Raw genomic sequence first — 55,467 nt, 5'->3', positions numbered from 1 at the left:
GCGGGCCAATCCGGATATCTTGTTCAACGGCGCCGGATTTGTGCATCACGGCACTGTTCTGGATGCGACCGATGACGAATTCGGCTTCGCTGTCGATCTGAACGTGCACTCGATGTTCCGCACGATTCGGGCGGCTTTGCCCGGCATGATTGAACGCGGCAACGGCTCGATTGTGAACATGGCGTCGGCTCTGGGGGCGAAGATGGGTGCGCCCAATCGGTTTGTCTACGGTGTGACGAAGGCTGCGGTCGAAGGGCTGACGAAATCTGTGGCGGTGGATGTCATCAAGACCGGCGTGCGGTGCAATTGCATTTGTCCGGGCACGGTGGAAAGCCCGTCCTGGCATGACCGCGTGCGCGCGCTTGGCGAGCAGATGGGCTCTTACGAGGCGGCCCTTGAGGCTTTCGTCGCGCGCCAGCCCATGGGGCGGGTGGCGCAGCCTGAGGAGATTGCGGCGCTCGCGGTCTATCTGGCCAGTGATGAGAGCGCGTTTACGACGGGACAGCCCCATTACATCGATGGCGGATGGTCTGGCTGACCGGCCCTTCGGGGAGAGTTTATTTGGCAAGATGAAGGGGCGGTTGCGCTCCCATTGCGAACGAGGTTGAGAGATGAGCAAGAAGACGGAGTTGCGGTCGCAGAAATGGTTCAACAATCCCGATAACCCGGAGATGACGGCTCTGTATCTGGAGCGCTATCTCAATTACGGGCTGACGCGGGAGGAGCTGCAATCGGGCAAGCCGATCATTGCGATTGCACAGACAGGGAGCGATCTCAGCCCGTGCAACCGGCATCACATCGAGCTGTCCAAGCGCGTACGCGACGGGATCATTGCAGCGGGCGGGACGTGTATTGAGGTACCTGTGCATCCTATTCAGGAGACGGGCAAGCGGCCCACGGCGTCGCTCGATCGCAATCTTGCGTATCTCTCCCTGGTCGAGTCGCTTTTCGGTTATCCGCTGGACGGGGTCGTGCTCAACATCGGCTGTGACAAGACCACGCCTGCGCTTCTGATGGCGGCGGCGACGGTCAATATTCCGGCGATTGCGCTCTCGGTGGGGCCGATGCTCAATGGCTGGTGGAATGGGGAGCGGGCGGGCTCCGGCACGGTCATCTGGAAGGCACGCGAGATGGTGGCCGCTGGTGAGATCACCGACGAGGAATTCATCGAAATGGCGGCGAATTCTGCCCCGTCCGTCGGCTATTGCAACACGATGGGCACGGCCACGACGATGAACAGCCTTGCCGAAGCGCTTGGCATGCAGCTCCCGGGCTCTGCCGCGATCCCGGCGCCCTACCGCGAGCGCGGGCAAATGGCCTATGAGACGGGCAAACGGATTGTCGAGATGGTGCATGAGGATTTGCGGCCCTCTGACATCATGACGCGCGAAGCCTTTGAGAATGCCATTGTTGTAAATTCCGCCATCGGCGGGTCAACCAATGCGCCCATTCATCTCAACGGGGTGGCGCGGCACTTGGGCGTGCCGCTGGACAATGACGATTGGATGGCTCTTGGCCACAAGGTGCCGCTTTTGGTGAACTTGCAGCCTGCGGGCAAATATCTTGGAGAGGATTACCAACAGGCGGGCGGTGTGCCTGCGGTGATTGGCGAATTGCTGGACGCAGGGCTTTTGCCGCATCCCGATGTTGTGACGGCCAATGGCAAGACGATGGCCGAGAATTGCGGCGCGTGTCGGACGGGCAATGCTGATGTCATCAAGACCGTTGCCGCGCCCATGGTGGAGGCTGCGGGCTTCATCAATCTCAAGGGCAACCTTTTCGATAGCGCGATCATGAAAACCAGCGTCATCTCGAAGGAGTTCCGTGATCGGTATCTGTCCAACCCCGAGGACCCGGAGGCCTTCGAGGGGCGTGCGATTGTCTTTGACGGACCGGAAGATTTCCACCACCGGATTGACGATCCTGCGGAACAGATTGATGAACACTGCATCCTGTTCATGCGCGGCGCGGGCCCCAAGGGCTATCCCGGCGGGGCCGAGGTCGTGAACATGCGCGCGCCGTCTTACCTTTTGAAGCAAGGGATCCATGCGCTGCCCTGTATTGGCGATGGCCGGCAATCGGGCACCTCCGGCTCGCCCTCGATCCTCAATGCTGCGCCGGAAGCGGCGGATGGTGGTGGTCTGGCTCTGTTGCAAACCGGCGACCGGGTGCGCATTGATCTGGGCAAATGCACGGCGGACATTCTGATCTCCGAGCAAGAGCTGGCCGCGCGCAAGGATGCGCTGGAAGCGGCAGGCGGCTACGCCAGCCCTGAGAGCCAATCGCCCTGGCAGGAGCTTTTCCGCGAGAAGGTTGACCGGTTTGATCGCGGCATGACTCTCAAGGGCGCGGACGCATATCAGGACATCGCGCGCAAGCATATGCCGCGCGATAACCACTGAGCCAAAGGCAGATCACATGAGACAAGGCGCTCCGGACTGTGCTCCAGGGCAGCCAGCTTGAAAGGTCCGAACGGGTGTTGCGGACAAGGGTTTGAGGAGAGATTGATATGAAACTTCTGAGATTTGGCGAGGCGGGACAGGAAAAGCCTGGGGTTCTGGACAGTGAGGGCCGCATTCGCGACCTTTCGTCTGTTGTTCCGGATATCTCGGGCGATGTTCTGACCGATGATGGATTGGCCGCTCTGGGCAATGTTGACATCAGCGCGCTGCCCATTGTGGACGGCGACCCCCGGCTTGGTCCTTGCGTGGGCCAGATCGGCAAAATGATGTGCATCGGTTTGAATTATGCGGACCATGCGGCGGAAACTGGCGCTGCGATCCCGGACCATCCCATTCTCTTCATGAAGGCCAATTCAGCGATCGTTGGCCCGAATGACGATGTCGTTCTGCCGCGCGGTTCCGTCAAAAGCGATTGGGAAGTCGAACTTGGCGTTGTGATCGGCAATCGCTGCAAATACGCAAGTGTCGAGAACGCGATGGATTACGTGGCGGGCTTTTGCATCGTCAATGACGTCTCTGAGCGCAGCTTTCAAACCGAGCTCACAGGCCAATGGACCAAGGGCAAATCCCCTGACACGTTTGGACCCACTGGCCCTTGGCTCGTCACAAAAGATGAGATCGCCGACGTTCAGGCGCTGGATATGTATCTCGACGTGAACGGCACGCGCATGCAAACCGGCAATACCGCAACCATGATCTTCACGGTTGCACAGATCATCGAGCATCTCAGCCAGATGTTCACCCTGCATCCCGGCGACGTGATCTCAACGGGGACGCCTCCGGGCGTTGGCATGGGCATGTCACCGCAGGTCTTCCTGAAGCCCGGCGATGAGATGGAGCTGGGGATCGAAGGGCTTGGCGTACAGCGTCAGAAAGTGGGGCAAGATGCCTGATCTGCTTCAAATCGGCGGGATCACAGACGCCATGCGCGCACGTCTTGCGCCTCGGTTCGACATCCATGTTCTGAGCGAATTGCCCGAAGGTTGGCTCACCGAACACGGGGACAAGATCACCCATGTGGCCACCAATGGCCATGACGGCGTGCCCGCGCATGTCATGGAAGCTTGCCCCAATCTGAAGATGATTGGCTGCTATGGTGTGGGCTATGATGCGATTGATACCGGTGCATGCGCCGCGCGCGGTATCCCGGTCAGCCACACGCCGGATGTGCTGAATTCCGAGGTTGCCACGACAGCTTTGATGCTGATTTTGGGTCTGTTCCGGGAATTGCGCCGGGATGACGCTTATGTCCGTTCGGGCCGCTGGGAGCATGATGGCAACAGCGCGCTGACCCGGTCCGCCGATGGGCGCAAGATCGGCATTCTGGGCATGGGCCGGATCGGCCAGGAGATCGCGCGCAAACTCTCGGTCTTTGACCCGGAGATTCACTACCACACGCGCAGCGCCAAGGATGTGCCCTACACATACCACGCAAACCTCGTGGACATGGCAGAGGCGGTCGAGGTGCTGATCGTCATCACACCCGGCGGCGCGGCGACGCATCATTTGGTCAACGAAGCGGTGCTCAATGCGCTTGGGCCGGACGGCATGCTGATCAACGTGGCGCGCGGGTCTGTCGTGGATGAAACAGCGCTGATCGCAGCGTTGCAGGACGGGCGGCTGGGCCAGGCGGGCCTCGATGTCTTCGAAGCAGAACCCCATGTGCCCGAAGCGCTCCGCCAATTGGACAACGTGCTTTTGCTGCCCCATGTCGGCTCAGGCACCCATGAAACCCGGGCTGCAATGGGTTCCCTCGTGGTCGATAATCTGCTGAGCCATCTCGATGACGGCAAGGTTTTGACATCTGTCCCGGAAACGGCGCACCTGTCCTGACCGACGATACGACAAGACAAAGAGCACGCGGCCACCTCCGCGGGCTTTTTACATAAACCGCATTACGCGAGGTATGTCCTGTCACCGGAGCGCGCTGCCCTGCTTCATTTTTGTGCCGCCAGAAAAATATTCGAAGGCAGAAGCGTGTTTGAACTCAGACGTACTGAACGAGCAGCCGAAAGCGAAGCAATCGACTGAGGCCAACTCTTAGGGTTTCGAGGACCACAACCTTTGAAACTCATACTGTTCTTGTAGGGTATCGCCATCGGGATCGTGGCCGCAGCGCTCTACATGATGCCGTCCAACTACAAATTGAGGATCGAAACCGCCGAACGGAAATGCGACGTTTCTGTCTTGTTGCATCCATCGTCCGATTTAGCACCAGAGCAGATCAACTGCACATTGGTGCATGACGATATCCTTCTCAGATTTCGAGTTGATGATGAAGGAACAACCTTCGTCGAATGCAACCAGGACAACGGCGGTCTGAGGCCACCTGAACCAACCAATTGCATCCTGTACCGGCAATAGGCGCGAGGCTTAGCCGCCCTGCGATATCTGAGACCAAGGGCCGCCAAGCCCCTACAGCGTATCGAGATGCGCCACCTCGGGCCGGGGCAACATCTGCAGGAGAGTGGTCTTGAGCGCCCGGCTTTCTGCGATACCGGTCCCATCGGGCAAGACATGATCGGGCACGGCCGGCACCCGCAGGATCAAGCGGCGCCATTGATGCACAACAAGTAAACGCAAGGCCGCGATGTCTTTGGGGTCGCTGACTTCCCGGCGCGACAGACCCTCCAGCAAACCGCGCAGGCGCGTTTCCACATCGCGGGCCAGAGCCAGAACGTCATCCGGCAGCAAGCGCGCCCGTACCCATAAAGGGACGTCCACCTCACCGGTGATCTCAAATGCAAACGCCCCTTGCGGCGGCTCCGTCGTCACGCGGATCTGCGGTGCGCTTGGATAGAGCGCGACGCCCTTCTGGGCAGGCCCAGCGGATATATCATAGAGCGCAAGCCAGCAGCGTTGCACCGGCTGTGTCTCGCCATAAATCCGCGGGCTGGCGGCGCGGGTTTGGGCGCGGCCTTCCTGCGCCAACCGGTAGCGCGAATTGCGCCCAACCTTGCGGCTCTCGATCCAGCCTTCCTTGCGCAACCGATGCAGCGCCACGCGCGTGGCCTCGGGCTTTACATGCATGCGCGCGGCCAGAGCACCGATGAGTTGCGCACTGATTTCCTGCCCGTCCGTCTGCGCCAAGTCCCCGAAAAGCGTCACCAGCAAGGACCAGACCTGCGGCGGACGCGCGCCCAACCCCAACTGGACAAGATCCTCGATGGATTGGCCTGTCTCGGTCATCGTCAAAGCCGCCGCGCCTCATAGGCAACCATGGTCAGAAGCTCGTATTCCGCGACTTTCTCAGCATCCTGATTGCGCAGCACCACATGCCAGCGCACTTCGCCATACTCATCATTGCGCGGCGTTTTCTTCTTCACCGTCAGGGCCACAGTGATGGCATCACCCGCCGCCACCGGCTTCATGAACCGCAGGTCATCCATGCCGACATTGGCCAGAACCGGACCTTCAGAAGGCTCCACGAACATGCCCGCGGCGAAGCTCGTCAGCAGGTAGCCATGGGCCACGCGACCCGGGAAGAAAGGGTTCCGCTGCGCCGCGGCCTCATCCATATGCGCGTAGAAGGTATCGCCGGTGAAATGGGCAAAGTGCTCGATATCCTCGAGCGAGATCACCCGCGGCGGACAGTTGAGCGTCTCGCCCAGTTGCAGGTCGTGAAAGGTTCGCGTGAAAGGATGATCCGGCGTGCTGTGCTCCGACGCGCCCGGAACCCAGACCTCGCCGACAGCGCTGAGCAGGTCCGGGCTGCCCTGAATGGCCGTGCGCTGCATGTAATGCATCACGCCGCGCACCCCGCCAAGCTCTTCGCCGCCGCCCGCGCGGCCCGGGCCGCCATGGACCATATGCGGCATCGGCGCGCCGTGGCCAGTGCTCTCCGCCATGCTATCGCGGTTGTTGAAGTAGAGCCTGCCGTGAAAGGCCCCTGCCCCCAGGACAACCTCGCGCGCGACGCTAGGATCATGGGTGATGACAGAGGCCACAAGACTGCCCTGTCCGCGATTGATCAGTGCTATAGCATGGGGCAAGTCACGATAGCCCATGAGCGTGGAGACCGGGCCGAAAGCCTCCGTCTCATGCACATGCACCGCGTCATCCGGCCGCGCGCAACGATAGAGCAGGGGCGGAACAAAAGCGCCCGCCTCCGCATCCGCGCCTTGCACATCGAAGGCCTCGGGATCGCCGAACACGCGCTCCGCCTCCGTGCCGATGAGCGCCGCTTTGTCCAACACATCGCGGCGCTGCGCCTGCGAGACAAGCGCGCCCATGCCCGTTTGCGCGCTGCGTGGGTCCCCAATGACAACCTGTCCCAGCCGATCCCGTAGCGCGTCAATCACGGCGGGGGCCTGCGCCTCAGGCACCATGATCCGCCGCACGGCGGTGCATTTCTGCCCGGCCTTGGTGGTCATCTCGCGGTGCACTTCCTTGACGAAGAGATCAAATTCCGGCGTTCCCGGCTGGGCATCCGGCCCTAGTATCGAGGCGTTCAGACTGTCCTGTTCCGCCACAAAACGGATTGCATTGCGCAGGATATGCGGCTTGGAGCGCAGGCTCAGCGCCGTCTCGGCGGAGCCTGTGAAACTGACGACATCCTGACAGGTCAACCGATCCAGCATGTCCCCCAGCCCACCGCTCACAAGTTGGAGTGCACCTTCGGGAAGGATGCCGCTCTCCAGCATGATGCGCACGGCGGCTTCCGTGACGTAACAGGTAGCCGTCGCCGGTTTGACGATCGCGGGCATGCCAGCAAGCAGGGTCGGCGCCAGTTTCTCCAGCATCCCCCAGACCGGAAAGTTGAACGCATTGATATGCACCGCGACGCCCTGCAAAGGCGTGCAGACGTGCTGGCCCAGAAACGTCCCCTCGCGCGAGAGCTGTTCGATCCCGCCGTCGAGATACACATGGGCATCCGGCATTTCGCGACGCCCTTTGGAGGCGATGACAAACATCGTCCCGATCCCACCATCGATATCAAAGAGATGATCTTTTTGCGTCGCACCCGTGGCGAAGGAGAGATCATAAAGCGCGGCCTTGTGTTCGCTCAGTTTGAGCGCCAGCGCCTTGAGCATGCGTGCGCGGTCGTGAAAAGTCATGGCGCGCAGCGCAGGGCCGCCGCGCCTGCGCGCATAGTCGAGCATCGCCTCGGGATCGAGCGCGCTATTGCCCGCCTGTGCGATGATCCGACCAGTGACCGCATCGGCGATCTCGCGCGCGCCTGCACCAGGGCCGATCCATTGCCCGGCAGCGAAACTCTCGACATTGCGAAGCCCCATGGCCTCCTCCCCTATTCTGTGAATTGCGCCGCGCGCACCCAAGACCCCGGGCTTTCGGCCTCCATCGCGCGCAAGGTCTCTTTGATCCGGGTTGCGCCTTGCGCTTCGGCCCAATGCATCGGCCCTCCGCGATGGCGCGGAAAGCCGTAGCCATGCAGCTTGACCATATCGACGGCGGCCGCATCCTCCGCGATGCCCTCGTCAACAATCCGCGCGCCTTCATTGGCGAGCGCCGTGAGCAGGCGCAGCTGAATGTCCTCCTGCGAGAACGCGCGCCGGGCAATGCCCTCGCTGGCAGAATAGGCCTCGATCAATGCCTGCACGTCAGGATCAGGGCGCGGCCTGCGGTCGCCCTCGGCATAGCGATACCATCCGCGCCCGGCCCGCTGGCCCAACCGGCCTGCAGCGCACAGCTGATCGGAGATGGTGACATAGCGCTCCGCCGTATTGCGCGTGGCGTCCTGACGGCGCCTGTTGGCTTCAGCGATCTGCAACCCGCCCATGTCCTGCGCTTCAAACGGACCCATAGCCATCCCAAAGGCACGCATCGCAGCATCGACGTGTTCGGGCAGCGCGCCATCTGCGAGCAGATATTCAGCAGCCCGGCGATAAGCCGCGAGCATACGGTTGCCGATAAACCCGTCACAAATACCCGCCAGAACCGCCACCTTGCGCAGCTCTTTGGCGAGCGTGAATCCCGTCGCCAATACCTCTGGCGCGGTTTCGGGCAATCGGACCACTTCCAGAAGCTTCATGATATGGGCCGGTGAGAAGAAATGCAGACCGAGGCAGCGCTCATGGCCTGTGACGTCAGCAAAGATCTCCCGCGGATCAAGGTAGGATGTGTTGGTGGCCAGGATTGCGTCCGGGCGCATCACACTGGAGAGTGCTGCAAAAACGGCGCGCTTGGCGCTCAGATCTTCGAAGACGGCCTCGATGGCCAGATCGGCGTCTGCGGCCCCGGCGTAACTGTCATGACAGCCCAGAGCCGTGAGGCATGTGTCGCGACGGTCCGACGTCAGCTTGCCGCGTTTGAGCGCCGCGCCCAGCAAATCTCCAATCCGTGTTTGCGCGGCTTGCGCGCTGGGGCGATCCCGCTCGATCACATCCACCGTCTTGCCCGCCATCAGGCAGGCTGCGGCGATGCCCGCACCCATCAGGCCCCCGCCCACAACCGCGATGCGCTCCAGCTTTCGCGCGTTATGGCCTGCAATCACCGTCGGGCGGCTTACCGCACGTTCGGCGAAAAACGCATGGCGCAAGGCCCGGCTTTCCGCTGCGGCGCGCAGCTCCAGATGCCGGGCGCGCTCTTTGGACTGACCCTCTGCAAAGCCCAGACGCGCCCAGCCCAAGGCTTCAAGCACATGTCCCGGCGCCTGTCTGCCCTTGGCTGTTTTGGCGAGCATGTCCTCTTTTTCAGCCATCCAGCCCGCTGGCATATCAGGTGCGTTTCGCGCCGAGGCAGGCACTGGACGCGCCGCATTCCAGCTCGCAACACTGGCGTCGACATCATCGCTGATAGCATCGATGCCGCCCGCGCCCAAGAGATCATCCGCGCTCTTCAACTGACCCAGACAGGCCATTTCAAAGGCCATGTCCCACCCCAGAAGACGCGGCGCGCGCTGCGTCCCGCCTGCGCCGGGGATGAGCCCGACATTCACCTCCGGCAGACCGAAACGCGTACCCTGTGCGGCAATCCGCCAGGCGCATCCCATGGCAATCTCCAGACCGCCGCCGAGGACATTGCCATGCATATATGCCAAAAAAGGTGTCTCGCTGGCCTCGATCGCGGCAATAACATCAGGCAAATGAGGCTCTTCGGCGGGTCGGTCGAACTCTGTCATATCGCCACCTGCGACGAACGTGCGCCCCGCGCCGCGCAACACCGCCAATCGCGCGCCTTGAACCCGCGCTACCGCCGCCATCAGCCCCGCCCGCACCGCAGTTGACGTCGCATTCACCGGCGGATGATCAATCGTGACCCAGGCCACATCGCCCTGCCAATGCACCGTAACGGGGCCTGCGGAATTAGCGGGAGCGGATGACATGGCGCAGCCCTTTGGTTGAAAGCTTAGGAATTTATTGACCAGACGATGACCCTATGCAACGGATTAGTTACGATATTTGTGTGGGAGAGCAAATTGCGTAACATGAAAAGGGACAACACCCAGAGGCCCGGCCCGTGGCGGCGCTGAGCCCGAAAGAGCGCGCCAAACGCGCGGCAGAGGCCATGTGGCGGGACGACCGCGCATCACAATGGCTGGGCATGCGACTTGCCGATGTGGATGAGGGGTTTGCCCAGCTCGAGCTTGAGGTCGCCGCGCATCATTGCAACGGCCACGGCATGTGCCACGGCGGGATTACCTTTTCACTGGCCGACAGCGCCTTCGCCTTTGCCTGCAACAGCCGCAATCAAGCCACCGTCGCCCAGAGCAATGCCATCACCTACCTCGCGCCCGCGCAGCGCGGCGACACGCTGACGGCGCTGGCCCGCGAGGTCTCACTCACAGGGCGTAGTGGGCTCTATGACGTGACGGTGCGCAACCAGAACGGCACGGTCGTTGCCGAGTTTCGCGGCCAATCCCGCATGATCAAAGGCCAATTGTTTACCGAAGAGGGGAGTGCTTCGCGATGAAAGACCTGACACCCGAGCGCAGCAGCCTCGATCCCATCGAGATCGCCAGCCGCGACGAGATTGAAGCCCTGCAACTGGAGCGGCTGAAATGGTCCCTCCGGCATGCCTACGAGAATGTCGAGATGTACCGGACGCGCTTTGATGCGGCAGGCGTGCACCCCGACGATCTCAAGAGCCTTCCTGATCTTGCGAAATTCCCGTTCACCTACAAGTCGGACCTGCGCGACAATTACCCCTTCGGCCTCTTTGCCGTCCCACGTGCGCAGATCGCGCGTCTGCATGCCTCCTCGGGAACAACGGGCAAGCCAACGGTCGTGGGCTACACGGCGCAGGACATCTCCCATTGGGCGGATCTCGTGGCCCGGTGCTTGCGGGCCTCGGGCGTCAAACCCGGCGATATGGTCCACAATGCCTATGGCTATGGCCTCTTCACAGGCGGGCTTGGCGCGCATTACGGGATAGAACGCCTCGGCGCGACGGTTGTGCCGATGTCGGGCGGTCAAACCGTGCGGCAGGTCGATCTGATCGAGGATTTCAAACCCGATGCAATCATGGTCACGCCGTCTTACATGCTCAACATTCTGGAAGAATACCACCGGCGCGGCCTCGATCCGCGCAGCTCATCGCTGCAAACGGCCATCTTCGGAGCGGAGCCCTGGACCAATGCGATGCGCCTCGAAATTGAGGCGGCCTTCGATATGCATGCGGTGGATATCTACGGGCTCTCGGAGGTTATGGGGCCCGGCGTGGCCAATGAATGTGTCGAGACGAAAGACGGGCTGCATATCTGGGAAGATCACTTCTATCCCGAGATCATCAACCCCGAGACGGGCGAGCTGGTCGAAGACGGCGCAGAAGGCGAACTTGTCTTCACGACGCTGACGAAAGAGGGCCTGCCCGTCATCCGCTACCGCACCCGTGATCTGACGCGTCTTCTGCCCGGCACGGCGCGCACGATGCGGCGGATGGAAAAGATCACCGGGCGCAGCGACGACATGATCATCCTGCGGGGCGTGAATGTCTTCCCGACACAGATCGAGGAACAGGTTCTGGCCACGGGCGGCATCGCACCGTACTTCCAGATCGAGCTCTTCAAGACCGGCACGATGGACGCCATGCGTGTCTTGGTCGAGGCACTGCCGCAGGCGGGTGACGAGGCCAGCCGCGCGGCGGCGCAACGCATGCTGACAAAGCGCATCAAGGATGTGGTCGGCGTCTCTGCAGAAGTCCTCGTCGGCGATCCAGAAACCGTGGAACGCAGCCAAGGCAAAGCCCGCCGCGTGGTGGATCACCGGTCGAAAGGGTGAGCGTTTTCTGTTGATCGTCGTGCGAAGGTCGGGTTGGAGGCCAAATTGCCGGACGCTGTGTTGCGCACTAACGTTCGCTCCTCAAGCGCGGCCAAAAAACGCGACAAAATCAATAGCGGTTCTGCCAAGGGTCTTTGACACTTGATTTTTCCACCGATTCAGTTGTGTCGCGGCGAGTTACAAAAACGACCGTTTTTGACAGTTCCCAGTTTGGGAAGCAACAACTCGCGCAGGTCCATCGAGTTGGGGCTAGGTCCGCAATATTGATGGTCGTTTTTACCTAACTCGCACCACCTAATGCTCAAACTCCACCACCACCCGATCGGTGAGCGGCAAGGACTGGCAGGCCAACGCGTACCCGCGGGTGATTTCGCCGTCTTCCAGCGCGTGGTTCTGCATCATCTCGACCTCGCCCTCCACCACGCGGCAGCGGCATGTCGAGCAGACGCCCGCCTTGCAGGCAAAGGGCGCATCGAGGGAGGCGGCGAGGGCGCCGTCGAGCACAGTTTGGTCCTTGGCGATCTTGAAGCTGTGGGTCGTGCCCTCCAGCGTCATTTGCACCTGCGTCATGCGGGCATCGGGGGCGGCGGCGCGGATCGCGGCTTGTTTCAGCCGCCCGGGCTGGTTGCTGCCAAAGAGCTCGAACTTGATCTGATCGTCGCTCAGCCCGTGATCCCGCAGCGCCTGCGCGATGGCGAGCATCATGGGCTCCGGCCCACAGATAAACGCCAGATCCACCGAGGCGATGTCAATCCAGCTCTCGAACAGCGCCGCGCATTTGGCCCCGTCCACCCGGCCCGAGAAAAGCTCCATCTCCTCCATCCCGCTCTCCAGAACATGCACCAGCGTGACCCGCCCCATATGCGCGTTCTTGAGCGCTTCCAGCTCCTCGCGGAACATGATCGTGCCCGGCGCGCGGTTGGCGTAGACAAGGGTAAAGCGGCTCTGCGGTTCGGCTTTCAGAAGGGTCTTCATCAGCGAGAGCACCGGCGTGATCCCCGAGCCCCCGGCAAAGGCGAGATAGCTGCGCGCGGCGTCAGGCTGGATCGGCGCGTGGAAATTGCCCATGGGCGGCATCGCCTCCAGCACCATCCCCGGCGCGAGGCTTTCATTGGCCCAGCTGGAAAAGGCCCCGCCCTCGACGCGCTTGATCCCCACCTGCAAATGCCCTTCCCCCACGCCCGCGCAGATCGAATAGGAGCGGCGCAGCTCGGTCCCGTCAAAGTCGCGGCGGAAGGTCAGGTATTGGCCCTGGATGAAGTCAAAGGCCGCTTTGTCCTCGGGCTGCAAAGTCACAACGACCGCATCCTTCGTCGTCTTGCGCACATCGGTCACTGTCAGGGGGTGAAAACGGGCCATGGGAGGCTCCTCAGAGGCATTTGAAATAGTCGAACGGCTCAAGGCAATCGTCGCAGCGCCAATGGGCCTTGCAGGGTGTCGAGCCGAACTGGCTCACCCGGCTGACCCGCGCCGATTTGCAGCGTGGGCAGCGCTCCGGCCCCCCGGCGGCGCGGGGTGGGGCGATGCCGTAATCCTCAAGCTTGGCGCGGCCCTTGTCGGAGAGCCAATCGGTCGTCCAGGGCGGCGAGATCTGGGTCTCGATCCGCAGGTCCGACACGCCTTTGTCCCGAAGCGCCGTCTCGATATCGAGCGAGATGATCCGCGTGGCCGGGCAGCCCGAATAGGTCGGCGTGACCGCCACCTCCAGCACCTCGCCCGCCCATCGCACATCGCGCACGATGCCCAGATCGACGACCGAGATCACCGGGATTTCCGGGTCGGGCACATCTTCGAGCCAGCGCCAGATCTCGGCAACTTCTGGTCTCACCACGTAGCACCGGGATAGGCGCGCTGGAGCCATTGCATCTGAGTGAGCATATGGCCCAGATGCTCGCTGTGCCGCGCGCCGGTCTTGCCGCCTTGGTGGGCAAAGCTGTCCTCGGGGAGGGTCAGCGTCCCCTGCCCCATGATCCCCGTGAGCTGCGTCATGACAGGGCCTTTGAGCGTTGAGGGCAAGGGCGCGGTGCCCGCCTCCGCCATGGCCTGATCCACAGCATCGTCGGTGAAAAGCTCGCCCAGATAGGGCCAGAGCCGGTCAAGCGCGGCCTGCATGCGCGCGTGGCTCTCCTCTGAACCATCGCCCAGCCGGATCACCAGGTCGGCGGTGCGCTCCGCGTGGTAGCGTACTTCCTTGACGGCTTTGGCGGCAATCTCGGCCACGCGGGCCTCGCCGCTGGCGCAGAGCGCATCGAGCTGCGCCAGATGCCAGTGATCGAACAGGCATTGCCGCATGAGCGTATGGCCAAAATCGCGGTTGGGCTGCTCGACGAGAAGCACATTGCGGAAGTCCCAGACGTCGCGGTGCATCGCCAGATCATCGGCGCTGCGCCCCTGCCCTTCGCTCTCCGCCGCGAGACCCAGCCACATCTGCGTCTGGCCGATCAGATCCAGCGCGACATTGGCCAGCGCGATGTCTTCCTCCAACACTGGCGCATGGCCGCACCATTCTGAGACGCGGTGGCCCAGAACGAGGGTGTTGTCTCCCATGCGAAGGAGGAACTCGACCTCTGGCGTCATTCTCGCCGCCATCACATGGGCCCCACGTCGTCGGGAATGTCGAAGAAGGTCGGGTGGCGATAGACCTTGTCCTCCGCCGAATCGTAGAGTTCCTCTTTCGCGCCGGGATCGGAGGCAGTGATCTGTGCCGCTTCCACGACCCAGATGCTCACGCCCTCGCTGCGCCGCGTATAGACGTCGCGCGCATGTTTGAGCGCCATCGCCGCGTCGGGCGCATGGAGCGAACCCACATGACGGTGGCTCATGCCGTGTTGGCCCCGGATGAACACTTCCCAGAGCGGCCATTCCTGTCGATCGGTCATTGCTCGGCTTCCATAACCTTGGCGCGGAACGGCTGGTGGCCCAAATGATCCCAGCCAAAGGCCTCCTCCGTGTCGCCATGTGTGTTGAGGTGATCGAGCCGCGCCAGCGCCTCGGAAAGGCCGGGCTGCGTGCCCGGTGCGACCCACCACATCGCCACGCCCATCCGGTCGAGCACATCGAACCAACCGTGGCGCTTGTCAAAGAAGCGGCGATGCAGCGTGCCGAACACGAACTGGTCGAGCTGCGCTGCCGTTTCCCAGACCGAGATCGTCGCGATCATCCTGGCATCGCCCTCGATCGGGCCGGACGTCTCGGCCTCATTGCGCCAGACAAAGCCATCGGAGCGTTCGGCCAGCGCGTTGATCCGCGCGATATTTTCGGTGAATTCGGCCACACGCGGATCGTCGATGTCATGGCGGAGGCGGGCGATATTGATCTCGGCGAGATGCATCATTCCGCCGCCATTGCTTTCGCGCGCGCCTTCTCGGCATGGGCCATCAACCCGTCACGGACCCAGGCGCCCTCGTCCCAGGCCTTGTTGCGGGCCTCAAGCCGTTCGGTGTTGCAGGGGCCATTGCCCTTGAGCACGTCATAGAACTCGCTCCAATCGGGCTCCGCGAAATCATAGCCGCCCTTCTCCGCGTTCCAGCGGATCGTCTCGTCCGGCACGGTGAGGCCGAGATACTCCGCCTGCGGCACGGTCTGGTCGACAAATTTCTGGCGCAGCTCGTCATTGGTGTTCATCTTGATCTTCCACGCCATGCTTTGCGCGGAATGCACAGAGTCCTTGTCTGACGGGCCGAACATCATGAGCGCGGGATACCAGAAGCGGTTGAGCGCATCCTGCGCCATGCGTTTCTGCGCGGGCGTGCCTTCGGCCATCTTGCGCATGATGTCGAAGCCTTGGCGCTGGTGGAAACTCTCTTCCTTGCAGATGCGCACCATGGCGCGGGCGTAGGGCCCATAAGAGGTCCGCTGGAGCGGCACTTGGTTCATGATCGCAGCACCATCCACAAGCCAGCCGACCGCGCCCATATCAGCCCAGGTCAGCGTGGGATAGTTGAAGATGGAAGAGTATTTCATCCGCCCGTCATTGAGCATCTCGGTGAGCTCATCGCGGCTGACCCCAAGCGTCTCACCGGCGCAGTAGAGATAGAGGCCGTGGCCCGCCTCGTCTTGCACCTTCGCTAAGAGGATCGCCTTGCGCTCCAGCGTCGGCGCGCGGGTGATCCAGTTGCCCTCGGGCAGTTGGCCCACGATCTCGGAATGGGCGTGCTGGCCGATCTGGCGGATGAGCGTCTTGCGGTAGCCCGCAGGCATCCAATCCTTGGGCTCGATCGTTTCGCCCGCATCGATGCGCGCCTGAAAGGCGGCGAGCTTTTCGGGATCGTCCTGGCTCGCTTCGGATTTGATCATCTGTGCGTACATCATTGGATCCTTTCTAAAATGAGCGCGGTGCCCTGCCCCACGCCGACACACATCGTGCAGAGCGCGTAGCGCCCACCGCTGCGGCGCAGTTGGTGCGCTGCGGTGAGGACGAGGCGCGCGCCGGACATGCCCAGCGGGTGGCCCAGTGCAATCGCGCCACCGTTGGGGTTCACGCGAGGGTCATCATCGGCCACGCCGAGCGCGCGCAATGTGGCCAAGCCTTGGGCGGCAAAGGCCTCGTTGAGTTCGATCACATCCATATCTTCGATGCGAAGCCCCGTGCGGCGCAAGAGTTTCTCTGTCGCAGGGACTGGACCGATCCCCATCACACGCGGCGCGACGCCTGCAGAGGCCATGCCGATGATGCGCGCGATGGGCGTGAGGCCATGAGTCTCGACACCGGCCGCGGACGCCAGAAGGAGGGCGGCGGCCCCATCGTTCACGCCAGAGGCATTGCCCGCCGTGACGGTGAGGTCCGGCCCGTTGATGCCTTTGAGTTTGGCCAGCTGCTCGGCGGTGGTGCCGGGGCGTGGATGCTCGTCTGTGTCGATCACCAGCGGGTCGCCCTTGCGTTGGGGGATCGTCACGGGGGTGATCTCATCGGCGAAGAGCCCCGTCTCCTGCGCGGTTGCGGCGCGCGCTTGCGAGCGGGCGGCGAAGGCGTCCTGGTCAGCGCGGGAGATATTGTAATCTGCTGCCACGTTGTCCGCCGTCTCGGGCATGGAATCGGTGCCATGGGCCGCGTGCATTTTCCGGTTCACGAAGCGCCAGCCGATGGTCGTGTCAAACATCTGCGCGGCGCGGGAGAAGGCGCTCTCGGCTTTGGGCATGACGAAGGGCGCGCGGCTCATGCTTTCCACGCCGCCCGCAATCACCAGATCGAGCTCACCCGCCTTGATGCCCCGTGCCGCAAGGCCCACCGCGTCCATGCCGGAGGCGCAGAGACGATTGACCGTGATCCCGGGCACCTGCTCGGGCAGGCCCGCCAGCAGCGCCGCCATGCGGGCCACGTTGCGATTGTCTTCTCCGGCCTGATTGGCATCGCCCAGGATAACCTCATCCACGGCGGCCCAATCGACATTCTTGTGACGGGCTTTGAGCGCAGCAATCGGGATGGCCGCCAGATCATCTGTCCGCACTCCCGCCAACGCGCCGCCGTAACGACCAATAGGCGTGCGCACGCCATCGCAAATCAGGGCCGTCATTGCTGCGCCGTCTCCATCTCCAACCTTGGGAGACATTATGTTACCACATGGCGGCTGGCAAGAATTTTTGGTAACACGTCAGAGCGGCAGATTTGGCGCACGCACGGGCGCGTTTTCGAATTGGCTGCGCCAATCCGACGGGGTTGGGGGGCTAGCCCCCCGTCCGCCGGTGGCGGACTCCCCCCAGAGTTTATTTTGCAAGATGAAGGGGACGGCAGCGCACCGCCCGTCCCCCAGTGCTTAGCCGATGATCGCGTTCAACGTGGGCGAGGCGCGCATGACCTCTGCTGTCTTGGCAGCATCGGTCCGGTAGTAGCCTCCCAGATCAGCGGCGGCGCCCTGCGCGGCTGCCAACTCGCTGACAATCGCGGCTTCGCCATCCGCCAGGGCTTGCGCAATTGGCGTAAACTCTGCGGCGAGATCCGCATCATCGCTCTGCGCAGCGAGCGCTTCGGCCCAATAGCGAGCAAACCAGTAGTGGCTGTCGCGATTGTCCGGCTGGCCGACCTTGCGGCCCGGGCTGCGGTCATTGTCGAGGATGCCCTGGGTGGCAGCATCGACCGCCTTGCCCAGAACAGAGGCCTTCGCATTGCCGCGCGTTTGACCGAGGAATTTGAGGCTCTCGCCAAGCGCGCAGAACTCGCCGAGACTATCCCAACGCAGATGGTTTTCTTCCATAAGCTGCTGGACATGTTTGGGGGCGGAGCCACCGGCGCCCGTTTCAAACAGGCCGCCGCCTTGCATGAGCTTCACGATGGAGAGCATCTTGGCGGATGTGCCCAGCTCGAGGATCGGGAAGAGATCGGTGAGGTAGTCGCGCAGGACGTTGCCGGTGATGGCGATACTGTTGCGCCCGGCGGTGATTTCCTTGAGCGTGACAACGGTTGCCTCGGCGGGGGACATGATCTGGAACTTGTCGGCCACGCCTTTGGCCGCGAGGATCGGCTCGACATATTTGATGAGCTCGGCATCATGGGCTCGGTTGGCATCCAGCCAGAAGATCGCCTGACAGCCCTCAATGGCCTGCCGGTCAATCGCCAGCTGCACCCAGTCTTCGATGGGGGCCTTGCGCGTGTTGGCGGAGCGCCAGATATCGCCAGCCTCGACTGTATGGGAATGCAAAACGCTGCCATCACTCAGACGCATTTCGACCCGGCCATCCGCCGCGATCTCGAATGTGGTGGGGTGCGAGCCATATTCCTCGGCCTTTTGCGCCATCAGCCCGAGGTTTTGCACCGCACCGGCGGTGGTCACATCAAGCGCGCCATTTTCTTTGAAGAACTTCACCGTCTCATCATATACGGGCGCGTAGCTGTTGTCGGGAATGACGCAGTTGCAATCACACTCATTGCCATCAGGGCCCCAGCCCTTGCCGCCGCCGCGGATGAGCGCAGGCATGGAGGCATCAATGATCACATCGGAGGGGACGTGCAGGTTGGTGATGCCCTTGTCGCTATCGACCATATACATCGGCGGGCGCTCGGCGGTGACCTTGTCAATCGCCGCCATGATCGCGGGCTGATCTTTGACCCGCTCCAGGAGGTCGCCCATGCCTGAATTGGGGTTCACCCCAAGCGCCGCCATCTCCTCGCCGTACTCCGCGAAGACCGGCTTGAGCCAGGCGCGCACCGCATGGCCGAAAATGATCGGGTCGGAGACCTTCATCATCGTGGCCTTCATGTGCAGCGAGAAGAGCGTGCCCGCGTCTTTGGTCCTGGCGATCTGGTCATCGAGGAAGGCCGAGAGCGCCTTGGCCGACATGAAGGTCGCATCAACAACCGTTCCTGCCGGGAAGGCCAGACCCTCTTTGAGCACCGTCTCGGTCCCGTCGGTGCCCACATGCACGATGGACATGGTTTCATCCTGGCCCAGCGTGGCCGAGACCTCGTTTGAGAAGAAGTCATTGCCCGCCATGGCATTGACCTCGGTCTTGCTAGACGCCTCCCATTTGCCCATGCGGTGGGGGTTTTTCTGCGCGAATTTCTTGACGGCGACAGCCGCACGGCGGTCGGAATTGCCCTCCCGCAGCACGGGGTTCACCGCCGAGCCCTTGATTGTGTCATACTTGGCGCGCACGGCTTTTTCGGCGTCAGTCGAGGGCGCCTCGGGATAGTCCGGCAGCGCGAACCCCTGGCTTTGCAATTCCTTGATCGCCGCGACCAGCTGCGGCACGGAGGCCGAGATATTGGGCAGCTTGATCACATTGGCTTCCGCCGTCTTCACCAGCTTGCCAAGCTCCGCCAGATCGTCGGGCTGGCGCTGATCCTCGGACAGGTGTTCGGGGAAGGTCGCGAGGATGCGACCGGCGAGCGAAATGTCTTTCGTGCTGACAGAGACGCCGGCCGCTGCGGCGAATTTCTGAATGATCGGAAGAAAAGAGGCAGACGCCAGCTCGGGCGCTTCGTCAACCTTGGTGTAGATGATATCGGCCATGGAAAGACTCCTGTGTATTCGGGTTGTGCCTCCCTTACGCCTGAGTCTCCCTCAGCGCAACGGCATACCGTTGTATACAGGGAAGGCAGATCGTCGCGGCGGGGTGCTCTTCGCCCACGTCAATGCCGTCACCTTGCCTGACGCATCGCGCGCGCCATTTTGCGCGCCCGCACCGCAGTTGTGGCCGCATCCGTACCATCATGAAAGCTGCCAAACCAGCGATCCATGAGCACTTCTTCGGAGCCATCGTTACACTCGAAATACTTGTGGTGCAGTTGATGGTGGAACGAGCCCGTCTTCATGGCCGCACGCTTGCGCAACAGCAGCTTCTCGAAGCCGGAGTGCGCGTAAATCGCGCGGAGATTGATGGCAAGATCTGTGCGGCCCATTCCCATGACAGGACCTGCATCTCCGGCATGGCGGGCCAGAGGAACGCATAGGCCGCGAGCGCGAAGGTCAGGTGGCTGACGGGCGGGGTCAACTTGGTTCACGTCCCCAAAAGCCAGGCCAATGCCGCTTTGGGCTTTGGGGGCAGATCAAAGACCGGTGACATGGAGATCGAAAGACACCAGCTGTGCTGCCCCACATGCCTGACTTGAAGGCCCCATCCGCGCGGGCGCCGCATGGCCCGTTCCGCTCTCTAACCTGCCAGAAAGGCCGCGTGCAATCTCTGCAAAAACCCGTGCTCCGTGCAATCTTCAGGCAAGCCCGTATGTGCGCCCAATTCAATGACCCTGCCCTGCCCCATCCGATCCAGAAAGAGATTGAGCGCATCGATGGCGCCCTGCGTCGGAGGCGCGAAGAGCATCAGCGCATGCGACAGGATCGCATAACGTGTCTTGTCGGCGCGACAGGGGCGAAACCGCATGGCAGTTCCGGCAAATTTCAGGCCCTGATACTGAACATTATAGGCCCCGTCGCAAAAAGCCCCGGGCTGCCAGCCGACGCTGGAACCCGGCCCCAGCGCCGTCTCGATCGGGGCGCAGAGCCGGCCATATTCTTCCGCGATATTGACCGGCCCGCCCGGCGCACGGCCATAGACATGGGTCACGTTTATGATACCGGGGCCTTGCGGGGTCACGTCTCCGCCCGTCGCGCGCACATGGACAGGCCAGCCCAATTCGGCCATTTCCGCTGAAACAGTCTCGAATTCGGGCAACACTGCGAGGTTGCGCGGGGCAACGAGGCATTGGGGAGATTGCCAGATCCAGAGATGTCGCTTCTCCGGGTTGCGCGAGACATCATCGAGATAGGCCGCCTCGCGGGCAAACGCCTCTCCGGCATCAACGGTCTCAATCATCGCGCGCTCCTACCTGTCTCCAAACAGCGCCTTAAACGTCTCGATGCAGGCGCGAAACCCCGCTTCGAAATCGCCGTTGCCCGGATGGTAGACGCTCTCAAAGGAAATCACCCCCGCATAACCATCCCCGCGCAGCGCATCCGCCATGGGGGCAAAGAGGGGGCCCAGCTGGCCTTTGCCCATCTCCCGGATCTCGAGCATAGCGCGGGGCGTATCAACCCACACATCCTTGATGTGCACATGGCCCAGATAGCCGCCCCGCAAGGTCTCATAGCCATCGGGATAGGCCAGCTCGTGGCACCAGCACGCATTGGCCGGATCCCACAGCACCTTGAGAGCATCGCCCGCATCCAGCTCATCAATCAAACGCCGCGCGGTATAGGCGGAATTGACCATGGTGCCATTGCCGGTCTCAACCACAAGCGACACCCCTTCGGCGCGCGCCAGATCAACTGCGGGCGCAATCATCGGGGCCATACTGTCCCACGCGCCGCGCGCGACATTCCATTGCTCTGCGCCATGGCGGCCCCAAAGGATCTGCTCCTTCCTCTGCGTCATGATCCGCACCAAAGGACTGCCGACGATCTGCGCCATCTCAATCACACGTTTGAGCGCGTCCATATGCTGGCTGTGCAGCGGATCGCCCGGGCGATTGTCAGATGTCATGCCCGCGAAGATGTGCCGCGACAGACAGGAGACCGGCTTGCCGCGATCCCGCAAGAGCCTGTCGATCTCCGCGATCTCAACGGCGCTGTGATCGCCAACCTCATGGGCGCCCACATATTGAAGCTCCGCATAGGTCAGATCATATTCATCCATTATATCAATGGCATAAGGTAAGTCGCGGCTGATCCCGTCACAAATGACACCCAGTTTCATCCGCCCTGCCCTACCGTGTTGCCTTGGCAAAATCTCGGTGCAGCTCAGCGCCAATGATCTCCTCGATGACGCGGGTACAGACCCAGTTGTCGCCATCCGGATAACGCGTGCGACCCGCATGAAAGACCTGCATCGCCGCAGCGGCGGTATGGAGCGGGACGCCCAATCCCTCGCCGAGCGACATGGAGATCGTCAGATCCTTGTGCATCGTGTTGATATGGCTGCCTGTGCCCTCGAACTGACGGTCAATGATCTTCTCAAGCGCGTTGTTGACCACACCACACCCCGCAGAAGACGTTGAAAACACATCAGAAATCACCTGACCCGGGATGCCCGCCTTGGCCGCCAGCGCCGCTGCTTCAAAGGTCGCGGAGAACTGGGCTCCGATGAGGGATTGCAAACAGGCCTTGACCGTCTGCCCCTGCCCCGGCGCCGTACCCACTTGGTGGATCACCGCCGAGACCGCCTCCATGGCAGGCCGCGCGCGGGCCAGCGCATCGTCTGACCCTGCGGCCATCATGGTGAGCGTTCCGCCCTGCGCGCCCGGGAAACCGCCTGACACGGGGCTGTCGATCAGGTCCAGATGCGCAGGCAGGTCTGCCGCGATCTGGCGGGCCTCGTCGGGTTTGATCGTCGCCGTCAGAACAATCAGACCACCCTCCGCCATGCTCGCCGCCAGACCATCCGCGCCAAATATCACGTCACGGACTTCTGCGCCCGTCATGACCATGATGAACACGATATCGCAGGCACGCCCAATCGTGGCGGCATCATCGGCACGGGACGCGCCCATCTGGGCAAGCGCCGCCATCCGATGGGCCAGGAGATCCCGCCCGATCACATCAAAACCCGCATTGAGTAGATTGCGCGCCAAACCGCTGCCCATGTCTCCCGCCCCAATCACGCCAATGGCCATGACCTTCTCCTTCGTCTCAGGTTGTCAGATGGGGCTTTCACGCCAAAACGCGGGCGCCGGGCAGGTCCAGAAGACACCCCCTGCCCTATCGCGATGGCAAAACGCTAGCACGCGACGGGGCACATAAGGCAAGCCTTTCTTTGTCTTCCCGCCCATTCGAGGAATGGCTGTCCCCGCGGGGACAGCTGGGCTGCGTTAATAAATTTGCGCCGCCATCCGGTTGACGCTAGGCTGCTGGGATAACGACATTAACCAGGGGGTCTGTTATGAGAAATACTATTATCGCAGGGATTGCATCGAGCGTTCTGCTTGCCGCGCCTGCATTTGCATCAACGTTTAATGTAGATGAATTTGATTTCGGTGATTTTGATGGCGCCGTCAACGCTGGCAATGACAACGTCGGCACGGCAACTGCAGGTTTCAGCTTTGTATCTGGCGGTCTGGCGGGCGAATGTGTTCCCGGCGATTGCAACAACGATATCGGAGGTGACACGCAGGACAGCTTCTTTTTCACCATTGCCGATGGCTTCCAGCTTGACGAGATTTCCGTCGCGACAGAGGGCGGCGGCCCAGAGGACTTGACGATCTCCTTCAGCCTAAGAGAAGCCATGCAACCCTATACCAGCCTTGGCTTCGGCACCTTTGAGATCAATGAAAGCGGTCTCGTAGATTTCGACGACCCGCTCGCTGCAGGAACTTACTCCTTCTCTGCCTTTGGGCAGAGCGCAAGCGAGGCTGGTGACTTTGACGCATTCTGGGCGGTCGCGTTTGTAGTTTCCGCAGCCACCACCGCACCCGTTCCCCTGCCCGCCTCCGCGCCGCTTTTGCTGGCCGGTCTGGGTGGCGTCTGGGCCCTGCGTCGTCGCAAGAAAGCCGTCTGAGCCAAAGCGCACTTCACAAAACTGGAAAAGGCCGCTCTTTCGGGCGGCCTTTTTGTTTGTCTCGCGCCTGTCCCCGCGGGGACAGCTAGTCTTTCAACGCCTGCACAAAGGCGCGCGCCGCCCGCTCAAGTCGTGCCCGGTCGATGGCGGAGAAGTCCTGATCCATCGCCAGCTCGACACGGTTCTGGCTCGCAATCATCTTGAGATCCCCTTCGGGCAAGGAACAGCGCAGCGTCGTTTTGGCGCGGGAGGCCGCCGGGGTTTTCGCGGACCTTGTCTTGGGTTGCGTCAGAAAGGCCCGCAGCACTTCGAGCTCACGCTCCGGCGTCGCCGCCATCTGCGCCACAAGATGGGACCTCAGCCGCGCCGCAAATCCCGCCTCCTCCGAGACCTTCTTCTCGAGATCAAGACCCAACGCGCGCGGCAGCGCTTCGGGAAAGCGCAGATGACCGTTGAGCGCCTCGATCAAGATCGCAAAGCGCCGGATGTAGCTGCGTTTCTGGCGGCTCGCGCTGGCATAAAGCGTATTGACCGCCTCACTGACATCGCCCCCCGGCGTCTGATTGTCCTGCGCATAGGCGATGGCCAGCTGGGCCATTTCGCCAAAGGAGATATCGCGGCGCACCAGGTTTTCATCGACCATCTTGCGATAGAGCACCTCCAGCTCATGGCCGTGCGCCACAATCGCGGCGGGAATTTCGGCAAAGCCGCCCGTCTCCTCCTGCAAAGCGCGATAGGCCGTCAGGCGGCGAAACCCCTGCACAAGCTCAAAGCCGCCCGCATCATCGGGCTCCACCCGGATCGGGTTTGACAGGCCAATCTCACGGATGGACGCTTTCAGCTCTTCGAGATCCGGATCAACCTGCGCCGAGCGGTCCCGCGTGAGCTTGGTCATGCGGATCTGGTCGAGGGGGATCAAATCCGTGATCAGTCCGGCTTTCTTGAGGCGGACATGTTCATGGGCGAGGGCATCGTTTTCATCGCGTATGGCTTGTTCAGCCTCCGCACGCGCTAGCAAGGCGGCAGCGTTTTCCGAGATTGCAGAGGCCATCGGAGAGCGCCGCGCCGCGCTTGTCCCCGCGGGGACAGACTTTGTCTCCGGTGCGGCGGGCGGGGTCGATTGTGTCTCTATTCCTGCGGAATCGTCGGGAAAGTCGATGTCGAACACACGGCGTTTGCTCATGTCTCATCCTCCAGTTTCGCCCATGCGGCAAGCGCATGGCCTTTGAACTCCTCATAGGCCCGATCAAATGACGTGCGCGCGCGGCGCCAGGTCTCTCGCGTCATGTCCCGGTAATCAATCTCGTAGATCGATGACAGGAACCGCCCCGATTGCTCGACCGCGCGGGTCATCTCGATCGGATGGGCGGTCACTCTGTCGCCAAAAACCTTACCAAAGGCTTCGCCCATCGCGCGGTGCAAATCATTGCCTGCCTCATAGCGCGTGAGCAGAAAGCGCACGTCCTGGAAGGCCTTGGGCAGGGTGAGCGTCCCCGCGGGGACAAGACCGGCAAAGCGCGATAGATCCTCCAGCGCTTCCGACAGTTGGCCGATGAACGATGTCGTGCTGTCATATTCCCAATAGCCCGGGCCGGACGGCACATAGAGCATGTCGGCGGCGAAGACAGCGTTCATGGATTGATACCCAATGGCCGGCGGGCAATCGAAGATCACCATGTCATAGGTATCGGCAGGCAGGGCATCAAGGTAACGCGAGACGGCGGCAAAGAAGCTCCACTCCGGGTTCAGGTGCCGATATTGCGCCGAGGCAAATTCGACGAAGGCCGCGTTGGCGCAAGAAGGCACGATATCAATTGTGGGCCAGGAGGTCGGCTTGATGAAATCGGTGACGCGCAGCTCGCCCAGACCCATGCCCGTCACGGAGGGGGGAAGCTTGCGCTGGGGCAGGGCGGCGCCGCTTTCGGCCCCCCGCGTTGCCGCGTTGATGCGCTCAGTCTCCCGGATCAAATCGCGCGCCATGATCCCCCAGACCGTGTATTCCTCCGCGACATCCGTCAGGCCCATGGAATGACTGAGCGTTGCCTGCGGATCGAAATCCACCGCCAACACACGGTAGCCATCCAGCGCGGCGGCATGGGCGAAATGCAGCGCCACGGTCGACTTGCCGGCCCCGCCTTTGAAATTGGCAATGGCCACGCGCACCGCGCGCTTGCCCGCCTCCCGGTGTGGGGTCAGGTCGTTCCCCTTGATCCGCAACCGCCGGCGCAGCTCATTGATCTCCTCCAGCGTGTACCACCGCTGCCGCCCATCCGCCTCCACCAAGCCCTGGGGCAGGGACGGATCCGCCGCCAGCTTGCCGCGCAAGGTCGATTGGTTCACCTTCAGGATCAGCTCGGACACTTCCCAGCTCGAGAAGCGCCGCAAGGTCTTCTCCATCTCTGGTGAAAACGTCTGCTGCCGTATCCAGCCCTGCATCTTGAGAGACTGCGCCTGCATCTGGGCGAGGTCTTCATGTGTGAACATGCCTGTGTGCGATCCTTCTTCGTTTGCCGCGCTCTCTGAACGCTGTCCCCGCGGGGACAGATTTACATTCAAAACGCACAACGCTAATTCTTGCTCTTTTTCCATTTACGCCTTTTTTGCGTTTTTTGCAAAAGCTAATAAGCTGCCAAGCGGATCGGGAGCTACGCCTCCCATATCCATGGATTGCGAGGGAAAGCGCTTGAGACTGATTCGGCCATCCTTTTGATCCAGCGCCCACAGATTGGGGGACAGACTTTGTCACACCCCAACCTATTGGGGGACATTTTCTCTCAATTGGGTGACACACATGATGTCCCCCAATACCTTAGAACCTTAATTTCTGATCTGAATTGGTAAGAGTCAAAACAGGCTGTGGACAGAATCGTTGATCAGGACGTAAAATCTGCGTAAGACAAAAAGAACGCTGAACAACAGCGGTGACCGGGGCACAGATCCTGGCGCAGAGGCAGATGGAAACCCTGAGGAGCCCCTTTATGCTCAAGGCCAAGATTGCGGGGCGCAACGCAGGCGCGCTCAAATACGATGTGCTGACAGCTATGGGCGCTTTTGCTCTGAGCCAGCCCAAAGGCAAACAGCGACTGATCTTGCGGCTGATGACCCTTATCACAGCGCGGTACAATTGGGCTCGGGATGAGTTGAGCGTTGGCCAGCGAGAGATTGCCCGTCTTTGGTCTGTCGATGAACGTACTGTCAAACGGGAAATGGCGAAGCTGCGCGCCATGGGCTGGCTCGAGCTGCGCCGGGCAGGGGTCCGGGGCAGGGTGGCGCAATACGGCCTTGGGCTCACGGCTATTCTCGATGATACCCGTCCCCGTTGGGCCGATGTTGGTCCTGATTTTCTGTATCGTTTGGATGACGCACCCTTACCGGACAATGTCGTGCCCTTGTCCCCGCGGGGACAGGTTGCACCGCCGCCCATTGATGGCAACACCGAATGGAGCCTCGCCAAAAGCCTGCTCCATGGCGAAGACACCAGTCTCTATGCCGCCTGGTTTGGCGCCTTGGAACGCGAGAGGCGGGATGGGTCCCGACTGACGCTTCGCGCACCGAGCCGGTTTTGTGCGACCTATGTAATGACACATCTCCAGAACCAATTGCTGCGCGCCGTGCAATCCGTGGACACCGAGATCACCGAAGTCAGTGTCATCGCCTGAGAACGCGCTACGGTTGCCAGCCATCATAGAGTGGATGATCAATGGGCAGCGGCAACGCAACAGAGCTCGCTGCGCGCGCGGAGGCATAGAGCGCTGTGGCCAGTTCGATGGAGCGCCGCCCCTCCAATAGCGTCACGGCGCTGTTGGTTTGCCCATTCAGCGCAGCTGCAACGTCGGTAAGAAACCCGGAAAACCCGTTGGGCTTTGGGGGGATTTGCGCAAGAATAGTGTCGATCTTTGGCTGTCGCGTGGGATCGCGGACCGTGAACTGCCAAGCCCCGGTCATGGGAGCGTAAGGCAATGTACTAGAGGTTGCCGTCAGGTGCTCCCAGACCAGCCTCACGCGGCTCTCGTCCTGCGCGGCGCCCAAGGTCACGGAAGAGGTGGCCAAAGCCCCCGAGGCCAGCTCGAGCACTATAGCGGCACTGTCTTCGGTCTCGATGGGATTGATCAACGTCGCGGTGCGCGCGGTGACCTTCGTTATCGGCCCCATCAGACAGTCGAGCAGGTCATGGGCGTGGATCGCATGGGTGATCAGGCAACCGCCCATCTCACCAGCCCATGTGCCGCGCCAGGGGGCCTCCGCATAATAGCGCGCGTGTCGGGCCCAATGCGTCTCTAACGTTGCGGCTTTTGGGCGCCCGAGCAATCCTGCGGCGTCCAGCGCGCGCAGGGCGTCCATGGCCGGGCCATAGCGATATTGGAAGACGGGGAACACCGTGCGATTGGCGCGGGTTGCGGCGTCGATGATCGCGTCAACGTCGCGCAAGGAGGGTGCGAGTGGCTTTTCGCAGATAACATGTTTGCCAGCCTCCAACGCCTGCACGGCAACGGGGCGGTGCAGGGCAGGGGGCAGGCAGATGTCGATCACATTGACATCGGATGCGAGGGCGTCGTCGATGCTGTCACTTGTCGGGACATTGAAAGTGCTGCGGCGGGTGGCGTCCTGATCGACCAAGAGAGCGACGTCCCACTCGGGCAGGGCGCGATAGGCGTCCAGATGCTGTGCACCGATGCCGCCGCCCAGGATCGCGACGCGGATCATCGCTCCGCCATCTCTTGTGCGATCAGAGCAAGACGCATCACTTCGAAACAATGGGCTTGTGTCATGGCGGTCTCTGTCCGGTGCGTGATGTCATCGGCCAGGCGCTCGAAATAGGGCAGGCCGGCGTCTCGCGCGTCAATAGCCTCCGCGCGGGTTCCGTTGGACAGGATTAATGTATCTGTGCCCGCGCCCGTGGCGAGATCGACATATTTGCGCAGTTCGATGAAGCCTTTTGTCCCCAAGAGCGTGAGCCGCCCGTCGCCCCAATTGGGCAGCGCGTCAGGTGTGTACCAATCGACACGGATGTAGCCTGACGCATGGTCCGACCGCAGGGCAATCTCACCCAGATCCTGCAAGCCGGGGTCGTCTGGGTTGGCATGGTTTGCCACATGGGACATCGCAATTTCCGCTGACGTAGAGCCTGTAAAGTGCAGAAACTGGTCGATCTGGTGGCTGGCGATATCGGTGAGGATGCCACCGTATCTCTCCCGCTCGAAAAACCAATCGGGGCGCGTGGCGCGGTTGAGGCGATGGGGGCCGAGCCCCGTTGTATGGACCACCGACCCGATCTCACCAGCGGCGACGAGCGCGTCAGCCAGCGTGACGCAGGGCACCTCAAATCGCTCGGAGAAATTGATCGACCAGATGCGCCCTGTCGTAGCAACGCACGCTTTGATCTCATCGAGTTGGTCCAGCGTTGTGCAGCCGGGCTTGTCTGTCATCACGTCATGGCCCGCCTGCATCGCGGTGATAGAGAGCGCGGCCCGGTCTGCCGGGATCGCAGAGACCAGCGCAAGATCCGCGCCGAGCGCCAGCGCATCCTCCAGATGGGCGATCCGAGGCATGTCGGGGAAGCGCTTGGCAAAGCCGGCGAGGGTTTCCGGATCGCCTTCGGTCCAGTAGCCCAAGGGGCGCGCGCCGATGCGGATCATGTTCTCTGCCATGCCGTAGATGTGACGATGGTCGAGACCGAGGCAGACAAAGCTGAGGCTCATGGGTGGACCTTTTCCGTAGCACGAGATGTGGCGGCGCGTTCCATCGCGTCGATCAGCGCATGGACGGCCAAGCCTTCGCGTCCACTGATCGGCGGAGAGGCGTTTTGGGCAAGGTTAGAGACGAAATCCTCGATCACATTCTGATGCCAGCCATGGGAAAACGCCATTGGGTCTGCGCCGCCTCCGGTGCCTGTTTGCAAGGGTGTGATCTCGTCCCGATGGCCGTTGAGGTAGTCGACCACGAGATGATCGCCGGTCAATGTCACATGGGCCGCCTCGCAGATCAGCGTGATCGTCTCTGCGCTGCCGGGAAAGGCAGCCGTGGTGGCCGAGAGCAGGCCTGTCGCGCCGCTGTCAAATTGCAGCAGCGCGGTGGCGAGATCCTCGGCCTCAAGCCTGTGCAGTGGTGTCCTGCGCGTCATCGCCTGCACTTGCGCGGTGGGGCCGCAGAGCCAAAGACAGAGGTCCAGCGTATGGATGGCCTGGGTGATGAGCACACCGCCGCCATCGCGCGCATAGGTGCCGCGCCCGGGCGCATCATAGTAGCTCTGATCGCGCCACCACGGCACGCGCATCTCTGCGTGGATCACCGCACCCAACTCGCCGCGCGCAAGCAGCGACTTGAGATGTTTGGAGGCTGCCCGGGTGCGATGCTGGAAGAAGAGCCCCAGCGGCACGTCTGCGGCCTCGAATGTCTCAACGATGGCGCGGGCGGCTTGCAGGGTCCGCTCGATGGGTTTTTCTATGAGCGTCGGGATGCGCGCGCTTGCAAGGGCCGTGGCGATCTCGGCGCGGGCGTCGGGGGGCGTCGTGACAATGGCGATGTCTGGTTGCGTCGCGAGTGCCGCGGTCAGTGTTGTCACGGACGTGCCGCCATGGGTCTCAGTGAAGGCCTCAGTGCGCGCAGGATCGCGGCCCATAACGCAGGCCAGCTCCAGCCCCGCGCCCTTGAGCGCGGCCACATGGGTCGGCGCAACCATACCTGTTCCGATAAGCAGCGCTTTCATGTTTGGACCCGAATGCGCGTGCGCAGCCGTTCGCGGCGCCAGATGATGAGCCCGGACGCCATGATGATTGCCGCGCCCAGCAGCGTGAAGAGATCGGGCAGATCACCAAAGACCAGATATGAGAGCACAGTGAGGTAGAGCAGGAAGGAATACGTGAATGGCATCAATGTGTTGGCGGTGGCGAAGCGATGCGCTGTTGTCAGCATCTGATGGCCAAACCACGCGATAGGGCCGATGGCGATGAGGGCCAACCAACCGATTGTGTCGGTGCTTTGCCAGCTCAGGATCGCGGGGGGCAGGAGAACGACGGTACCCAAAAGCCCCATGTGAAACTGCATTGTGTCAGCACTGACCTTGTCCGCCAGCCGCCGGGTCAGCAGGGAATAGATGGCAAGGAAGGTGGCGTTCATCACCACGAGCAGCATCGCCGGATGAAAGGCCGCGCCGATGGGGCGGATCACGACCAGCACCCCGATGAAGCCCAACAGGATCGCGGACCAGCGCCAGAGGCCCACCCGCTCCTTGAGGAAGATCACCGAGAGGAAGCATACGATCACCGGGGAGGTGAACATGATGGCCGACACAGTGGTGAGCGGCAGGAAGCGCAGCACATAAAAATTCGAGAATGTCGCCGCCACAAGCAGCGCGCCCCGGATCAGGATCAGACCCAGATAGGGCGATTGGAAGATGTCCCGGTCAGGTCGGCGCGCGAATTGCACCAGGTTCACCGCGAAATGCCCCGCATAGCGAAAAAACGCGATCTGCGCCGCAGACAGCCCGGCCACCGCCACCCATTTCGCACCGGTATCCACCAGCGCAAACATCAGCCATGCGGCCAACATGAGGACCATGCCGAACTCGGCGCGATCTTCGAGGATGGGGGCGGTGGCCATGGGTTAGGAGGCCCTTTGAGGCAGGGGGCGGTTCAACAGAACCAAGCGACCGCCCGGGCGGGCGCGCGCCTGCCTGCCGCGTTGCGACAGGCTGCTTCTCTTGAACAGGTTCAGGATCATTTCAGGGCTTTGGAATAGTAATCCACGATTTCGGGCACCATCGCGTCGCCCATCCCGGCCTCCAGCGCACCGGACAGGCCCGCATAGGCCCCCTCGGAGTTCACGCTTTTGACGCCTGCGGCTTCGGCCATCTGACGGTAATAACCGACATCCTTGTGCGCGTTGCGGATGGAGAAGGCGAGTTTGTTGGGATCGCCCTCAAGGCTATAGGCGCTGACGAAATCCATGATCAGCGAATGGTTGGGCCCGGCCGAGATCACGTCATAGAGTTTCTGGCGCTCAATCCCGGCGACATCGCCCATGACGTAGGCTTCAGCCAGCGCGTTGGACATGGCCTGCGAGAAGAAGTTGTTGATCAGTTTGATCGTATGGCCCGAGCCCAGATCGCCCAGATGGAAGACGTTTTCGCCAAGATCGTCGAGGACTGGTTTGACGGCATCAAAGGTGGCTTTGTCACCCGAACACATGAGGTTCAAGAGCCCGTCCTTGGCATGGCTGGGCGTGCGCCCGATGGGGGCGTCGAGCATCTGCGCGCCTGTGGCGGCAACCTCTTCGCCCAAAGCGCGCGTCGAGTGGGGCAGGGAGGTGCCGAAGTCGATCACGACCTTGCCCGCGCTGAGCCCCGCGATCACGCCATCGGCGCCGCGCATGCGGGACTCGACGCTGTCGGAGGTATCCATGCAGAGCATTGTGATGTCAGAGGCGGCGGCGACCTCGCGCGCGGTGCCCACCTCGGTGGCGCCTCGGGCGACAGCAGCATCAATATTGGGCCGCGAGCGGTTGGCCGTGACGACGACGGCATAGCCCTTGTCCTGCAAGCGCCCGACCATGGCTGCGCCCATGAGGCCCAGGCCGATAAATCCGATTGTGGGGTGCGTCATGGTCTAGTCCTTTTCAATAGTGTCAAAGGCCCGCTTGGCGAGGCCTTTCTGGATTTCATAGATAGAGATCGGCACATCCGGTTGAGGCTGCGGGATGCGGATCGGGATGTCCTTGAGGCGCGGGGTGAGCGTGGGCGCGCCGCAGAGCATGCGGGTGTTGTAATCCTCGATCCCGTCCCATTTCGTCATGGAGCCCATGATCGGGAAGGCATCGGCGGCCATCATCTCGTAGAACAGGATGCGGCGGGACCGGTCGGAAGTGTTGAGCGCGGAGCCGTGGACCGCGCGGCCATGGTGGATCGAAACGGTGCCCGCAGGCCCGGTCAGCGGCACGGCGTCGTCGGTATTGAGCCCCACGTCCGAGGGCACAAACCCGCCCGCAAAAACGCCGTTCGCGTGATGATCATAGACCGGGCCGCGATGGGAGCCGGGGAAGACCATGAGCGGGCCATTCTCCAGCGCCATATCATCAATGCAGATGCCGATGGCGAGGATGTCGTCATTGGTATGGGGGTAGAAGGCATAATCCTGATGCCATTCAACCGCCGCGCCGTAGCCTGCGCTCTTCATGTTGAGCTTGGTCGTGTGCAGCCGCAGGTTCGGCCCGATGAGATCGCGCGCAGGGGCCAGCACATGGTCGGAATACATGAGCTCGCGCATGACGTCCGAGATCGTATGCGGCAGCTTGATGCGGCGCAGACGAGGGTCCTCGGGCGTGTGGCTGTCTTCGAGATCGAGGCGATCATTGGAGGCCGTCATGGTTTTGGCCTCGTCCTCAAACCGCGCAATCTCGGCGCGGATCCTGGCGATCCATTCGGGCGGGATCTGGCCGGGCAGGGTCAGGTAGCCGTCGCGCTCGAATTGCGCTTTTTGCTCTGGGGTCAGGACTTCCATCACATCGTCGCTCCGATTTGCCACGGCACGAATTCGTAATCGCCCAATCCCTGCGCTTCGGATTTGCTCATCTCGCCAGAGGCCACGCGGAGGAACATCTCGTAGATCTCGCGGCCCTTGTCTTCGAGCGAGACGCCGCCCGTGAGCATGTCGCCTGCGTTGATGTCCATGTCTTCGGTCATGCGAGTGAACATCGCCGTGTTGGTGGCGAGCTTGATCGTCGGCGCGGGTTTAGAGCCAAACGCTGAGCCGCGCCCGGTGGTGAAGCAGACAAGATTGCAGCCGCCTGCGATCTGGCCGGTGACGGAGGCAGGGTCATAGCCGGGGCTGTCCATAAAGGTGAAGCCTGCGGCCGTGACCGGTTCGGCGTATTTGTAGACGCCGGTGAGCGGCGTGGTGCCGCCCTTGGCTGCCGCGCCGAGGCTCTTCTCAAGGATCGTCGTCAGACCGCCTGCCTTGTTGCCGGGTGAGGGATTGTTGTCCATCGAGCCTTTGTTGCGGTGGGTGTAATCCTCCCACCAGCGGATCAGGCCCACGAGCTTGTCGCCCGTGGCCTGATCGGCGGCGCGGCGGGTCAGGAGATGTTCGGCGCCGTAAATCTCGGGCGTCTCGGCCAGCACGCCGGTGCCGCCTTGGGCGACGAGCAGGTCGGTCGCGTAACCAAGCGCGGGGTTGGCGGTGATGCCGGACCACGCATCCGAGCCGCCACATTGCAGCGCCACTTTGAGGGCGCTGGCGGGGCAGGGGGTCCGGCTGAACTTGTTTGCCTCGGGCAGCATCGCCTCGACCTTGGCAATCCCCATCTCGATCGTCTTGCGCAGACCGGCCACGCCCTGGATGTTCATCGTCTGGAAGGTCGGCCCCTGTTTGAGGCCATAGGCCTCCAGGAGCCAGTCGATCTGGTTCATCTCACAGCCCAGCCCCACCATAAGCACCGCGCCGTGGTTGGGGTGGCGGGCATAGCCCCACATCACGCGTTGCAGCGCCTCGAACCCTTCGCCATCGCCCGCCATGCCGCACCCAGTGCCATGCACGTAGGCCACGACGCCATCGACATTGGGGAACTCCGCCAGCCGCTCCGGCGTGAAGTGATCGGCGATCATGCGGGCGGCGGTGGCGGAGCAGTTCACCGAGGTCAGCACGGCGATGTAATTGCGCGTGCCAACGGCGCCGCTCTCGCGCTGAAAGCCCATGAAGGTGTCGCCGCTGGCCGGGGTCACGGCGCGCAGATCGGTGCCGAATTCATAGGCGGCGTCGGTGTTGCGGAAATCGACGTTATGAGTGTGGACATGGTCGCCCGGCGCGATCGCCTCAGAGGCATAGCCAATGATCTGGGCGTATTTGCGCACGACATCGCCGGGGGTATGGGCCTGCGTGGCGATCTTGTGGCCCGAGGGGATCAAGGCGCGGGTCTGGGTGTCCTCAACGGTAACGCCCACCTCCAGCGCGCGCGTGGCGGTCACGACCGTGTCGGAGGGATCAAGGCGGATGGTGTCACTCATGGTGGGTCTTCCTCTCAGGCGCAAACAGGTGCGTCGGCGCTCCAACGGTGTATCGGGATATGGGCCTCTTTGGCCAGCTTCGCGCGCGCCTCTTCCCACATCGCGGCCCAGGCGCGCCAGTCTCTCAGCTCCGTCTCGGGCGCTGTGCGGGAGCGGGCGATGAAATCGGGAAAGTGGCTGCGGGCGGTCGGATCGCCCGTCACGTTGTAGCGCAGATCAAAGGACCAGCGGAACTGATCCGAGCGATTGGGCAGCGCGCTGTGCGGGACAAGCGGGTGAAAGAGCACGACGCCGCCCGCAGGCACAGGCAGGGGCACCGCATCCGCAGGCTCGATCTGGCCCGGGGCGATGGAGGTCTGGACCTGCGGGCAATGGGGCAGGAGGCCCGGCTTGCCGGGGATCGCTTGCAGGCAGCCATTTTCTTCGGTCGCGTCAGAGATGGCGATCCAGGCGGTGATCATGCGTGTGCTGTCGGCCTCTTCATGAGCAACGCCGCGATCCTGATGCCAATCGGTCCCGCCGACATGGGCGCGGATCTCATCGGCATCGAGCTGGGTCTCGGGGGGTTTGATGCGCACATGCTGGATCGGGTTCGAGGTGATCTCGGGGCCGATGAGCTGTTCGACGATGTCGAGGAGCGGTCTGGCTGTGACGAGATCAAAGACGGCGGGGCCGAAATGCATGGGCGTGTCGGGGTGGATCTGGTCGCCGGGCAGGGAGATATCCATGGGCTGGAACCAGTCGCAGCCTGCCGCATAGGCCGCCGAGAGCTTGCCCCAGAAGTCCAGCGTCGTTCCGGCGGGCACGCGATTTTGTGCTTCCCAGCCTGCGTAGAGCTGATCGAGTAGCGTGGCGTATTCGAGGCGGAGCGCGCTCAGGATGTCGTGCGGGATGACATCGGGGACGACAAGAACGCCGTCTCTCTGAAAGGTCTCGATCTGTATGTCGCTCAGCATGGCAGCCTCCGGAGCGTTGTCAGGTCCGGAACAAGGGGCCTCGGCCCTGCCGGACCAGCGCCTGCCCATCCCGGCGGGCTGGCGCTTTGGTTGGCGATGTCCGCAGATTTTGCGGAGCAGTTTTTGGCGGCCATAAAGCGCACCAATCAATTGGAGTGGCGCCACCCCACGGGAAGGCGCCGCTCCGGCGCCCGTCAGAGCAGGATCGAAATGATCGGCGGCCAGATCAGCAGCACCGACAGCGCCACAAGCTGAATGCCAATGAAGGGCAGGAAGCCTTTGAAGATATCTGTCAGCTGGATATGCGGCGGGGCCACGGATTTGAGGTAGAACGCCGCGGGCCCAAAGGGTGGCGACAGGAAGCTCACCTGCATGTTCATACAAAACACCACGCCAAACCAGATCGCCACATGGCGCGGCTCCAGCTGGCCGATAAAGCCGATCTCCTCAATGGGCAGCGCCCGTACAATCGGCAGGAAGACCGGGATGATCAGCAGAACAATCCCGACCCAATCCATGAAGGCGCCCATGAACAGAAGGATCAGCATCATCAGCAGGATCACCATCATCGGCGCAAGCTCTGATCCGAGGATGAAGCCCGCCACGAAGGTCGGCCCGCCCGCGATGGTATAAGCGCCTGCAAGCGCCGTCGCACCGATGGTCACCCAGATGATTGTGCCGGTTGAGCGCAGGGTGCGCATTAGGCTGTCCCAGACGAGATCGAAGGATGCCTCGCCGCGCAGGATCGCGATGACGAGAACCGCCAGTGCGCCCATGCCTGCCGCCTCAGTAATCCCGGTGATGCCGCCATAGATCGAGCCCATGACCACGCCGATGATCACGATGGGCGGGACAAGCCCCTTGCCCAAGGCCCAGCCTCGCGCCGTGCGCGCTGTGCCAAAGACAAAGAACACAAGCGCCAGCGTGATCGCCAGAGCTATGCCCAGCGTTTGCACATGGTGCGGCTGCCCCAGCGCGATGGGCTCGACGCCTTCGGCGAGGATGTTCTGCCCCGTGAGCGTAAAGAAGAGCGCCCGCAGGAAGAGCGCGGCGGAGAAGCCTGCGGCGACCACGTTGAGAAAGGCCAGAAACAGCATGCCCTTTTCCGCTCCCACGGGCTCGCCGGGTTCAGGATCGGGCAGGGGGGCATCTTCGGGGCGCAGCTGCGTGCGGATGATGATGTAGGTGATGATGAGCGAGGCCAGCAGGAAGCCGGGGATGAAGGCCGCTGTGAAGAGCGCTTTGATCGAGGTCTCTGTAATGAGGCCATAGATAATCAAAACGATCGAGGGCGGGATCATTGTCCCCAGTGAGCCCGACGCGCAGATTGTGCCGATGGCGAGGTTCTGGTTATAGCCCAGCCTGAGCATCTGCGGCAGCGCGATCAAGCCCAGCAAGACCACTTCACCGCCGATGATGCCTGACATCGCCGCCATGATGACGGCCATGATCGAGGTCACAATCGCAATCCCGCCGCGCGTCCGGTTGAGCCAGATGGAGAGCGAGGAATACATTTCCTTGGCGATGCCCGAGCGCTCCAGCAGGGCGGCCATGAAGATGAAGAGCGGGATGGATATGAGGACGTAACTCGTCATCACGTCGCCGTATATGCGTTGCGAGAGGATGTTGAGGGGCCCGGACCCCGGCCGGCCAGTGAGGAAGCCCTCACCCCAAAGTGTCGGGTCCATCAAAACCGCAGGTTCGAACTTCATGAAGAGGACCGCGACGGCCATGAAGGCGGAGGCAAAGCCAAGCGGCATGCCGATGGCCAGAAGCACAATCAGCCCCATCATCAGGACAAGTGAAATCGTTCCGATATCCATGGCGCTTAGTCCTTCTTTTTCTCGTTGAGAGCTGCGGCTCGTGTCACATCCAGATCGCCCGTGCCATCGGCACCAACAGCGGCGCGCAGCGCGGCCAGTTCTTCGGCGTCGGGCTCATCTGGGCCATGCACGATCTGTTCCTTGTTCCAGTCGGCAATCAGATTGACGACGGCCTGTAGCGCCACGAGGCCCACGATGAACAGCACGCTGATCTTGATCGTTGCAGGAATGGGCGGGTCAAAGGCCGTCCCGAAGGTTTCCCAGCGGTAGAACTTTGTGAAGGCCTCGCCATAGCCGCCGTAGATCAGGAAGAAGGCAAACAGGCAGATGCATGTCGTTGAGATGACATCGAAGATGCGCTGGATCCAACGGGGGCAGACGTCATAGAGCAGCACGATGCGGATATGGCTGCGCTGTTGCATCGCGTAGAGGCCCGCCGTCAGGAAGACAAAGCCCGCGAGCCAGAGCGAGAGCTCATTGGCCCAAAGCGTGGGCGCTTCAAAGACATAGCGCAGGATCACCTCGTAGAGCATCACCGAGGTCAGCAGCACGATGAGCATCATCGTCAGCCGCCCGATAAACACCGCGAGCCTGTCGAAGACGCTGAAGCTTTCGTGCTCCATCGCCGCGCGGCGCACGGTCATGACGCCGAGCGCGCCGAACAAGACAATCCCCAAAACGGAGAGCCAGTCGATTATGTCGGAGAAGCCGCCAAAGAGACCGCCCATCCCGGGCGAGACATCGTTGCGCAGGAAGACGCCTTCGAGATTGGCCCGCTGGCTTTCATCGGTTTGCCAGCCGAAATCAAGAATGAAGGCCGGCATGTGCCAGATCGCCCATCCCGCGCATACGAGAAAGGCCAGTGGGACCAGCCATTCGATCAAACTGCCTGTTTTCTCTTCCATCTCTCTCCCCCTCTTACGCGACTGTGTAGTGCGCGATGAAATCCCGGTCCGGCGTGACGCCGAGGCCCGGGCCTTGCGGGATGCTGACCCGGCCGCCATTGGCCTTGACCTGTCCCTGGATATCCAGCGGCTCCTCAAGGAGGAGATCGCGGAACTTGTTGTCCGTCGTGTCGAACTCGAGCATCGGCTCCCAAGGATGCAGGCCCCCGGGCAGGGGCGGCATCGCGGCCAGAAGCTGGAGATTGGTGGCCACGGCAATGGCCGAGCCCCAGACATGATTGATGACGGGCGTGAAATGCGCATGACAGAGCGCCAGAACGCGGAGATATTCGCTGATCCCGCCCAGGGCGCAGACCTCGGGTTGCGCGATATCGAGCCCGCGGTTTTCCAGGATCGCGCGCCAGCCCCAGCGGCCGAACTCCGCCTCGCCGCCCGAGATATTCGTGCGTAGCCCGGCGCGCAGCTCGCGGTAGCCGTCATGGTCCTCGGGCGCGACAGGCTCCTCGAACCAATAGGCGCCCAGCTCATCGAGCGCGCGGCCCACGTAGAAGGCGTCAGACGTGGTGTAGCAATGGTTGGCGTCGACCATGAAGCGGAAGTCATCCCCCACGCCGCGGCGCACCGCCTCGCAGAGCCGGACGTCAGCTTTGGGTCCAAGCCCCGTTTTCATCTTCGTGGCGGTAAAGCCCGCGTCGCGGATTGCCGCTGCCTCATCGGTAAAGAGCGCGGCCATGGAGGCCACATCCATATCCGGGCGCAGCATCATGCCGTAGCCGTAAACAGGCACATCCCCGCGATGGGCGCCGCCGATGAGTTTGTGAATGGGCAGGCCCGCCACCTTGCCCGCAATATCCCACAGCGCGATATCGACACCTGAGAGGGACTGCATCGGCATGCCCTTCTGCCCGTGGTCGCGCATGAGGTTGTAGACCTTGTGCCAGATCACGTCGCGGTCCAGCGGATCCATCCCGAGGATCATCGGCGCGATGACGCCTTCGACGATGCCTCTATTGGCCCGCGCAATGGCGCCCGGCCCGAAGCACTCGCCCCAACCGGTGAGGCCGGTATCTGTCTCCACCTCCACGAGATGGGCTGTCCGCTTGTCGTAATATTGCTGCGAGTAGCCCAAGCGCTCGGGCATGTCGTATTGCAAGACATGGGACGTGATGCGCGTGATCTTCATCGGATGCAAAATCCCTGTGCGGCCGCTGACATGGCTCAGCCCGCAAAGAAAAAAGGGCCGGTCTCGTCTATCACGATGACCGGCCCCGGGTGCGAAGAGAGATTACTCTTTCACGATGCCCAGCTGGGTCAGGTAAGCCACGTGGCTTTCGACCAGCGCTTTGGCTTCCGGCGTTGTTGCAAACTCGGGCCATGTGGCCTGTGCTGCGGCGCGGAATGTTGCCAGATCTTCAGGCGACCACTGCGAGATGGTCACGCCTTGCTCTGTGAGCATGGCAACGGCTTCGGCATTGCGCTTTTCGAAGATCAGAGCGGATTTCAGAGCGATGTCGGAGACCGCCACTTCCATGATCTTGCGGTGATGCGCGGGCATTGCGTCCCAGACGGCCTTGTTGCAGGCAAGGTGGTCTGACGGCATGGAGTGGAAGCCCGGGTAGTTTGCGAACTTCGCGATGTCGTAGAGGCCAAGGCCCACATTGTTGGCGATGTTGGAGGCGTCAGCCCCGTCGATGATGCCTGTTTCCAGCGCGGTGAAGATCTCTGTGAAGTCCATCACGATGGGCGAGGCGCCCAGCTTTTCAAAGATCTTGGTTTCCATGCCGGGAGGCGAACGGAATTTCCAGTCTTTCAGGTCTTCGATGCCGGCGATCGGCTTGGTGGAGGCAAAGCTTTCCTGCCCGTAGACGATCCAGCCAACCAGCTGCATATCGTACTTGTTGTAAAGCGATTGCGCCGCATCGCGACCACCGCCGTAGTAGAGCCAGCTGAGCTGTTGCGCAGGTGTCTCGTAGCCGCCCATGATGTCGCCCACGAATTGGAACGCCGGGTTTTTACCCGTTTGGTAGCCGCCGCCTGTCGCGTCGCAATCGAGGATGCCGGTCGCGGCCGCGTCAAAGGTTTCAACGGATTTCACAACCGAAGACGAGTAGAACGGTTCGATGTCGATCTCGCCGTTGGACATGATCTCGATGTTTTCAAAGAGCTCAGTCAGCAGCTGACCGGAGGTTGTCTCAGGCGCGTAGTGCGTTTGAATACGCAGTGTTGTCGTTTGGGCTTGCGCGGTCAGCGCGGTTGTCGCGGCGAGCGCAGCAACGGCAGCGACAGAGGCCGCTTTCTTCATGATTGTCATAATGTCCTCCCAGACGTTGTGTCCCACGCGGGCCGGATTCTTAACGGGTCCGTTGCGCGTACTGAGGGGAGGCTAGGCGCAGAAATTTCATCCGGCAACCAAAAAATGAAATTTCCAAAAATTTCGAGATTTTGATGGAATTTCGAAATTTACATGCGTAGCGTCTGGGAATGTGACAGTCGTGGAAGATGCCATGCGGGCTGATGCCGATCTTTTTGAAACCCTGCGCTATCGCCTGATGACCAATGCGTATGAGCATGGTCAGAAGGTGCGGGCAGAGGTGTTGAAAGACGAATTTGGCTGTTCTGCCAGCACGGTGCGCGAAGTGCTGTTTCGGCTCTCGACGCTTGGTCTGGTGACGTTTCAGGAGCAGCGCGGGTTTCGCGTGCCTGCCCGGTCGCGCCAGCTTTTGCATGAGCTCACGCATATGCGCGTGTTGTTGGAGGCGGAGGGTGCCGCGCTTTCGATGCGCCATGGCGGGGTCGCCTGGGAGGCGACGCTGAGCGCGGCGCATCATCAGCTCAGCCATTTGGAGCGGCGCCTGCACACGGCAGAGAATTCCGCGCCTTTCGTGGACCTTTGGTTCTCCGCCGAAAAGCATTTTCACACGACCCTCATTGCCGCGTGCGGCTCAGATGTGCTCAAGGACGGGCATGACCGGGTGTATTCCCGGTTCCGGCAACAGCTCATGGTCGAAGATCTGCGCTTCGATTTCATCTCGAAGAATATCGAGCATCATCAGGCGATCCTTGATGCAGCTCTGACGGGGGATGAAGCCCTGACACGCCAGCGCATTCACGAGCACCTGTCGCGCCACTTGCTGGACGATGCGCCTGTCTCGAAAGTGAGCTAGGCTGTCAGGTCGCCGGTGCGCGCGGATCGCAGGCCGCCAGCTCATCGACCCAGGCAAGCTGTCGCGGCAGGCAGACCGTTTTGAGATCATAGGTCCGCACCACGTCTTCGCGCGCTTGTGCCCTCAGTTTGCCCGCGAGCTCGGGACTGTCCAGCATTTCGCCCACGCGCCGGACAATCGCGTCCTGATCGAAGAAATCCACCAGAAGGCCGTTCTTGCCGTCCTGCAGAACTTCCTTGACCGGCGCGGTATCGCTGGCAATGATCGGCGCGCCTGCGGCCATGGCCTCCATCAGCGACCAGCTGAGCACAAAGGGATAGGTCAGATAGACATGCGCGCGGCTGACCTGCATCATCGACAGAAACACGTTGTAGGGCACGCGGCCGAGGAAATGCACGCGGCCCCAATCGGCGTCCGAAATCTGCGGGCGCACCTCGTCGATAAAGATCTGCTTCCAGCTTTTGTCGCCCGGGGGCCGCGCCCCGTAGCTCACGCCATCGCCGCCGATGATCACAATCTCCGCGTTGGGCCGCGCTTTGAGCAGTTTGGGCAGCGTCCGCATGAAGACATGGTAGCCGCGATAGGGCTCGAGGTTGCGGTTGATGAAGGTGATCACCTCATCGTCACGGCTCAAAACGCGGTCGGCGCGGACTTGCAGGCGCGCATCGGCATTGGGCTGCACGATCTGCGTGTCGATCCCGTCATGGCTGATCGTGATCCGCTCCAGCATCTCGGGCGGGAAGGTATCGGCCTGGAATTGCGTCGGGCTGATGCCAGCCTCGGCCACTTCGAAATGCAGTCGGTTGTTGAGGTTTTTGAGCCTGAGCCGCAACCCGTCGGAGGCGGGATTCTTGGAGGGAAATTCCGGGTCGAAGTTCACAAACGGATAGGCGTTGATGTGATAGAGCTCGCAATACAGGCCCAACCGCGCATCAGGCCAGACATCCTTGAGAAAAAGACTCTCGCCCCAACCGTGATGGGCAAGGATGACATCGGGCATGAAGCCCGCCTCCTTGACCTTCATCGCCGCATTGTAACACGAATGCGCGCGCAGGAGCTTCGTCTCGAAATCCACCAGCCAGGGATGCAGGCCCGTCGCAGGCTTGCCGCCGATCTTGTAGGGCAGAACGCGCACGCCATTCCATGTGGTCGCCTTGTCGACCTTGGGCGTCAGTGCGACAACCCGGTCGCCGCGCGCGGCCAGCGCGGGGGCAAGATGTTTGTACTGACCGGGGAAGTTCTGGTGGATAATCAGGATATTCATATGGGGCACTGCTCGACGACTTTGGCGCGACTATAGCAGCGCGCGCGCGCCGTACCAGAGATTCACGCGCGTCAAACGGTCTGGACCCCGCGCGCCCATGGCCCTATCACCTGTGCGGACTCAATCCCCTGCGCATCTGCGCAAATATTCATCGCCCCGAAGGACAAGCCGATGTCTGTCTATGACGCCGCCGCAATCGAAGCCCGCTGGCAAGCCGCCTGGGAAAAGGCCGGAACCTTTACTGCTGCCATGACGCGGGACAAGCCCAAGTATTACGTGCTCGAGATGTTCCCCTATCCTTCGGGTCGGATCCACATGGGCCATGTGCGCAACTACACGATGGGCGATGTGATTGCGCGCTACAAACTCGCCACGGGCCACAACGTGCTGCACCCGATGGGGTTTGACGCCTTCGGCATGCCCGCCGAGAACGCCGCGATGAAATCGGGCGGCCATCCCAAGGATTGGACCTACGGCAACATTGACGAGATGGTGGCCCAGATGAAGCCGCTGGGTTTCGGGCTTGATTGGTCGCGCATGTTTGCGACCTGTGACGAGGATTACTACGGCCAGCAACAGGCGCTCTTCCTCGATATGCTGGAAGCAGGCCTCGTTTATCGCAAGAACGCCATCGTGAACTGGGACCCGGTCGATATGACCGTGCTCGCCAATGAGCAGGTGATTGACGGCAAGGGCTGGCGCTCGGGCGCGGAGGTCGAGCGGCGCGAGCTGACGCAGTGGTTCTTCAAGATCTCCGACATGGCCGATGAGCTGCTCACTGCGCTGGACGGTCTCGACGATTGGCCCGCCAAGGTCCGGCTCATGCAGGAGAACTGGATCGGCAAATCGCGCGGGCTGCAATTTGCCTTCTCGCTGATCGACGGGCCGGAAGGCCACGACCGTGTCGAGGTCTACACGACCCGGCCCGATACGCTCATGGGCGCGTCTTTCCTGGGCATCTCGCCCGATCATCCGCTGGCCCGCCAGCTGGAGAAGGATAATGCCGAGCTCGCCGCCTTCAACGCCGAATGCCGCAAAGGCGGGACCACGGAAGAAGCGCTGGAAAAGGCTGACAAACTGGGCTTCGACACCGGCCTGCGCGTGCGCCATCCGTTTGATACAAGCTGGGAGCTGCCCGTCTATGTCGCCAATTTCATCCTGATGGATTACGGCACAGGCGCCATCTTCGGCTGCCCCGCCCATGACCAGCGCGACTTTGACTTCGCCACGAAATACGGCCTGCCCATCATCGCGACCTATCTGCCCTCCGAGGAGGCCTCGACCGAGCTGACGGAAGCCTATGTGCCGCCCAAGACGGAGAAGGTCTTCTACAACGCGGGCTTTGCCGGTGAGAAATGGCAGACCGGCAATGAGGGGATCAACGCGGCGATTGATTTCTGCGAGGCCAATGGCGTGGGCCATGGCGTCACCAAATTCCGCCTGCGCGATTGGGGCCTCTCGCGCCAGCGCTACTGGGGCTGCCCGATCCCGGTGGTGCATTGCGAGGCCTGCGGTGTCGTGCCGGAGAAGAAAGAAAACCTGCCCGTCAAATTGCCTTACGATGAGGACGGCGCGGCAATTGATTTCTCCGTGCCCGGCAATCCGCTGGATCGCCATCCCTCCTGGCGCGATGTGGCCTGCCCCAAATGCGGCGAGCCCGCGCGGCGCGAGACGGATACGATGGACACTTTCGTCGATAGCTCGTGGTATTTCGCCCGCTTCACCGCGCCGGATGCGCAGACTCCGACCGATATGGATGCGGCCAGCTACTGGATGAATGTCGATCAATATATCGGCGGGATCGAGCATGCGATCCTGCACTTGCTCTATTCGCGCTTCTTCGCCCGCGCGATGCAGATCACGGGCCATCTGCCCGAGAGCGCGATAGAGCCCTTTGACGCGCTCTTCACGCAAGGCATGGTGACCCACGCGATTTACCAGACCGAGAGCGCGGAAGGCCGCCCGGTCTATCATTATCCCGAGGATGTCGAGCTGCGCGATGGCGGGGCCTATCTCAAGGACGGCACGGCCTGTCAGGTTGTCCCCTCCGCCAAGATGTCCAAATCCAAGAACAACGTGGTCGATCCGCTCAACATCATCCGCGACTTCGGCGCGGATACCGCGCGCTGGTTTGTTCTCTCCGACAGCCCGCCCGAGCGCGACGTCGAATGGACGGCCTCAGGCGCGGAAGCGGCGTTCAAACATCTCTCCCGCGTCTTCCGGCTGGCCAATGAAGCGGCGACGTCTGATGCGCCTGCCAGTGATGCTGATGAGGCCCTGCTGCGCGAGATGCACAAGACGATCCGCGATGTGACGCTGGGCGTAGAAAGCTTTGGCTTCAACGCAGCCATCGCCAAGCTTTATGCCTTCACGGCGACAATCCAGAAGTCCAAAGCGGGCGCCGAGGCCAAGCGCACCGCGCTGCGGACGCTCGCCCAGCTCATGGCGCCCATGACACCGCATCTGTCCGAGGAGCTGTGGACCCTTCTGGGCGGCGCGGGCCTCGTTGCCAATGCCGATTGGCCCAAGGCCGATGAGGCGATGCTGGTGGAAGACAGCGTCACAATGCCGATCCAGATCAACGGCAAACGCCGGGCGGAGATCAGCGTGGCAGCGGATGCTTCCAAGGAAGAGGTTGAAAAGCTGGCGCTGGCGCATGAAGCTGTGCTCAAGGCTTTGGACGGCGGCGCGCCCAAGAAGCTGATCGTTGTGCCGGGGCGGATTATCAATGTGGTTGTCTGACAGACGCGGATTTCTTGCAGGCGGGGCGGCCAGCCTCGCACTGGCGGGGTGCCAGTTTCGCCCGGCGATGAGCGATCGTGGCCCTGCGGGCGCGCTCTTTGGTCAAGTCGAGATCGAAGCGCCGGGCTCGCCCACCACCTTTTTGATGACCCGCAGGCTCGAAGAGCGCCTGGGCCGTTCGGCCAGCGGCGCGCCTTATCAATTGAGCTACACGCTCGAAACCGACACCGACCGTCTGGGCACGGATCGGGACGGCACGAACCAGCGTGTGCATGTCACAGGTCGCTTGCGCTACACGTTGCGACGGCGCAGTGACAATGCGGTGTTGAGCCGCGATGAGGTCCGCAACTTCACGGGCTATTCCACAACGGGCAACACGGTCAGCACGCGGGCGGCCTCTGCGGATGCTGTCGAGCGGCTGGTTGTGATCCTCGCGGACGATTTGGTTGAACGGCTGCTTCTGGCGAGCCCAGATATCCCCTCATGAAGCTGATCCCCCGCGATGCGCCGGGCTATTTCGCGCGGCCAGAGACAGGGCGGGCGGGGCTGCTGATCTTTGGCGCGGATGCCATGCGTGTCGCGCTCAAGCGGCAGGAGGTCATTGCTGCGCTGGTGGGGCCGTCGGGCGAAGAAGAAATGCGTCTGACACGTCTGCCTGCGGCAGATCTGCGCCGCGACGGGGCCGCGCTGGTCGATGCGATCAAGGCCATCGGTTTCTTTCCGGGGCCCCGTGTCGTCTTTGTCGATGAGGCCACCGATGCTGCTGCGCCTGCCATCATTGCCGGGCTTGCCGATTGGGCCGAAGGCGATGCGCAGATCATCGTAACCGCGGGCAGCCTCAAGGCATCATCCAAATTGCGCAAGGCGTTCGAGGGCCACAAGAATGCCTATGCGGCGGCGATCTATGACGATCCGCCTTCGCGGGCCGAGATCGAGGCGGAACTGGCCAAAGCGGGCCTGGCCATGCCTGACCGCGACGCCATGGATGACATCACGGCTCTGTCCCGCGCGCTCGATCCTGGCGATTTTCGCCAGACCATCGAAAAGATCGCGCTTTATAAACATGGCGACCAAACCCCGCTGACCTCCGAGGATATTGCGCTATGCGCGCCAGCCTCGTCGGAGGCGGCGGTGGATGATGTTCTCAACGTGGTGGCCGAGGCGCGCACGCAAGACATCGGGCCCTTGATGGCGCGTCTGCGCGCGCAAGGGGTGCTGCCTGTGACCTTGTGCATTCAGGCGATGCGGCATTTCCGGGCTCTGCATGGGGCGGCCTCCCATCCGGATGGGCCCGCGCAGGGTGTTGCGCGGATGAAACCGCCGATTTTTGGACCGCGCCGGGATCGGATGATCCGGCAGGCGCAAAACTGGGGCGCGCCGCGCCTCGACACGGCGCTCTCCCTGCTCACGGATACCGATCTGCAACTGCGCTCCGCGGGTCAGAATGCGCCGGCCATGGCGCTGGTCGAACGTATGTTGATCCGCTTGTCCATGCTGGGCAATGCCCGGTAATCAGCGCGGATCGGTGCCCTGAAAATCCTCATCGAGATAGACCTCGATGATCTCGCGAAAGCTGCTCTCAGCCTTGAAGCCAAGCGCTGTCGCCCGCTCCGGCGCAAAATTGCGCGGCCAGCCCGACACGATGGCCATAACGGCTTCGTCTGGCTCTGGCCGAATACGTTGCACCGCGTTTGACCCGGCCACATCGCGCAGCGCTTCGATTTGCTCGGCCACAGTGCAGGACAGCCCCGGCAGGTTCAGCGCGCGCCGCCCCTCAAGGTGGTCTGTGTCCAGTGTCGCGGCATGGGTCAGGAAGCCCGCGGCAGAGCGCGGCGAGGCGTGCCAGTGGCGCACGGTGTCGGGCACGGGCAAGCGCGCTTCCATCCCGTTGAGCGGTTCGCGGATGATGCCGGAGAAAAACGAGGACGCCGCCAGGTTCGCTTTGCCCGGGCGCACGCAGATCGTGGGCAGGCGCAGCGAGAGCCCGTCGATGAAGCCTTTGCGGGAGAAATCCTGGATCATCAGCTCGCAGGCGGCCTTCTGCGCGCCGTAGCTCGTTTGCGGGGATTGCAGGAAATCGTCATCGATCTTGTCGGGGTAGGGACCGCCAAAGACGGCGATGGAGGAGGTAAACACCACACGCGGGACATAAGCGCCAGCACTCGCACGATGCTGCGCGCGCAAGCCTTCGAGGAAGTGCCACATGGGCCAGAGATTGGTTTGCCAACCCTTGTCGAAATCCGTTTCTGCCTCGCCGGAAACGATGGAGGCGAGGAAGAACACAACGTCAAAGCGCTCAGCCGCAAGCGCCGCGCCCTCAGCGAGGTTGGAGAGATCGCCGGTGCGCTTGTCTGCGATGACCGCGCCGTCGGGCGGGAAGCCCAGATCATGCAAGGTGATGTCGAGCGTGCCATGGCCGGGCAGGCCTTCGGCCAGAAGCTTGCGGGCCAGTTTCTGGCCCACCATGCCGCCGCCGCCGAGGATGAGAACTTTTGTCATGTCAGCTGAGCCCGTTTCTTGCCTTGAGTTCTAGATAGAGGCCGGAGTGATCCCGGTCGGCCCCGTCCATGTCATGCACGAAGGTGTCGAACCTGTCACGCACGCCTTGCGTCATGGGCAGGGTCAGCCCTGCGGCTTCGGCCTCGGCCAGCACGTTGTCGAGATCCTTGAGCTGGAACTTGGAGAGGCCGCCGGGGTCGAAATTGCCTGTCGTCATGCGGTGTCCGTGTTGTTGCAGGATCGTACTGTCGGCAAAGCCACCCTTGAGCGCGTCGCGCAGCGCCGCCGGGTCCGCGCCGCCGCGTTCGGCCAGGAGCATCGCTTCGGCCACAGCGCCGATGGTCACGGCGACGATGGTCTGGTTGCAAAGCTTGGAGAGCTGGCCCGCGCCGTGGGGGCCCACATGGACGGGGCGACCCATGGCCTCGAAGACGGGTTTGGCACGGGCGAAGGTCTCCGCCTCGCCACCGGCCATGATCGCCAGCGTTCCGGCTTCTGCGCCTTTGGTCCCGCCCGAGACGGGCGCATCGAGGAAAGCGATCTGACGGGCCGCGAGGATCTCTGCGGCCTTGCGGGCTTCATCCGGTTTGGTTGAGGACATATCCAGCCACAGTTGTCCGTTTGACAGCGCCGTCGAGACGTTTTCGATCATGGCCAGCATCGTGGGGCCATCAGAGAGCATCGTTACGACAACTTCTGCGCCATCGATCGCTCCCGCCGGTGTGTCGTAGGCGCGGGCGCCTTCTTCAACGAGCCCATCTGTCTTGCTGACGGTTCTGTTCCAGACCGACAGGTTATGCCCGTGTTTCAATAAATTGGCGCCCATGCGACTGCCCATCAGTCCGGTGCCAAGCAATGCGATCTTCATGTCTTTCCTCCCTTGCCCCTCTGGCATCTGCTTCGGGCTTGTCCTACGCTAACAGAAACGTGCCGGCCCTAAAGGGCGGATTTTTGGGAGGATAGGAATGGGTCGTTTGGACGGCAAGCGCGCGCTGGTGACGGCGGCGGGGCAGGGGATCGGTCGGGCGACGGCTCTGGCCATGGCATCTGAGGGTGCCACAGTCTTTGCAACAGACATTAACGCCGAGGCCCTTGCAACGCTGGAAGGCGTGGACGCCTTTGTTTTGGATGTGCGCGATGATGATGCCGTGCGCGAAGGTGTGGCGCGGGCCAATCCGGATATCTTGTTCAACGGCGCCGGATTTGTGCATCACGGCACTGTTCTGGATGCGACCGATGACGAATTCGGCTTCGCTGTCGATCTGAACGTGCACTCGATGTTCCGCACGATTCGGGCGGCTTTGCCCGGCATGATTGAACGCGGCAACGGCTCGATTGTGAACATGGCGTCGGCTCTGGGGGCGAAGATGGGTGCGCCCAATCGGTTTGTCTACGGTGTGACGAAGGCTGCGGTCGAAGGGCTGACGAAATCTGTGGCGGTGGATGTCATCAAGACCGGCGTGCGGTGCAATTGCATTTGTCCGGGCACGGTGGAAAGCCCGTCCTGGCATGACCGCGTGCGCGCGCTTGGCGAGCAGATGGGCTCTTACGAGGCGGCCCTTGAGGCTTTCGTCGCGCGCCAGCCCATGGGGCGGGTGGCGCAGCCTGAGGAGATTGCGGCGCTCGCGGTCTATCTGGCCAGTGATGAGAGCGCGTTTACGACGGGACAGCCCCATTACATCGATGGCGGATGGTCTGGCTGACCGGCCCTTCGGGGAGAGTTTATTTGGCAAGATGAAGGGGCGGTTGCGCTCCCATTGCGAACGAGGTTGAGAGATGAGCAAGAAGACGGAGTTGCGGTCGCAGAAATGGTTCAACAATCCCGATAACCCGGAGATGACGGCTCTGTATCTGGAGCGCTATCTCAATTACGGGCTGACGCGGGAGGAGCTGCAATCGGGCAAGCCGATCATTGCGATTGCACAGACAGGGAGCGATCTCAGCCCGTGCAACCGGCATCACATCGAGCTGTCCAAGCGCGTACGCGACGGGATCATTGCAGCGGGCGGGACGTGTATTGAGGTACCTGTGCATCCTATTCAGGAGACGGGCAAGCGGCCCACGGCGTCGCTCGATCGCAATCTTGCGTATCTCTCCCTGGTCGAGTCGCTTTTCGGTTATCCGCTGGACGGGGTCGTGCTCAACATCGGCTGTGACAAGACCACGCCTGCGCTTCTGATGGCGGCGGCGACGGTCAATATTCCGGCGATTGCGCTCTCGGTGGGGCCGATGCTCAATGGCTGGTGGAATGGGGAGCGGGCGGGCTCCGGCACGGTCATCTGGAAGGCACGCGAGATGGTGGCCGCTGGTGAGATCACCGACGAGGAATTCATCGAAATGGCGGCGAATTCTGCCCCGTCCGTCGGCTATTGCAACACGATGGGCACGGCCACGACGATGAACAGCCTTGCCGAAGCGCTTGGCATGCAGCTCCCGGGCTCTGCCGCGATCCCGGCGCCCTACCGCGAGCGCGGGCAAATGGCCTATGAGACGGGCAAACGGATTGTCGAGATGGTGCATGAGGATTTGCGGCCCTCTGACATCATGACGCGCGAAGCCTTTGAGAATGCCATTGTTGTAAATTCCGCCATCGGCGGGTCAACCAATGCGCCCATTCATCTCAACGGGGTGGCGCGGCACTTGGGCGTGCCGCTGGACAATGACGATTGGATGGCTCTTGGCCACAAGGTGCCGCTTTTGGTGAACTTGCAGCCTGCGGGCAAATATCTTGGAGAGGATTACCAACAGGCGGGCGGTGTGCCTGCGGTGATTGGCGAATTGCTGGACGCAGGGCTTTTGCCGCATCCCGATGTTGTGACGGCCAATGGCAAGACGATGGCCGAGAATTGCGGCGCGTGTCGGACGGGCAATGCTGATGTCATCAAGACCGTTGCCGCGCCCATGGTGGAGGCTGCGGGCTTCATCAATCTCAAGGGCAACCTTTTCGATAGCGCGATCATGAAAACCAGCGTCATCTCGAAGGAGTTCCGTGATCGGTATCTGTCCAACCCCGAGGACCCGGAGGCCTTCGAGGGGCGTGCGATTGTCTTTGACGGACCGGAAGATTTCCACCACCGGATTGACGATCCTGCGGAACAGATTGATGAACACTGCATCCTGTTCATGCGCGGCGCGGGCCCCAAGGGCTATCCCGGCGGGGCCGAGGTCGTGAACATGCGCGCGCCGTCTTACCTTTTGAAGCAAGGGATCCATGCGCTGCCCTGTATTGGCGATGGCCGGCAATCGGGCACCTCCGGCTCGCCCTCGATCCTCAATGCTGCGCCGGAAGCGGCGGATGGTGGTGGTCTGGCTCTGTTGCAAACCGGCGACCGGGTGCGCATTGATCTGGGCAAATGCACGGCGGACATTCTGATCTCCGAGCAAGAGCTGGCCGCGCGCAAGGATGCGCTGGAAGCGGCAGGCGGCTACGCCAGCCCTGAGAGCCAATCGCCCTGGCAGGAGCTTTTCCGCGAGAAGGTTGACCGGTTTGATCGCGGCATGACTCTCAAGGGCGCGGACGCATATCAGGACATCGCGCGCAAGCATATGCCGCGCGATAACCACTGAGCCAAAGGCAGATCACATGAGACAAGGCGCTCCGGACTGTGCTCCAGGGCAGCCAGCTTGAAAGGTCCGAACGGGTGTTGCGGACAAGGGTTTGAGGAGAGATTGATATGAAACTTCTGAGATTTGGCGAGGCGGGACAGGAAAAGCCTGGGGTTCTGGACAGTGAGGGCCGCATTCGCGACCTTTCGTCTGTTGTTCCGGATATCTCGGGCGATGTTCTGACCGATGATGGATTGGCCGCTCTGGGCAATGTTGACATCAGCGCGCTGCCCATTGTGGACGGCGACCCCCGGCTTGGTCCTTGCGTGGGCCAGATCGGCAAAATGATGTGCATCGGTTTGAATTATGCGGACCATGCGGCGGAAACTGGCGCTGCGATCCCGGACCATCCCATTCTCTTCATGAAGGCCAATTCAGCGATCGTTGGCCCGAATGACGATGTCGTTCTGCCGCGCGGTTCCGTCAAAAGCGATTGGGAAGTCGAACTTGGCGTTGTGATCGGCAATCGCTGCAAATACGCAAGTGTCGAGAACGCGATGGATTACGTGGCGGGCTTTTGCATCGTCAATGACGTCTCTGAGCGCAGCTTTCAAACCGAGCTCACAGGCCAATGGACCAAGGGCAAATCCCCTGACACGTTTGGACCCACTGGCCCTTGGCTCGTCACAAAAGATGAGATCGCCGACGTTCAGGCGCTGGATATGTATCTCGACGTGAACGGCACGCGCATGCAAACCGGCAATACCGCAACCATGATCTTCACGGTTGCACAGATCATCGAGCATCTCAGCCAGATGTTCACCCTGCATCCCGGCGACGTGATCTCAACGGGGACGCCTCCGGGCGTTGGCATGGGCATGTCACCGCAGGTCTTCCTGAAGCCCGGCGATGAGATGGAGCTGGGGATCGAAGGGCTTGGCGTACAGCGTCAGAAAGTGGGGCAAGATGCCTGATCTGCTTCAAATCGGCGGGATCACAGACGCCATGCGCGCACGTCTTGCGCCTCGGTTCGACATCCATGTTCTGAGCGAATTGCCCGAAGGTTGGCTCACCGAACACGGGGACAAGATCACCCATGTGGCCACCAATGGCCATGACGGCGTGCCCGCGCATGTCATGGAAGCTTGCCCCAATCTGAAGATGATTGGCTGCTATGGTGTGGGCTATGATGCGATTGATACCGGTGCATGCGCCGCGCGCGGTATCCCGGTCAGCCACACGCCGGATGTGCTGAATTCCGAGGTTGCCACGACAGCTTTGATGCTGATTTTGGGTCTGTTCCGGGAATTGCGCCGGGATGACGCTTATGTCCGTTCGGGCCGCTGGGAGCATGATGGCAACAGCGCGCTGACCCGGTCCGCCGATGGGCGCAAGATCGGCATTCTGGGCATGGGCCGGATCGGCCAGGAGATCGCGCGCAAACTCTCGGTCTTTGACCCGGAGATTCACTACCACACGCGCAGCGCCAAGGATGTGCCCTACACATACCACGCAAACCTCGTGGACATGGCAGAGGCGGTCGAGGTGCTGATCGTCATCACACCCGGCGGCGCGGCGACGCATCATTTGGTCAACGAAGCGGTGCTCAATGCGCTTGGGCCGGACGGCATGCTGATCAACGTGGCGCGCGGGTCTGTCGTGGATGAAACAGCGCTGATCGCAGCGTTGCAGGACGGGCGGCTGGGCCAGGCGGGCCTCGATGTCTTCGAAGCAGAACCCCATGTGCCCGAAGCGCTCCGCCAATTGGACAACGTGCTTTTGCTGCCCCATGTCGGCTCAGGCACCCATGAAACCCGGGCTGCAATGGGTTCCCTCGTGGTCGATAATCTGCTGAGCCATCTCGATGACGGCAAGGTTTTGACATCTGTCCCGGAAACGGCGCACCTGTCCTGACCGACGATACGACAAGACAAAGAGCACGCGGCCACCTCCGCGGGCTTTTTACATAAACCGCATTACGCGAGGTATGTCCTGTCACCGGAGCGCGCTGCCCTGCTTCATTTTTGTGCCGCCAGAAAAATATTCGAAGGCAGAAGCGTGTTTGAACTCAGACGTACTGAACGAGCAGCCGAAAGCGAAGCAATCGACTGAGGCCAACTCTTAGGGTTTCGAGGACCACAACCTTTGAAACTCATACTGTTCTTGTAGGGTATCGCCATCGGGATCGTGGCCGCAGCGCTCTACATGATGCCGTCCAACTACAAATTGAGGATCGAAACCGCCGAACGGAAATGCGACGTTTCTGTCTTGTTGCATCCATCGTCCGATTTAGCACCAGAGCAGATCAACTGCACATTGGTGCATGACGATATCCTTCTCAGATTTCGAGTTGATGATGAAGGAACAACCTTCGTCGAATGCAACCAGGACAACGGCGGTCTGAGGCCACCTGAACCAACCAATTGCATCCTGTACCGGCAATAGGCGCGAGGCTTAGCCGCCCTGCGATATCTGAGACCAAGGGCCGCCAAGCCCCTACAGCGTATCGAGATGCGCCACCTCGGGCCGGGGCAACATCTGCAGGAGAGTGGTCTTGAGCGCCCGGCTTTCTGCGATACCGGTCCCATCGGGCAAGACATGATCGGGCACGGCCGGCACCCGCAGGATCAAGCGGCGCCATTGATGCACAACAAGTAAACGCAAGGCCGCGATGTCTTTGGGGTCGCTGACTTCCCGGCGCGACAGACCCTCCAGCAAACCGCGCAGGCGCGTTTCCACATCGCGGGCCAGAGCCAGAACGTCATCCGGCAGCAAGCGCGCCCGTACCCATAAAGGGACGTCCACCTCACCGGTGATCTCAAATGCAAACGCCCCTTGCGGCGGCTCCGTCGTCACGCGGATCTGCGGTGCGCTTGGATAGAGCGCGACGCCCTTCTGGGCAGGCCCAGCGGATATATCATAGAGCGCAAGCCAGCAGCGTTGCACCGGCTGTGTCTCGCCATAAATCCGCGGGCTGGCGGCGCGGGTTTGGGCGCGGCCTTCCTGCGCCAACCGGTAGCGCGAATTGCGCCCAACCTTGCGGCTCTCGATCCAGCCTTCCTTGCGCAACCGATGCAGCGCCACGCGCGTGGCCTCGGGCTTTACATGCATGCGCGCGGCCAGAGCACCGATGAGTTGCGCACTGATTTCCTGCCCGTCCGTCTGCGCCAAGTCCCCGAAAAGCGTCACCAGCAAGGACCAGACCTGCGGCGGACGCGCGCCCAACCCCAACTGGACAAGATCCTCGATGGATTGGCCTGTCTCGGTCATCGTCAAAGCCGCCGCGCCTCATAGGCAACCATGGTCAGAAGCTCGTATTCCGCGACTTTCTCAGCATCCTGATTGCGCAGCACCACATGCCAGCGCACTTCGCCATACTCATCATTGCGCGGCGTTTTCTTCTTCACCGTCAGGGCCACAGTGATGGCATCACCCGCCGCCACCGGCTTCATGAACCGCAGGTCATCCATGCCGACATTGGCCAGAACCGGACCTTCAGAAGGCTCCACGAACATGCCCGCGGCGAAGCTCGTCAGCAGGTAGCCATGGGCCACGCGACCCGGGAAGAAAGGGTTCCGCTGCGCCGCGGCCTCATCCATATGCGCGTAGAAGGTATCGCCGGTGAAATGGGCAAAGTGCTCGATATCCTCGAGCGAGATCACCCGCGGCGGACAGTTGAGCGTCTCGCCCAGTTGCAGGTCGTGAAAGGTTCGCGTGAAAGGATGATCCGGCGTGCTGTGCTCCGACGCGCCCGGAACCCAGACCTCGCCGACAGCGCTGAGCAGGTCCGGGCTGCCCTGAATGGCCGTGCGCTGCATGTAATGCATCACGCCGCGCACCCCGCCAAGCTCTTCGCCGCCGCCCGCGCGGCCCGGGCCGCCATGGACCATATGCGGCATCGGCGCGCCGTGGCCAGTGCTCTCCGCCATGCTATCGCGGTTGTTGAAGTAGAGCCTGCCGTGAAAGGCCCCTGCCCCCAGGACAACCTCGCGCGCGACGCTAGGATCAT

At 62.0% G+C, this 55,467-nt stretch carries 50 protein-coding genes; 16 read left to right on the top strand and 34 right to left on the bottom strand.

The features are described from left to right. The 4 genes from ACP15S_RS20885 to ACP15S_RS20870 form a co-directional block, all read left to right on the top strand. Positions 1–538: SDR family oxidoreductase (locus ACP15S_RS20885; RefSeq protein ID WP_425041588.1), on the top strand; the 538-nt coding region annotated here is incomplete at its 5' end. Between the two features lie 73 nt (positions 539–611). Continuing rightward, positions 612–2,402 (top strand): IlvD/Edd family dehydratase, encoded by a 1,791-nt coding sequence (locus tag ACP15S_RS20880; RefSeq protein ID WP_425041548.1) that lies wholly within the window; start codon positions 612–614, stop codon positions 2,400–2,402. Between the two features lie 107 nt (positions 2,403–2,509). Further along, positions 2,510–3,355, top strand: a complete 846-nt coding sequence (locus ACP15S_RS20875; RefSeq protein ID WP_425041547.1) for a fumarylacetoacetate hydrolase family protein — start codon at positions 2,510–2,512, stop codon at positions 3,353–3,355. Then, positions 3,348–4,295, top strand: coding sequence for a 2-hydroxyacid dehydrogenase (locus ACP15S_RS20870; protein ID WP_425041546.1), 948 nt, complete (start codon positions 3,348–3,350; stop codon positions 4,293–4,295). Before ACP15S_RS20875 ends, ACP15S_RS20870 begins: the two co-directional genes overlap by 8 nt. Before the next feature lie 582 nt (positions 4,296–4,877). Here ACP15S_RS20870 and ACP15S_RS20865 read toward each other — a convergent pair. The 3 genes from ACP15S_RS20865 to ACP15S_RS20855 are packed head-to-tail and all read right to left on the bottom strand — an operon-like array spanning position 4,878 to position 9,747. After that, on the bottom strand, positions 4,878–5,651 hold the full coding sequence (locus tag ACP15S_RS20865) for a PaaX family transcriptional regulator C-terminal domain-containing protein (protein WP_425041545.1): 774 nt from the start codon (positions 5,649–5,651) through the stop codon (positions 4,878–4,880). Positions 5,652–5,653: 2 nt separating this feature from the next. After that, on the bottom strand, positions 5,654–7,699 hold the full coding sequence (paaZ, locus tag ACP15S_RS20860; RefSeq protein WP_425041587.1) for a phenylacetic acid degradation bifunctional protein PaaZ: 2,046 nt from the start codon (positions 7,697–7,699) through the stop codon (positions 5,654–5,656). An 11-nt stretch (positions 7,700–7,710) separates the two neighbouring features. Further along, positions 7,711–9,747: a 3-hydroxyacyl-CoA dehydrogenase NAD-binding domain-containing protein gene (locus ACP15S_RS20855; RefSeq protein WP_425041586.1), complete on the bottom strand. Its 2,037-nt coding sequence runs from the start codon at positions 9,745–9,747 to the stop codon at positions 7,711–7,713. Positions 9,748–9,890: 143 nt separating this feature from the next. On the opposite strand from ACP15S_RS20855, the gene paaI reads away from it, so the two are divergent. Both paaI and paaK read left to right on the top strand, forming a co-directional pair. Further along, on the top strand, positions 9,891–10,334 hold the full coding sequence (gene paaI, locus ACP15S_RS20850) for a hydroxyphenylacetyl-CoA thioesterase PaaI (protein ID WP_425041589.1): 444 nt from the start codon (positions 9,891–9,893) through the stop codon (positions 10,332–10,334). Beyond that, a complete protein-coding gene (gene paaK, locus ACP15S_RS20845) occupies positions 10,331–11,641 on the top strand; it encodes a phenylacetate--CoA ligase PaaK (RefSeq protein WP_425041585.1) in 1,311 nt (436 codons plus the stop codon). Before paaI ends, paaK begins: the two co-directional genes overlap by 4 nt. 294 nt (positions 11,642–11,935) lie before the next feature. Here paaK and ACP15S_RS20840 read toward each other — a convergent pair whose 3' ends face one another. From ACP15S_RS20840 to ACP15S_RS20785, 12 genes are all read right to left on the bottom strand, one after another. Further along, entirely contained in the window at positions 11,936–13,000 is a 1,065-nt protein-coding gene (locus ACP15S_RS20840) for a 2Fe-2S iron-sulfur cluster-binding protein (RefSeq protein ID WP_425041584.1), read from the bottom strand. Between the two features lie 10 nt (positions 13,001–13,010). Beyond that, entirely contained in the window at positions 13,011–13,502 is a 492-nt protein-coding gene (paaD, locus tag ACP15S_RS20835; RefSeq protein WP_425041583.1) for a 1,2-phenylacetyl-CoA epoxidase subunit PaaD, read from the bottom strand. Further along, positions 13,466–14,230: a 1,2-phenylacetyl-CoA epoxidase subunit PaaC gene (paaC, locus tag ACP15S_RS20830; RefSeq protein ID WP_425041582.1), complete on the bottom strand. Its 765-nt coding sequence runs from the start codon at positions 14,228–14,230 to the stop codon at positions 13,466–13,468. The genes paaD and paaC overlap by 37 nt, the downstream gene beginning before the upstream one ends. Continuing rightward, positions 14,230–14,520, bottom strand: a complete 291-nt coding sequence (gene paaB, locus ACP15S_RS20825) for a 1,2-phenylacetyl-CoA epoxidase subunit PaaB (RefSeq protein ID WP_425041581.1) — start codon at positions 14,518–14,520, stop codon at positions 14,230–14,232. The genes paaC and paaB overlap by 1 nt, the downstream gene beginning before the upstream one ends. Then, positions 14,517–14,975, bottom strand: coding sequence for a DUF3291 domain-containing protein (locus ACP15S_RS20820; protein WP_425041580.1), 459 nt, complete (start codon positions 14,973–14,975; stop codon positions 14,517–14,519). The genes paaB and ACP15S_RS20820 overlap by 4 nt, the downstream gene beginning before the upstream one ends. After that, positions 14,972–15,949, bottom strand: coding sequence for a 1,2-phenylacetyl-CoA epoxidase subunit PaaA (paaA, locus tag ACP15S_RS20815; protein ID WP_425041579.1), 978 nt, complete (start codon positions 15,947–15,949; stop codon positions 14,972–14,974). Before paaA ends, ACP15S_RS20820 begins: the two co-directional genes overlap by 4 nt. Continuing rightward, on the bottom strand, positions 15,949–17,154 hold the full coding sequence (pcaF, locus tag ACP15S_RS20810; RefSeq protein ID WP_425041578.1) for a 3-oxoadipyl-CoA thiolase: 1,206 nt from the start codon (positions 17,152–17,154) through the stop codon (positions 15,949–15,951). The genes paaA and pcaF overlap by 1 nt, the downstream gene beginning before the upstream one ends. A 240-nt stretch (positions 17,155–17,394) precedes the next feature. Next, a complete protein-coding gene (locus ACP15S_RS20805; RefSeq protein ID WP_425041577.1) occupies positions 17,395–19,587 on the bottom strand; it encodes an NADP-dependent isocitrate dehydrogenase in 2,193 nt (730 codons plus the stop codon). A 128-nt stretch (positions 19,588–19,715) separates the two neighbouring features. Continuing rightward, on the bottom strand, positions 19,716–19,976 hold the full coding sequence (locus tag ACP15S_RS20800) for a hypothetical protein (protein WP_425041576.1): 261 nt from the start codon (positions 19,974–19,976) through the stop codon (positions 19,716–19,718). Between the two features lie 251 nt (positions 19,977–20,227). Continuing rightward, a complete protein-coding gene (locus tag ACP15S_RS20795) occupies positions 20,228–20,887 on the bottom strand; it encodes a lipoate--protein ligase family protein (protein ID WP_425041575.1) in 660 nt (219 codons plus the stop codon). 9 nt (positions 20,888–20,896) lie between these two features. Beyond that, on the bottom strand, positions 20,897–21,766 hold the full coding sequence (locus ACP15S_RS20790) for a sugar phosphate isomerase/epimerase family protein (RefSeq protein ID WP_425041574.1): 870 nt from the start codon (positions 21,764–21,766) through the stop codon (positions 20,897–20,899). Positions 21,767–21,776: 10 nt separating this feature from the next. Beyond that, entirely contained in the window at positions 21,777–22,682 is a 906-nt protein-coding gene (locus tag ACP15S_RS20785) for an NAD(P)-dependent oxidoreductase (protein WP_425041573.1), read from the bottom strand. A 266-nt stretch (positions 22,683–22,948) separates the two neighbouring features. Here ACP15S_RS20785 and ACP15S_RS20780 point away from each other — a divergent pair, with 266 nt between their 5' ends. Next, entirely contained in the window at positions 22,949–23,563 is a 615-nt protein-coding gene (locus ACP15S_RS20780) for a VPLPA-CTERM sorting domain-containing protein (protein WP_425041572.1), read from the top strand. An 85-nt stretch (positions 23,564–23,648) separates the two neighbouring features. On the opposite strand, the gene ACP15S_RS20775 is transcribed toward ACP15S_RS20780, so the two are convergent. Together ACP15S_RS20775 and ACP15S_RS20770 are read right to left on the bottom strand one after the other, a co-directional pair. Then, on the bottom strand, positions 23,649–24,746 hold the full coding sequence (locus ACP15S_RS20775) for a ParB/RepB/Spo0J family partition protein (RefSeq protein WP_425041571.1): 1,098 nt from the start codon (positions 24,744–24,746) through the stop codon (positions 23,649–23,651). Beyond that, a complete protein-coding gene (locus ACP15S_RS20770) occupies positions 24,743–26,047 on the bottom strand; it encodes an AAA family ATPase (protein ID WP_425041570.1) in 1,305 nt (434 codons plus the stop codon). The genes ACP15S_RS20775 and ACP15S_RS20770 overlap by 4 nt, the downstream gene beginning before the upstream one ends. A gap of 494 nt (positions 26,048–26,541) precedes the next feature. On the opposite strand from ACP15S_RS20770, the gene ACP15S_RS20765 reads away from it, so the two are divergent. After that, the gene (locus ACP15S_RS20765) at positions 26,542–27,222 is read left to right on the top strand and encodes a hypothetical protein (protein WP_425041569.1); all 681 of its coding nucleotides are present in this window, start codon (positions 26,542–26,544) and stop codon (positions 27,220–27,222) included. Positions 27,223–27,229: 7 nt separating this feature from the next. Here the strand turns inward: ACP15S_RS20765 and ACP15S_RS20760 are convergent, their stop codons facing one another. The 12 genes from ACP15S_RS20760 to ACP15S_RS20705 all read right to left on the bottom strand — a co-directional run bounded on the left by ACP15S_RS20760 (position 27,230) and on the right by ACP15S_RS20705 (position 40,554). Next, entirely contained in the window at positions 27,230–28,267 is a 1,038-nt protein-coding gene (locus ACP15S_RS20760; protein WP_425041568.1) for a Gfo/Idh/MocA family protein, read from the bottom strand. Then, the gene (locus ACP15S_RS20755; RefSeq protein WP_425041567.1) at positions 28,264–29,262 is read right to left on the bottom strand and encodes a Gfo/Idh/MocA family protein; all 999 of its coding nucleotides are present in this window, start codon (positions 29,260–29,262) and stop codon (positions 28,264–28,266) included. The genes ACP15S_RS20760 and ACP15S_RS20755 overlap by 4 nt, the downstream gene beginning before the upstream one ends. Then, a complete protein-coding gene (locus tag ACP15S_RS20750; protein WP_425041566.1) occupies positions 29,259–30,269 on the bottom strand; it encodes a Gfo/Idh/MocA family protein in 1,011 nt (336 codons plus the stop codon). The genes ACP15S_RS20755 and ACP15S_RS20750 overlap by 4 nt, the downstream gene beginning before the upstream one ends. Continuing rightward, positions 30,266–31,162: a DMT family transporter gene (locus ACP15S_RS20745; RefSeq protein ID WP_425041565.1), complete on the bottom strand. Its 897-nt coding sequence runs from the start codon at positions 31,160–31,162 to the stop codon at positions 30,266–30,268. Before ACP15S_RS20745 ends, ACP15S_RS20750 begins: the two co-directional genes overlap by 4 nt. 116 nt (positions 31,163–31,278) lie before the next feature. Then, positions 31,279–32,163: an NAD(P)-dependent oxidoreductase gene (locus ACP15S_RS20740; RefSeq protein ID WP_425041564.1), complete on the bottom strand. Its 885-nt coding sequence runs from the start codon at positions 32,161–32,163 to the stop codon at positions 31,279–31,281. A 3-nt stretch (positions 32,164–32,166) separates the two neighbouring features. Next, complete coding sequence (locus ACP15S_RS20735; protein ID WP_425041563.1) at positions 32,167–33,081, bottom strand: phytanoyl-CoA dioxygenase family protein; 915 nt, start codon at positions 33,079–33,081, stop codon at positions 32,167–32,169. Then, positions 33,057–34,559 (bottom strand): UxaA family hydrolase, encoded by a 1,503-nt coding sequence (locus tag ACP15S_RS20730; protein ID WP_425041562.1) that lies wholly within the window; start codon positions 34,557–34,559, stop codon positions 33,057–33,059. The genes ACP15S_RS20735 and ACP15S_RS20730 overlap by 25 nt, the downstream gene beginning before the upstream one ends. 14 nt (positions 34,560–34,573) lie before the next feature. Further along, positions 34,574–35,515 carry a phytanoyl-CoA dioxygenase family protein gene (locus tag ACP15S_RS20725; protein ID WP_425041561.1) on the bottom strand — a complete coding sequence of 314 codons (942 nt, stop codon included), beginning with the start codon at positions 35,513–35,515 and terminating at the stop codon, positions 34,574–34,576. A 194-nt stretch (positions 35,516–35,709) separates the two neighbouring features. Beyond that, positions 35,710–37,338 (bottom strand): TRAP transporter large permease, encoded by a 1,629-nt coding sequence (locus ACP15S_RS20720; RefSeq protein WP_425041560.1) that lies wholly within the window; start codon positions 37,336–37,338, stop codon positions 35,710–35,712. A gap of 5 nt (positions 37,339–37,343) precedes the next feature. Next, on the bottom strand, positions 37,344–38,243 hold the full coding sequence (locus ACP15S_RS20715) for a TRAP transporter small permease subunit (protein WP_425041559.1): 900 nt from the start codon (positions 38,241–38,243) through the stop codon (positions 37,344–37,346). A 13-nt stretch (positions 38,244–38,256) separates the two neighbouring features. Then, on the bottom strand, positions 38,257–39,426 hold the full coding sequence (locus tag ACP15S_RS20710) for a mandelate racemase/muconate lactonizing enzyme family protein (protein ID WP_425041558.1): 1,170 nt from the start codon (positions 39,424–39,426) through the stop codon (positions 38,257–38,259). 102 nt (positions 39,427–39,528) lie between these two features. Then, positions 39,529–40,554: a TRAP transporter substrate-binding protein gene (locus tag ACP15S_RS20705; RefSeq protein ID WP_425041557.1), complete on the bottom strand. Its 1,026-nt coding sequence runs from the start codon at positions 40,552–40,554 to the stop codon at positions 39,529–39,531. 172 nt (positions 40,555–40,726) lie between these two features. On the opposite strand from ACP15S_RS20705, the gene ACP15S_RS20700 reads away from it, so the two are divergent. Next, positions 40,727–41,407, top strand: a complete 681-nt coding sequence (locus ACP15S_RS20700) for a GntR family transcriptional regulator (RefSeq protein ID WP_425041556.1) — start codon at positions 40,727–40,729, stop codon at positions 41,405–41,407. A gap of 4 nt (positions 41,408–41,411) precedes the next feature. Here ACP15S_RS20700 and ACP15S_RS20695 read toward each other — a convergent pair whose 3' ends face one another. Then, positions 41,412–42,671 carry a glycosyltransferase family 4 protein gene (locus tag ACP15S_RS20695; protein ID WP_425041555.1) on the bottom strand — a complete coding sequence of 420 codons (1,260 nt, stop codon included), beginning with the start codon at positions 42,669–42,671 and terminating at the stop codon, positions 41,412–41,414. A gap of 171 nt (positions 42,672–42,842) precedes the next feature. Between ACP15S_RS20695 and leuS the strand changes: the two genes are divergently transcribed. Genes leuS through holA form a run of 3 tightly spaced genes read left to right on the top strand, consistent with a single transcriptional unit; the run spans position 42,843 to position 46,925 of the window. Next, on the top strand, positions 42,843–45,413 hold the full coding sequence (gene leuS, locus ACP15S_RS20690) for a leucine--tRNA ligase (protein WP_425041554.1): 2,571 nt from the start codon (positions 42,843–42,845) through the stop codon (positions 45,411–45,413). Continuing rightward, positions 45,400–45,900 (top strand): LPS assembly lipoprotein LptE, encoded by a 501-nt coding sequence (gene lptE / locus ACP15S_RS20685; protein ID WP_425041553.1) that lies wholly within the window; start codon positions 45,400–45,402, stop codon positions 45,898–45,900. The genes leuS and lptE overlap by 14 nt, the downstream gene beginning before the upstream one ends. Further along, on the top strand, positions 45,897–46,925 hold the full coding sequence (gene holA / locus ACP15S_RS20680) for a DNA polymerase III subunit delta (protein WP_425041552.1): 1,029 nt from the start codon (positions 45,897–45,899) through the stop codon (positions 46,923–46,925). The genes lptE and holA overlap by 4 nt, the downstream gene beginning before the upstream one ends. Here holA and denD read toward each other — a convergent pair whose 3' ends face one another. Both denD and ACP15S_RS20670 read right to left on the bottom strand, forming a co-directional pair. Continuing rightward, complete coding sequence (gene denD / locus ACP15S_RS20675; protein ID WP_425041551.1) at positions 46,926–47,912, bottom strand: D-erythronate dehydrogenase; 987 nt, start codon at positions 47,910–47,912, stop codon at positions 46,926–46,928. 1 nt (position 47,913) lies between these two features. Further along, positions 47,914–48,780 carry an NAD(P)-dependent oxidoreductase gene (locus ACP15S_RS20670; protein ID WP_425041550.1) on the bottom strand — a complete coding sequence of 289 codons (867 nt, stop codon included), beginning with the start codon at positions 48,778–48,780 and terminating at the stop codon, positions 47,914–47,916. A gap of 97 nt (positions 48,781–48,877) precedes the next feature. Here ACP15S_RS20670 and ACP15S_RS20665 point away from each other — a divergent pair, with 97 nt between their 5' ends. The 4 genes from ACP15S_RS20665 (at position 48,878) to ACP15S_RS20650 (ending at position 53,372) form a co-directional block, all read left to right on the top strand. Continuing rightward, positions 48,878–49,615, top strand: a complete 738-nt coding sequence (locus ACP15S_RS20665) for an SDR family oxidoreductase (RefSeq protein ID WP_425041549.1) — start codon at positions 48,878–48,880, stop codon at positions 49,613–49,615. Between the two features lie 73 nt (positions 49,616–49,688). Beyond that, positions 49,689–51,479 carry an IlvD/Edd family dehydratase gene (locus tag ACP15S_RS20660; RefSeq protein WP_425041548.1) on the top strand — a complete coding sequence of 597 codons (1,791 nt, stop codon included), beginning with the start codon at positions 49,689–49,691 and terminating at the stop codon, positions 51,477–51,479. Between the two features lie 107 nt (positions 51,480–51,586). Further along, positions 51,587–52,432: a fumarylacetoacetate hydrolase family protein gene (locus ACP15S_RS20655; protein ID WP_425041547.1), complete on the top strand. Its 846-nt coding sequence runs from the start codon at positions 51,587–51,589 to the stop codon at positions 52,430–52,432. Beyond that, a complete protein-coding gene (locus tag ACP15S_RS20650; RefSeq protein WP_425041546.1) occupies positions 52,425–53,372 on the top strand; it encodes a 2-hydroxyacid dehydrogenase in 948 nt (315 codons plus the stop codon). The genes ACP15S_RS20655 and ACP15S_RS20650 overlap by 8 nt, the downstream gene beginning before the upstream one ends. 582 nt (positions 53,373–53,954) lie before the next feature. Here ACP15S_RS20650 and ACP15S_RS20645 read toward each other — a convergent pair. Then, entirely contained in the window at positions 53,955–54,728 is a 774-nt protein-coding gene (locus ACP15S_RS20645; RefSeq protein ID WP_425041545.1) for a PaaX family transcriptional regulator C-terminal domain-containing protein, read from the bottom strand. Between the two features lie 2 nt (positions 54,729–54,730). Continuing rightward, the coding region (locus tag ACP15S_RS20640) for a MaoC/PaaZ C-terminal domain-containing protein (protein WP_425041544.1) at positions 54,731–55,467 on the bottom strand (737 nt) is incomplete at its 5' end.

The organism is Primorskyibacter sp. S187A (assembly GCF_049800955.1).
Taxonomy (GTDB): Bacteria; Pseudomonadota; Alphaproteobacteria; order Rhodobacterales; family Rhodobacteraceae; genus JAKVBH01.
Note: the sequence above shows the minus strand (reverse complement) of the source record. Positions and strands in the feature narration are given on the sequence as shown.

Coding starts and splice junctions, on each gene's coding strand:
- ACP15S_RS20820 (WP_425041580.1), bottom strand. CDS start 14,975: ATGATGCATCTCGCCGAGATCAATATCGCCCGCCTCCGCCATGACATC.
- ACP15S_RS20805 (WP_425041577.1), bottom strand. CDS start 19,587: ATGGCCGATATCATCTACACCAAGGTTGACGAAGCGCCCGAGCTGGCG.
- ACP15S_RS20710 (WP_425041558.1), bottom strand. CDS start 39,426: ATGAAGATCACGCGCATCACGTCCCATGTCTTGCAATACGACATGCCC.
- ACP15S_RS20870 (WP_425041546.1), top strand. CDS start 3,348: ATGCCTGATCTGCTTCAAATCGGCGGGATCACAGACGCCATGCGCGCA.
- ACP15S_RS20725 (WP_425041561.1), bottom strand. CDS start 35,515: ATGCTGAGCGACATACAGATCGAGACCTTTCAGAGAGACGGCGTTCTT.
- ACP15S_RS20750 (WP_425041566.1), bottom strand. CDS start 30,269: ATGAAAGCGCTGCTTATCGGAACAGGTATGGTTGCGCCGACCCATGTG.
- ACP15S_RS20745 (WP_425041565.1), bottom strand. CDS start 31,162: ATGGCCACCGCCCCCATCCTCGAAGATCGCGCCGAGTTCGGCATGGTC.
- denD (WP_425041551.1), bottom strand. CDS start 47,912: ATGACAAAAGTTCTCATCCTCGGCGGCGGCGGCATGGTGGGCCAGAAA.
- ACP15S_RS20775 (WP_425041571.1), bottom strand. CDS start 24,746: ATGAGCAAACGCCGTGTGTTCGACATCGACTTTCCCGACGATTCCGCA.
- paaZ (WP_425041587.1), bottom strand. CDS start 7,699: ATGGGGCTTCGCAATGTCGAGAGTTTCGCTGCCGGGCAATGGATCGGC.
- paaB (WP_425041581.1), bottom strand. CDS start 14,520: ATGACCGATCGACAGGAATGGCCGCTCTGGGAAGTGTTCATCCGGGGC.
- ACP15S_RS20650 (WP_425041546.1), top strand. CDS start 52,425: ATGCCTGATCTGCTTCAAATCGGCGGGATCACAGACGCCATGCGCGCA.
- ACP15S_RS20795 (WP_425041575.1), bottom strand. CDS start 20,887: ATGATTGAGACCGTTGATGCCGGAGAGGCGTTTGCCCGCGAGGCGGCC.
- ACP15S_RS20770 (WP_425041570.1), bottom strand. CDS start 26,047: ATGTTCACACATGAAGACCTCGCCCAGATGCAGGCGCAGTCTCTCAAG.
- ACP15S_RS20655 (WP_425041547.1), top strand. CDS start 51,587: ATGAAACTTCTGAGATTTGGCGAGGCGGGACAGGAAAAGCCTGGGGTT.
- ACP15S_RS20785 (WP_425041573.1), bottom strand. CDS start 22,682: ATGGCCATTGGCGTGATTGGGGCGGGAGACATGGGCAGCGGTTTGGCG.
- paaK (WP_425041585.1), top strand. CDS start 10,331: ATGAAAGACCTGACACCCGAGCGCAGCAGCCTCGATCCCATCGAGATC.
- ACP15S_RS20740 (WP_425041564.1), bottom strand. CDS start 32,163: ATGACGCACCCCACAATCGGATTTATCGGCCTGGGCCTCATGGGCGCA.
- ACP15S_RS20715 (WP_425041559.1), bottom strand. CDS start 38,243: ATGGAAGAGAAAACAGGCAGTTTGATCGAATGGCTGGTCCCACTGGCC.
- paaC (WP_425041582.1), bottom strand. CDS start 14,230: ATGGCGGCGAGAATGACGCCAGAGGTCGAGTTCCTCCTTCGCATGGGA.
- ACP15S_RS20800 (WP_425041576.1), bottom strand. CDS start 19,976: ATGGGCCGCACAGATCTTGCCATCAATCTCCGCGCGATTTACGCGCAC.
- ACP15S_RS20730 (WP_425041562.1), bottom strand. CDS start 34,559: ATGAGTGACACCATCCGCCTTGATCCCTCCGACACGGTCGTGACCGCC.
- ACP15S_RS20865 (WP_425041545.1), bottom strand. CDS start 5,651: ATGACCGAGACAGGCCAATCCATCGAGGATCTTGTCCAGTTGGGGTTG.
- paaA (WP_425041579.1), bottom strand. CDS start 15,949: ATGTACGCACAGATGATCAAATCCGAAGCGAGCCAGGACGATCCCGAA.
- ACP15S_RS20880 (WP_425041548.1), top strand. CDS start 612: ATGAGCAAGAAGACGGAGTTGCGGTCGCAGAAATGGTTCAACAATCCC.
- ACP15S_RS20755 (WP_425041567.1), bottom strand. CDS start 29,262: ATGAGCCTCAGCTTTGTCTGCCTCGGTCTCGACCATCGTCACATCTAC.
- ACP15S_RS20660 (WP_425041548.1), top strand. CDS start 49,689: ATGAGCAAGAAGACGGAGTTGCGGTCGCAGAAATGGTTCAACAATCCC.
- ACP15S_RS20670 (WP_425041550.1), bottom strand. CDS start 48,780: ATGAAGATCGCATTGCTTGGCACCGGACTGATGGGCAGTCGCATGGGC.
- ACP15S_RS20765 (WP_425041569.1), top strand. CDS start 26,542: ATGCTCAAGGCCAAGATTGCGGGGCGCAACGCAGGCGCGCTCAAATAC.
- ACP15S_RS20665 (WP_425041549.1), top strand. CDS start 48,878: ATGGGTCGTTTGGACGGCAAGCGCGCGCTGGTGACGGCGGCGGGGCAG.
- ACP15S_RS20855 (WP_425041586.1), bottom strand. CDS start 9,747: ATGTCATCCGCTCCCGCTAATTCCGCAGGCCCCGTTACGGTGCATTGG.
- lptE (WP_425041553.1), top strand. CDS start 45,400: ATGTGGTTGTCTGACAGACGCGGATTTCTTGCAGGCGGGGCGGCCAGC.
- ACP15S_RS20645 (WP_425041545.1), bottom strand. CDS start 54,728: ATGACCGAGACAGGCCAATCCATCGAGGATCTTGTCCAGTTGGGGTTG.
- ACP15S_RS20760 (WP_425041568.1), bottom strand. CDS start 28,267: ATGATCCGCGTCGCGATCCTGGGCGGCGGCATCGGTGCACAGCATCTG.
- pcaF (WP_425041578.1), bottom strand. CDS start 17,154: ATGACGGCCCTGATTTGCGATGGCGTGCGCACGCCTATTGGTCGTTAC.
- paaD (WP_425041583.1), bottom strand. CDS start 13,502: ATGGCTCCAGCGCGCCTATCCCGGTGCTACGTGGTGAGACCAGAAGTT.
- ACP15S_RS20790 (WP_425041574.1), bottom strand. CDS start 21,766: ATGAAACTGGGTGTCATTTGTGACGGGATCAGCCGCGACTTACCTTAT.
- holA (WP_425041552.1), top strand. CDS start 45,897: ATGAAGCTGATCCCCCGCGATGCGCCGGGCTATTTCGCGCGGCCAGAG.
- leuS (WP_425041554.1), top strand. CDS start 42,843: ATGTCTGTCTATGACGCCGCCGCAATCGAAGCCCGCTGGCAAGCCGCC.
- ACP15S_RS20695 (WP_425041555.1), bottom strand. CDS start 42,671: ATGAATATCCTGATTATCCACCAGAACTTCCCCGGTCAGTACAAACAT.
- ACP15S_RS20705 (WP_425041557.1), bottom strand. CDS start 40,554: ATGACAATCATGAAGAAAGCGGCCTCTGTCGCTGCCGTTGCTGCGCTC.
- ACP15S_RS20875 (WP_425041547.1), top strand. CDS start 2,510: ATGAAACTTCTGAGATTTGGCGAGGCGGGACAGGAAAAGCCTGGGGTT.
- ACP15S_RS20840 (WP_425041584.1), bottom strand. CDS start 13,000: ATGGCCCGTTTTCACCCCCTGACAGTGACCGATGTGCGCAAGACGACG.
- ACP15S_RS20720 (WP_425041560.1), bottom strand. CDS start 37,338: ATGGATATCGGAACGATTTCACTTGTCCTGATGATGGGGCTGATTGTG.
- ACP15S_RS20780 (WP_425041572.1), top strand. CDS start 22,949: ATGAGAAATACTATTATCGCAGGGATTGCATCGAGCGTTCTGCTTGCC.